The following is a 57,234-nucleotide window of genomic DNA, read 5'->3' as shown; positions in this document are numbered from 1 at the left end:
ATCCGGTGGGCGACGCCGACCTGCTCGCCAACCTGGGCATCTCCGCGCAGAAGCTGCTGACGCTCTGCGGCCACGAGGGAATGCTGCCGGCGGACGTCACCGCCGAGATCTGCGAGGTGCTCGGCTGCGCCGACGAGGTCGAGGAGCTGCGTGAGGTCTGAGCCGGCCGACGCCACCGACCCCGCGTTGGAGACGATCCGGCCGGGCCAGCCGACGCCCGGAGCGGTGCGGCGCGCGGGACCGGGCGCGAGCGAGGGCCTGGCCGAACCCGGGAGGATCGGGCGACGGCAGCGGCACGAGCTGTGGATGCGTCGGGCCCTGGAGGTCGCCGTCACCGACCCGGCTGTTCCCGGCGGCGGTGTCGACGACATCCCCGTGGGCGCGGTGCTGTACGGCCCGGACGGCGCCGAGTTGGCGATCGGGCGCAACGAGCGGGAACTGACCGGCGACCCCACCGCCCACGCCGAGGTGCTGGCCCTGCGTCGGGGGGCGGAACGGACCGGCGAGTGGCGGCTGGACGGCTGCACGCTTGTGGTCACCCTGGAACCGTGCACCATGTGCGCGGGCGCGCTGGTGCTGGCCCGGGTCTCCACCGTCGTCTTCGGCGCGTGGGAACCCAAGACCGGCGCGGCCGGCTCGCTCTGGGACGTGCTGCGCGACCGCCGGCTGAACCACCGCCCTGAGGTGTACGGCGGTGTGCTGGAAGCCGAGACCGCCGCCGTGCTGCGGGCGTTCTTCCGCTGAGGCCCCGCGCGGCGAAGACGGGTGGTCAGGCCGCCGGCAGGGTGACCGTGACGACCAGGCCACCGCCGGGACGCGGGTACGCCTCGACGGTGCCGCCGTGGGCCCGGGCCACCGCCCGGACGATCGACAACCCCAGCCCGAAACCGCGCGTACCGGCCACCCGCTCCCGGGACAGCCGCCGGAACGGCTGGAACATCGTCTCGATGTCGTAGCCGGCGATCACCGGGCCGGTGTTCGTCACCATGAGGGTGGGCCGGTCGCCGACGAGCCCGGTTCGCACCTCGACCCAACCGTCGGCGGTCAGGTTGTGCCGCAGCGCGTTCTCCACCAGGTTGAACGTCAGCCGCTCCAACAGCACCGGGTCGCCGTTGGCCGGGGCCGGCGCGAGCGACCGGTGTACGGGCAGGTCGGGTGCCTGCTTGCCGGCCTGGTCGATGACGTGCGCGCAGACCTCCGCCAGGTCGACGGCCGTACGCTCGGTCAGCTCGTTCTCCGAGTCGGCGAGGGTCAGCAACCCGTCGATGAGTCGTTCGTGCCGCTCGTTGACCGCCAGCAGCGACTCGCCCAACCGCCGGGTCTCCTCCGGCGCGTCCGGCCGGGTCACCGCCAACTCCACAAGCGCGCGGTTCAACGCCAACGGCGTACGCAGCTCGTGCGAGGCGTTCGCCACGAACCGGCGCTGCCCGTCGAAGGAGCGGTCCAACCGTTCCAGCATCTGGTCGAAGGTGTCGGCGAGTTCGCGTACCTCGTCGCGGGGACCGACGAGCGCGATCCGCTCGTGCAGACCGCGACCGGCGGTGTCCGCACCGGCGATCCGCCGCGCGGTGTCGGTGACCTGCTGCAACGGCTGCAAGGCCCGGCCGGCGAGCAGCCAGCCGAACGCGATCGCCACCGCCGACACCACGATCAACGCGATGCCGCCCTGGGTGAGCAGCGACTCCAACGCGTTGCGCTTCGCCTCGTCCTGCACCTCCTCGACCAGGGCGCGCAGCGTCTCGATGTTCTGCCCGTTGCCCGGCTTCGGTGAGGTCGCGGCGACCTTTGGCAGGTCGCTCACCTTCACCCCGAACGGCTGCGGCATCCGTTGGTCCACCAGCACGTACGTGACGGCGAGCAGGACCACGCCGGCCAGCAGGAAGAGCCCACCGTAGATGAGGGTGAGGCGGCCCCGGATCGTCAGCAGTTTCATCGGATCCGGTACCCCGCGCCCGGCACCGTCTCGATCACCGGTGGGTCGCCGAGCTTGCGGCGCAGCTTCATCATGGTGACCCGGACCACGTTGGTGAACGGGTCGATGTGTTCGTCCCAGGCACGTTCCAGCAGGTCCTCGGCGGAGACCACGGCACCGTCGGCGCGCAGCAACTCGGCCAGCACCGCGAACTCCTTGCGGGACAGCGCCACGTGCCGGTCGTCGCGGCGTACCTCGTGCCGGGCCGGGTCGAGTTGGATCCCGGCGCGGCGCAACGTCGGCGGTGCGGCCGGCCGGGCGCGACGGGTCAACGCGTGCACCCGCGCCGACAACTCCACCAGCGCGAACGGCTTGGTGAGGTAGTCGTCCGCGCCGATCGCCAGGCCCGCCACCCGCTCCCGGACCGCCGCGGCGGCGGTCAGCATCAACACCCGGGTCTCCCCGCCCGCGTCCACGATCGCCCGGCACACGTCGTCGCCGTGCACCACCGGCAGGTCCCGGTCCAGGACCACCACCGCGTACTCGTTGACGCCGAGCCGTTCCAACGCGGCGTCCCCGTCGTACGCCACGTCGACCGCGAACGACTCGCGGCGCAGCCACTCGGCGATGGCGTCCGCCAGCACGTTCTCGTCCTCGACCACCAGCACTCTCACCCGTCCATGGTCCCCGCCGTCGGGTAACGGCGGCATAACCGTGCACGGTTACGCCCCGGATACGTCCGCTGCCCTGAACTGGGCGACAACGTCCGGCGATCCGCGCCGGACCCGAAGACGGAGGCGGACACCATGCGGCGACAGATGCTCGCGATCCCCGCCCTGCTCGCCCTGGCACTGGCCGGGTGCGGCCCGGCGGACGACGGTGGCGGGGTCGCGACCGCCGGTGGCGCGAAGGGCGGCACCACGGCGAGCGCCACACCGCCGGGCGACTCGGAACGTCGGCTCGCGTTCGCCCGCTGCATGCGGGAGAACGGGGTGGACATGCCCGACCCGGAGGCGGGCGGGAAGCCGATGTTCCGGTTCGGCGAGGACGCCGACCCGGAGAAGGTCGAGGCGGCCATGGAGAAGTGCCGCGACAACCTGCCCAACGGCGGGCAGGGCCCACAGCTCAACCCGGAGCAGGCCGAGCAGATGCGCACCATGGCCAAGTGCATGCGGGAGAACGGCGTGCCGAACTTCCCGGACCCGGACGCCGACGGGCGGATCCAGATCACCAAGGGCGACAACGGGCTCGACATCGGTGACCCGGCGCTGCGTGCCGCGATGGAGAAGTGCCGGCAGTACGCGCCGCAGTTCGGCGGTGGCCGGTGACCGGCACCGCTCGACGCGCCCGCCTGCGGGCTGCCCTCGCCGGTGGGGTCGTGCTGCTGGTCGCGGCCGTGGGCGTGGTCGCCGCGGTCGGCTTCGGCGGCGGGACCGGCGGGGACGCCGCCCAGGCCGGTCCTCCGGCGGCCACCGCCGCCATCACCCGGCAGACGCTCGCCGACTCCGAGACCGCCGACGGCGAGTTGGGGTACGGCACCACGCGTACCGCCACGGCGAGGCTGAGCGGCACGGTCACCGGGCTGCCGGCGACCGGGTCGACGGTACGTCGGGGCAAGCCGCTCTACCTGGTCGACAACGCGGAGGTGGTACTCCTCTACGGCGGGCTGCCCGCGTACCGGACGCTCGCCCCGGGCGTGGAGGGCGCCGACGTCGCGCAGTTCGAGCGGAACCTCGCGGCGCTCGGGTACGACGGCTTCACGGTCGACGACGAGTACACCGGCGCGACCGCCGACGCGGTCCGCGAGTGGCAGGACGACCTCGGCCTGGCGGAGACGGGCCGGGTCGAGCCCGGGCGCGTCGTGTACGCCGACGGTGAGGTCCGGGTGGAGAGCCACCAGGTCGACGTCGGCGCGGTCACCCAGCCCGGCCAGGCGGTGCTCACCTACACCGGCACCAGCCGGGTGGTCACCGTCGAGTTGGACGTGGACGACCAGCGGCTGGCCAAGCGCGACGCGAAGGTCCGGGTGAAGCTGCCGGACGGCCGGGCGGTGAACGGCACGGTCAGCACGGTCGAGACGGTCATCCAGACCGGTTCGGCCGGTGCCAACGGCCAGTCGGCGGAGGCGGAGACGAAGATCGAGGTGACCGTCGCGGTGGCCGACCCGAAAGCCCTCGCCGGCTTCGACCAGGCCAGCGTCGACGTCACCTTCACCGCCTCGGAACGCGCGGACGTGCTCACCGTGCCGGTGGCGGCGCTGCTGGCACTCGCCGAGGGCGGCTACGGCGTCGAGGTTGTCGACGGCGGTACCAGCCGGATCGTGGCGGTGACCACCGGCCTCTTCGCCGACGGGCGGGTGGAGGTCACCGGCGAGGGGATCGCCGAGGGAACGACAGTGGTGGTTCCGGCGTGACCGGCGACGTGATCGTGCTGGACCGGGTCAGCAAGCGCTACCCCGGCGGGGTCGTCGCGTTGGACGACGTGTCGTTGCGGATCGGCTATGGCGAGCTGGTGGCCATCGTCGGCCCGTCCGGGTCGGGCAAGTCGACGATGCTGCACCTCATCGGCACCCTCGACCGGCCCTCGTCGGGCAGCGTCCGAATCGACGGGTACGACGCGGCGACGCTCACCGACCGGGAGCTGTCCGCGCTGCGGGCCACCCGCATCGGCTTCGTCTTCCAGCAGTTCCACCTGGCCCCCGGCGTCCCGGTGGTGGACAACGTGGCGGACGGGTTGCTCTACTCCGGCGTACCCCTGCGGAGGCGGCGCGACCGCGCGGAGGCCGCGCTGGTCCGGGTCGGCCTGGGCCACCGGCTCGGGCACCGGCCGCACGAGCTCTCCGGCGGGGAGCGGCAGCGGGTGGCCGTGGCCCGGGCGGTGGTGGGCGAGCCCGCCGTGCTGCTCGCCGACGAGCCGACCGGCAACCTCGACTCAACCTCCGGCGCCGGGGTGCTGGACCTGCTGCACGAACTGCACCGGGCCGGCACCACCGTCGTGGTGATCACCCACGATCGGGAGATCGCCGACAGCCTGCCCCGGCAGGTACGGATGCGCGACGGCGCGGTACGCCACGACTCGCTCCTCGCCACGGGCGGGGTCGGCTGATGGCGGTGCTCACCCCGGCCCGGATGGGCCCGGGGGACGTCCTGCGCGTCGGTGGGGTGGGCCTGCGGACCCGACCACTGCGGGCGTTCCTCTCGGCGCTGGGTATCGCGATCGGCATCGCCGCGATGATCGCGGTGGTCGGCATCTCGTCGTCGTCCCGGGCCGAGCTGGACCGGGCGCTCGACGCGCTCGGCACCAACCTGCTCACCGTGGAACCGGGCAACACCCTGTTCGGCGCGGACGCCCAGCTACCCGAGGAGTCGGTGGCCATGATCGGGCGGATCGGCCCGGTGACCGAGGTGTCCGCGACCGGCCAGGTCTCCGACGCCAAGGTGTACCGCTCGGACCGGATTCCGGCCGCCGAGACGGGCGGGATCGCCACCCGGGCCGCCCGGCTGGACCTGCTCGGCACCGTCGGGGCCCAGGTGACCAGCGGAACGTGGCTCAACGAGGCCACCGCCCGCTACCCGGCGGTGGTCCTCGGCGCGACCGCCGCCCACCGGCTCGGGGTCGACAAGGCGAACCCGCAGGTGCAGGTGTGGCTGGGCGGGCGGTGGTTCACCGTGGTCGGCGTCCTCGCTCCCGCGCCGCTCGCCCCGGAGCTGGACACGTCGGCGCTGGTCGGCTGGTCCGCGGCGAGCGACTACCTGGGCTTCGACGGCCACCCGACCACCGTCTACACCCGGGCCGAGGAGTCCCAGGTCGAGGCCGTCCGGTCGGTGCTCGGTGCCACCGCCAACCCGGAGGCGCCCAACGAGGTGGAGGTGTCCCGGCCCTCCGACGCGCTGGCCGCCGCCGAGGCCACCGACGCCGCCTTCACCGGGCTGCTCCTAGGCCTGGGCGCGGTCGCCCTGCTCGTCGGTGGCGTCGGCGTGGCCAACACCATGGTCATCTCGGTGCTGGAACGCCGGGCCGAGATCGGCCTGCGCCGGTCGCTGGGAGCCACCCGAGGTCAGGTACGCACCCAGTTCCTCGCCGAGTCGCTGCTGCTCTCCGCGCTCGGCGGGGTCGGCGGGGTGCTGCTGGGCATCCTGGTCACCGCCGGGTACGCGTTGTCCCAGGGCTGGCCGACCGTGGTACCGGCCTGGGCGATGCTCGGCGGGGTGGGCGCGACCCTGGTCATCGGCGGCTTCGCCGGCCTCTACCCGGCGGTCCGCGCCGCCCGGCTCTCCCCGACGGAGGCGCTCACCGCCGTCTGACCGGGCCGGCGGGTCGGTCCGGCCCGCCGTCGCGCGGCCTGGCGTGGCGTAGCCCCGCTTCAGCGAAAGAGCGTGATGACTGTGAGGCATCAAGATGCCTGTCAGTCATCACGCTCTTCGCGGTGCGCCGCCCCGGAACGGATCAGGCGATGATCGTGTCGAGCGCGATCTCCACCATCTGGCTGAAGGTCTGCTCCCGCTCCTCCGACGTGGTCTTCTCGCCGGTCTTGATGTGGTCGCTGACGGTCAGCACGGTCAGCGCACGGGCCTTGAACCGGGCCGCGATCGTGTAGAGCGCCGCCGACTCCATCTCCACCGCCAGCACGCCGTAGTCGGCGAGCGTGTCGTAGAGGTCCGGCCGGTCCGTGTAGAAGGCGTCCGCCGCCAGGATCGGTCCGACGTGCATCGCGATGCCGCGCCGCTCGGCCACCTCGACCGAGGTACGCAGCAGGCCGAAGTCGGCCACCGGCGCGTAGTCGATCAGACCGTCGAAGCGCATCCGATTCATGTTCGAGTCGGTGGACGAACCGATCGCCGCGACCACGTCCCGCAGTTGCAGGTCGGTGCTGAGGGCGCCGCAGGAGCCGACCCGGATCAGCGTCTTCACGCCGTACTCGTTGATCAGCTCGTGGGCGTAGATGGAGGCGGACGGCATGCCCATGCCGGAGCCCTGGACGGAGACCTCGACGCCGTTCCAGCGGCCGGTGAAGCCCAGCATGCCCCGGACCGTCGAGTAGCAGGTCGCGCCCTCGAGGTAGGTCTCCGCGATCCACTTGGCCCGCAGGGGGTCACCCGGCATCAGGACCCGCTCGGCGATCTCGCCCGGCTTCGCGCCGATGTGCGTACTCATGGCAAAGATCCTGCCAGGCCGGGTCCGGCGATACCGGTTCGGCGTCCGAACCGGCGGTCCTGTACCCTCGTCGGCGGTGGCGTGTCCGAGTGGCCTAAGGAGCACGCCTCGAAAGCGTGTGAGGGTTTACGCCCTCCGCGGGTTCAAATCCCGCCGCCACCGCTCGTGAAACGCGAGAACGCCCGGTGCGATCCCTACGGATCGACCGGGCGTTCTCGCGTCAGAGCTGCGTTTCGCCGCCGTCGACGAACAGCTCGCTACCGGTCATGAAGCTGCTCTGGTCGGAGGCGAGGAAGAGCGCCGCGTTCGCGATCTCGTCCGGGTGGGCCAGCCGGCCCATCGGCACGGTGGATGCGATGTTCTTGAGCAGGGCGGGTGACTCTGCGGCGCTGGGTGCCAGGCCCGCGAGCCCGGGAGTCTCGGTGGAGCCGGGGATGAGGGTGTTCACCCGGATCTTGCGGTCCATCAGCTCGGCGGCCCAACTGCGTCCGAACGAGCGGATGGCGGCCTTGGAGGCGGCGTAGACGCTGAACGCCGGGATGCCGCTGACGGCCGAGGTCGAGCCGGTCAGCACGACCGAGGCACCCTCGTTGAGCAGGGGCAGGGCCTTCTGCACCGTGAAGATGGTGCCGTAGATGTTGGTGTCGAAGGTGTTGGCGACGTGCTCGGCGTCGATCGCGTCGAGCGGACGGAACTCGCCGCCGCCGGCGTTGGCGAACAGGACGTCCAACCCCGCGCCGCGTTCCTCGATCGCCCGCATCACCCGGTCCAGGTCGTCGAGCTTGCCGGAATCGCTGACGATGCCGGTGGCGTTGGCGCCGATGCTGGCCACCGCCTCGTCCAGCGGGCCCTTGCGGCGACCGGTGACGAAGACGTACGCGCCTTCGGCGGCGAAGCGGCGGGCGGTGGCCAGGCCGATGCCGGTGGTGCCCCCGGTGACGAGAGCGGTCTTGCCGTCGAGCTGTCCCACGATCGTTCTCCTCCACAGGATTGTGTACCGAGCGGTACGGAACGAACGTAGCAACCATCTGGCCTGCCCGCAAATTTCTGTACCGATCGGTTTCGCGGTGGGTAGGATGGGTGGCCGGAGGTGAAGGACCATGCCGGTACGAGGGCGGCCACGCGGCTTCGACGTCGACGAGGCGTTGGAACGCGCGCTCGAGGTGTTCTGGCGGCAGGGGTACGAGGGCGCCTCCATGAGCGACCTCACCGCCGCCATGGGTATCAACAAGCCGAGCCTCTACGCCGCCTTCGGCAGCAAGGAGGAGTTGTTCCGCAAGGCCGTGGCCCGCTACGCAGACCAGGACATGGGGTACGCGCGGCACGCCATCGCCCAAACCACCGCGTACGAGGTGGTCGCCACCCTGCTGCGGGAGAACGTGCTCGCCGTCACCAGACCCGACCGTCCCGCCGGCTGCCTGTCGATCCAGGGCGGCACCGCCTGCTCCAGCGTGAACGCCCCGGTCGCCGAGTTCCTCGCCGCCAGTCGGCTGGCCGGTGAGCGGGCCCTCGCCGACCGGTTCGCCCGCGCCGTCGCCGAAGGAGACCTGCCGGCCGACGCCGACCCGGCCGCGCTCGCCCGCTTCGTCATGAGCGTCACCGAGGGGCAGGCGATCCACGCCGCCGCCGGGGTTCCGCGTGAGCAGTTGCGCCAGACGGCCGAGATCGCGCTCACCGGGTTCGCCGCCGCCTCCGGGGCGCGCTGACCTTCCTGCCGCGCTCGGCGGTGACCGGCCGTTTCGGCACAAACGACAACGCCCGGTCGATCCGTGCGGATCGACCGGGCGTCTCCGTTCGCTCAGCTCGCCGGCAGGCTCGCATCGCGGTGCGTGAGTTGGTAGGCGGCGTCGACGCCGTCCGCCTCCAGAATCACCGTGACCGGGCCGGCCGGCAGCGAGCAGGAGATGGTCCGCTCGACTGAGTAGCCGGTGGGCCCGCAGTAGCGACGCCCCTGCGAGTCGAACACCGACAGCCGGGCGTCGCCGGTTCCGCCGACCCGCTTCCAGGTGATCGATTCAGTGGCGGCGCGTGCGTCAGCCGGGATCGAGAGGCAGACGCCGAACCGCTCCGCGCCCGTCGTCACCGTCGTGCCCGTCGCACCGGCCGGCAGCGCCGGGCAGGCGGGCGGGCCGTCAGTGCGGGCGAAGGCGAGCGAGTACGGTCCGGCCGGGTCCCCGTCGTCCGAGTTGAGCACGGCGGTGAAGGGTGCCTGGCCGGTCAGCTCGCAGTGGTACTGGCGCAGCCCCCAGGACGAGTCGCACACGAAGGCTCCGGTGGCGTCGATCACCGTCACGGTGGGGGAGCCGGCGCCGGTGGCGTCGCCGGGGAGCAGTTCGGTGATGAGGGCGCCGGCGGGGCTGTTCAGTTCGAGGCAGTCGAACTGTGCGGGAGTGGCCAACTGCCCTCGTACGGGGGCGTCCTGCCAGCCGGCATCGGACACCGGTCGGCAGTCGGACGGCAGCCACGGCAGCACCGCGAGGTGGTACCGCAGGCTGTTGTCGATGACCCCGTCCGGCGCGCTACCGCTGAGCACCAGCGTGTACCGACCGGCGGCCGGGACGTCGCACCACACGTCGCGGCAGATCCGCTTGCCGGTGCTGTCGTAGACGGTCCCGTACTGCCGGTAGTTGTCCTCGTCGACGGCCTTGACCCGGTAGGCGCCCGCGGTGGGGAGGTCCAGTACGCGGCAGCGAATGCCGCCCAGCGGGCCGGCCGGAGCGGCGTTGTACGTGCCCGGAGTGACGGTCGGGCAGCCGGTGGAGTCCGAGAGGGAGCGTACCTGCAGTCGGTAGGTCAGGTCGGTGTCCTCCGCCTCCCATCGCGTGAGATAGGAGATGACCCGGAAGGTGCCGGTGGACGGGAGGACGCACCCGTCCTCCTCCGACCACTCGGTGCACAGCACGACGCCGTGCTCGTCGACGATCCAGGAGAGGACGTCGTTGTACCGGTCCGGGGCGCGGTAGACCATGACCCGCTCTCCGGCCTCACCCTGGAACGGCTGGCAGTTGGTCTGTACCGCCGAGGTCTGGTGCACCGTGAGGGTCGGCTGGTCCCAAGCGAGTCCGGCCGCGTCGGCGCAGCCGGTGGTCCGGTCGAGTCGCGCCACCGCCACCTGGTAGGTGACCGGATCCCAGTTCGAGTTCCGCATCAGCAGGGTGTACGAGCCGGCGGTCGGCGTCGCGCAGGAACGCCAGGACTCGTACTCCTGGCACACCCTCTGGCCGGCGTCGTCGTACATCTCCCAGTAGAGGTGCTGGTCTGCGTTCTGATTGATCCGGACGACGAGAGAGCCCGGCGCGTTCACCCGCAGCTTCTGGCAGCTGACCCCCTGGTACGACGCGACGGTGCCGGTCCCGACCGCCGTGCCCGGGTCGCCGAACCCGGTCAGGGACAGGGCCGGGCAGCCGGTCGACTGCGAGATCCGGGGCATCTTCAGGGTGTAGGCGGTCTTGTTGCCGTACGTCTCCTCGAGGAAGAGCCGGTACGGTCCGGGCTCGCGGAGGGTGCACTCCGTCGGGTACCGCACCGAACAGAGCGGCTGGAACTGGGCGTCCAGGATGTTGCCCTGGACGTCTCCGGCGCCACCCGGGTCGGCGAGGTGCAGGACCGCGCCGGTGGGCTGCGTGAAGGTGAAGCAGCGGGCGGCAAGGCCGGCGGGCAGCGTGCCGCTGCGCCCGGCGGAGGCGAAGGAGAAGAAGCCCGCGGGCAGGTTGACACAGGCGGACGGGGTACGCGTCGACTCCGCCGACAGCGAGTACGCGCCCTTGCCGGTTCCGTAGTAGAGCTTCACGGTGATCGTGTAGGTGCCGGCAGCGCCGAGCTTGCACTCGTTGAGGTACGAGCTGACGTAGCAGACGGTATCGCCGTCGCTGCCCTTCACCTGTGCGCTGACACCGTCACCGGAGACCTCGCGGAGTCGGACGAGCAGGGTGTCCTGGTCGACCGTCGAGGTGACCGTCCAGTTGTGCTGGGCGGCCCCGGTGATCGACGCGCAGTTCTTGACCGTACCCGTCGGGAGGTGGCCGCCGCAGGCGGCGGCGAGGCCGACGACGGACGTCGAGTCCGACGTGACTCGGGCCGGGGCCGGAGTCGTGGTCGTCGACTTCGGGGGCGCGGTCACGGTGGGCGATTGCTCGGTGGTCAGCGCCGGTCGCGGCGACTGCTCGGCCGTCGGGGCGGCGCTGGCGGGTCCGGCCAGCAAGCCCGTCCCGGTGAGGCTCAAGGCCGCCACCGCGGCCCATCTGGGTAGGTGTTTCCACAGTGGACTGAGCGCGGATGGACGCACGATGTCTTCCCCCGTTTCTGTCGCGCGACGTGCGCGGGCGACGGGATAATTTCACGACGATCCATCGCGGACAATCAGGTTGCCGTCTCAACCAGAGCGGGCCGGTCAGCAGGGGGCGGCGCCCTCGTCGAAGAGGCGGCGCGCCCAGTCGGCGTACCCGGCGATGGTCTTTCGGACCGTGCGCCCGTCGTGCAGGAACAGGTACGCGCGGTCGCCGCTGCGGGCGAGCAGCCCGTCGAGCCGGTGCGTCCCCTGTGGAGCGGGCAGCCGGGTGACCGACGGGTAGCGGTCCCAGACCTCCTCGACGGGTGATCCGGCCGTTATCCCCTCCGGTGTTCGCATCGGATCGCCGACCCAGAGCAGCACCAGTTTGTCCTCGACGAAGACGGGGCTGACCGTGTCGTGGCCGGTGAGCACCGGCCCGCAGGCGTCCTGGTCGGTACGCAGGATGCCCCGACGGGTCAGCTCGGCCTCGGTGTCGCCGAACTCGATGTTGCGCAGGCCGTGCAGGTCGATGACCTCGACGTTGCCGGCGGGCCGGTTCGCCGGCATCGGTCCGGCGGGTGGCGGACCGCTGCCCGCGATCGAGGCAGCAGCCAGCAGCATGGCAATAAAAGCAAATTGTCGCAATTTCATGGAATCCCCCAGTCCCCAACGGACCGGGGCCGTTCAGGTTGCTGCCCGCCGGCGGATTACTGGTTTTCCCACTGTTCGATCAGTTCGTCCCAGTAGTCGGCGCTGAGTCGACGCCGCCCGTGCGCCAACCAGCCGGCGGTGTTGCGTTCCAGATGCAACCCCAACTCGGCGAACGGATCGATCCACGCACCCCGCTCCACGCCGAGTCGGCTGAGCGCCGCGTTGATCGGCCACTCCTCGCGCGGGGTTTCCAGGACGTCGTCGAAGCATGGCCCCCAGGACAGCTCCCCGCCGAGCCACACCGCCGCAGACTGGTGACCGACGCCGCCGCCGAACTCCGCCTCCAGGTACGCCACCGGCCCGGTACGCGACCACCCGGCCAGCAGCTCGACCAGCGGCGGCGACAGGACGAGGTCGAACGGCTGCTCGGCGCTGCGGTCGTCCGCCGCGTAGTCCGGTAGCGACCCGGTCAGCTCGGTCACCAACTGCGGGGTGACCGGTAGCAGCGCGAAGTCCTGGCGCAGCTCACCGAGGACGGCGTGGTCCAGCTCGGCGGTGTGCTCGCGGAGCAGGTCCGCGTCCGCGACCACCGCGCTGAGCTGGTACGCCATCACATCCTCCGCCGTCCACAGCCTGTGGATAGAACATGTGTACGACGGTTTCGCCGCCGCTCGTGCCTGGCACGGTACGCGGCGGCGCCGGCCCCGGCGGCCCGGCGGACTGGCGCTCCGGCGGCCCGGCGCTCCGGCGCTCCGGCGGTCTGGCCGCAGATCTTGGACAGTTCCCGTCAGCTCGGAACGGAAACTGTCCAAGATCTCGTCGTCAGCGGCGCGTGTGGTGGGGGACTCAGGCTCGTTCGGCGAGTTGGGCGACGAACGCGCGCCAGGCCGTCGGCGTGAAGGCGAGCGCTGGACCGGTCGGGTTCTTGGAATCCCGTACGCCGACCACGCCGGGCAGGTTGTCGGCGACCTCGACACATGCGCCGCCATTGCCGCTGCTGCGGGTGCTCTTGCGCCACCGCGCACCGTTCAGCTCCATGATTCCGCCACTTCCGTCATCAGCTCGACCGACTGCGAGTGCGACAGCGCCTCGCCGCGCACGTTCTCCCATGCCGCCATCATGGCCGCGATGTCGTCGGGGTCGCTAGCCACTTGTCCCTGAAGCTGGTTGTCCAGGTAGCCGGCGACCCGGTGGTCGTGGCTGTGCGCGATCACGAACGGCCCGTTCAGTCCGGCGTACGCGCCGACGGTGGCCGGCACCACGTGGACCCGGATGTGCGGCTCGGCGCAGGCCGCGACCAGGGCCAACATCTGCTCGCGCATGGTTGCCCGGCCGCCGACCGGCCGGCGCAGGATCGCCTCGTCGACGACCGCGGTGAACTGCGGCGGGTCGTCGCGCTTGAGCACGCCCTGCCGGTTGAGCCGGACGCTGAGGTGCCGCTCGACCTCGCTTCGGGGGATCAGGCCCGCGCCGCCGAGGACCGCGCGGGCGTACGCCTCGGTCTGTAGCAGCCCTGGCAGAACCGTCGACTCGTACCAGCGCAGCGACACCGCCTCGCGCTCGATTTCCTGCCAGGGACGAAACCAAATGGGGTCACGACGTCTCGCAGTGTCCGGCCAGATGTCCGACACGTCCTTGTGGAGGGCTTCCGCTGCCGCCAGGCGGTGCCGAGGATGCGGGATGCGGCCCTCGGTCAACCAGCGCGCGACGGTCTTCGGGTCGACGCCGACGGTCTCGGCGAGGGATTCGGTGGTGTGCCCGGTGTCGTTGAGCGCCACCCGCAACGCGTCGTTCACGGTCCCCTCCATCGGATGTCTCGAATATCTGAGAACCATATAGCTACGCCCTGTAGGTGCCCGGTGACGCGCCGCACTGTGGTCCCCAGAAGACGGCGTGGCCGGTGGAGGCGCAGCAGCCCGGCGGTCGGCGTCAGTCGCGGGGTCGCCCCGACGCGGAGGCGGGGTGACCCCCTTCCACCTGCGAAGGAGGCTCGCCCGTGCCGCGTCGTCGCCACCGGAACCACCTACCGACCCGACCCACCTGGCGATGTCAGGCCTGCGGCATCGCCTGGCCCTGCTCGGCGGCGAAGCTCCGGCTGCTCGGCGAATACCGGGGCGACCGAGTGGCGCTGACCGTCTACCTGGCGACGCTGATGACCGAGGCCAGCGAACAACTTCGGGACGTGGACCCGGCCCGGCTCACCGACCGCTTCCTTTCCTGGACCCGCGCCCGAGGGTGAGAGCCTGGCGCGGTCCGGCCGCATGCGGACCCCTACGGCCCGCCGTCCGCTTCGGCCCTCCGGCCCGCCGGTCTGGCTCTAGATCTTGGACAGTTTTCGTTCGGAGTTGACGGAAACTGTCCAAGATCTCGTCGCTCCGGCGCGCGGGGGCCACCCGCGCCGAGCCTCAAGACGCGACTCGCGGGAAGCAGGCCCCGCGGAAGCACCTTCCGCGGGAAGCAAACTCCGCACAGCACGCTCCGCAGTCAGGGTCGCCAGATGACGAGGCCAACGTCGCGTGGCCGTTCGGCGAACAGGCCGTCCCGGGCCGCCGACGTCAGCAGCTCGCGCAGGTCCGCCTCGAACGCCGGGAGTCGATCGCCGAACAGGTGCGGTGCCGAACTGGACAGCGAGAACACCGCCGACGTCACCTCGTCCACCGACCGCTGCAGGACCGTCCCCTGCTCGACGGTCAGCCGGGTGGGCCCGGCGAAGCCAGCAGCGAGCATGATCTCCGCTTCGCCCCCGGGCGTGCCGGTGGGCAGCGAGCCCTGACCGGCCCGGCGGACCGGCCCCAGGTAGCGCGCGACCAACTCGTCGATCCGCAGCCAGGGCGGGCGGGGGTAGGGCAGCGGGTCGTCCCCGGCCACGCCCTGGTGGGTGTTCGCGCTGACGTGGACCCAGGCCCCGTCGGGCGCGAGCATGTCGCGGACCCGGCGGGCCACCAGCGGTCGATCCATCCAGTGGTACGACTGCGCGAACGTGGCCACCCGGAACGTACCCAGGTCGGCCGGCAGTTCCTCGGCCCGCAGGTGCCGCCACTCGACGGTGGTGACCCCGGCCTCGTCGGCTCGACGCTGCGCCTCGGTGAGCATGTCCCGGTCGGCGTCCACCCCGACCGCCGTCTCGAACAGGGGCGCGAGCAGCAGCGTCAACGAACCGGGACCGCACCCCACGTCCAACAGCCGGCCGGTGCCGTCCAGGCCGAGCGCCGTGCGGATGGCCTCGGCGATCGCGGGTGCGTACGGCCATCGGCCGACGCTGTAGTGCCGGGCGCTGCCGGCGTACAAGGTCTCGTCCCACTGCCACGTCGAGTCGGCCACGGCATCGATGAGACCACAACGACAACGCCCGGCCGACCTGTTATCGGTCTGCCGGGCGTTGATCATGCTCCGCGAGCGAAGGATACGAGATTCGAACTCGTGAGGATGTTAACCCAACACGCTTTCCAAGTCTGTCGTCTCGCGTTCGCCAAGCCTCAGCGCCGTACCAGGCGGCAACGTTGACGCAGAGTGGCACGTCACCCCCGGACAACCTTGTACGTGCCCGAACGAGACGACAACTGAGACGGTCTCGGCTGGCCCGATACGACGTGATCCGCGACGTTGGCCCTGACGAGCTTCCGGGGCTCCCTCTTCCGTGCTACTTCGGCTAGGGTCTACTCCACGTGGCCGAGCAGCTACACCAGGGGAGTGCGGCGTGCCCGAAGATGCTCCGTCGAATCCGAGACTCTCGGATCTACCGCCGCCGACTGGGAGCAGCATAGCGACCGTGGGCCGGCTTTCTCTGCCAAAACCGCCAAAGCCCCATCAGCTGATCTACTTCTATGATGCCGCTGAGTGGGAAGAGTTCGTACTGGAGTACGCCACTGGGCTGGCGGAGCAGTATTACCAGATCAAACGAATTGGCGGCTCAGGCGACCGAGGCGCTGACATTGCAGCCTTCCTGAGCCCTAACGGATTTGAAGGTGAATGGGATTGCTTCCAGTGTAAGCATTACGAGGCAGCACTTTTGCCCAGCGACGCCTACCCGGAAATGTTCAAGATGCTCCGCGCAGTCGTTGAGGGATACTATGCCTTGCCACGCCGATACCACTTCATGGCGCCCAAGAAGTGCGGCCCAACACTCTCGCGCCTCCTGAGCTCGCCGTCCCAGCTCCGTATCAAGTTTCTCGAAAGGTTTGATGGCGACAAGCCCTTAGGCGCCGGTCTAGATCCGACCCTTGTCGCCCGAATAAAAGCGCGGGCGGAAATCCTCGACTACAGCATCTTCCGGTCCGTCGAGCTGCATGAAATGTTCGACATCCATAAGCGGACCAGATACCACGTTCAGCGGTTCGACGCCCCCCTACCTGACCGTCCCGAGGTAAAGCCCCCGCCTAGCAACTTGAAGGCTGAGGAGCGCAGGTATGTAGATCAGCTATTGACCGTCTACGCAGAACGTTATGGCCTGCAAATTGCCACGCTAGCGGATGTAGAGGTCAACCCCAAAATCTCGAAGCACTTTAGCCGACAACGAGAAGCCTTTTACAGCGCCGAAGCGCTCCGCCTATTCGCTCGCGACAGCGTTCTTCCAGGAACGTTCGAGAGCCTCCAGGATGATGTTTACGAAGGAGTGGTGGAGACCCACTTCCGCGACTTCGACTGCGGATTGGATCGGCTTCAAGCAGTTCTCGAAGCCGTCGTAGCACTCAACCTCTCACCCAAGAATCCTCTTGTGAACGTATCTCAGGTCCGAGATAAACGCGGAATCTGCCACCAGCTAGCCAACGATGACCGCCTGGTCTGGTGTGACCAATGACCGCGCCGACATTAAATGGGCCCCTCGAAGTCGGCCTCCGTGCGCTGACACTGTTATCCGCTGCCTTCCCGAAGTCGTTCGATATTGCAAGCCTCTCATTCCTTGACTATACGTTAGTGCACTCGCGGGAGTTCGGTGGACCCGATAGTTTGCACCCCGACGTGCCAAATCATCGGAGTGAGATAACTGTTAAGCGAGACTTGCTTGAGCATGGGCTCCAAGTAATGGTTCGGGCCAGACTGGTAACTCTCCGGATGGAGCCTGAGGGCATCGTCTACGCGGCAACGGACAACGCTCCCGGATTCGTAGATCTTCTCGAATCGGAATATCTGCAGGAGCTTAGAACCCGCGCGGAGTGGGTGATGGAAGCCTTTGGCCACATCGACGCCGCAACACTTCGGAGCCTTATCGCTGGCCTCGGGGGAGTGGAGAACTCCACCACGGGCTACTACTCAGGGCCTGACAATCGGGGGATTTCATGAGTCGCCTAAGGCTTGTTCGCTTGACTGTCGCAGGCGGAAGTCTACCCGACGCCTCAGTGGAGTTCGGTCCTGGCCTGACAGTAATCTACGGAACGTCGAATACGGGGAAAAGCTACATCTTCGAGGCGCTAGACTTCATGCTTGGCGCGAAGTCTCTTAAGTCGATACCTGAAGCCGACGAGTATACGCATGTCATGTTGGGCATGACTCTTCCGGACGACACTCCCCTTACGCTCGTTCGCCGCATTACGGGCGGAAACTTTTCGGCCTACCAGGAGGTTTTGCGAGAACTTCCCACCAGGCCGGCGGACTTCACTCTAAACGCAGCTCATGGCAATACATCAGGTGGTCGTCTAAGCTTATCGCGCTACCTCTTGCAGTCTTTAGGGCTTGACGGCAAGGAGCTGCGGAAAAACCAACAAAATGTTACCGCACCCCTGAGCTTCCGCAATCTCTGCCTGCTCTGCGTCATAGACGAAACTAAGGTGCTAAGCAAGGTTCCTCCGCCAGTCTCGGGCCAGTACGTTAGCCGCACGGCGGAGCTATCGCTGCTAAAGCTCCTATTGCAGGGCGAGGATGACTCCAAGTTTGCCCGGTCAGCGGGTGCCGCCGAGAAGCGCAAGGTCAGCAAAGGCAAGACGGAAATTCTTGAAAGAGCCATCGGGGAACTTCAAGCATCTATTGAGGGTACTGGCTCGGTAGAAGAGCTGAAGGAGCGCCAAGGTCGCATTTTGAACTCGATCCAGCAACAGACGTCGTCCATAGATGGGTTCCTGGACGCGCGTACTGCACTGCTTACTCAACAAACAGCGTTACTGGAAGACCTAAATAAATACCAGTCTCGCCTTGACGATGTGATCGAGCTTCTCGCTCGTTTCGGCCTACTCAGGTCCAAATACGATTCAGATCTTGGTCGGTTGGAGATGGTGCAGGAAGCGGGGACTCTATTAGGGTACTTCCAGCCTGGTGTCTGCGTATTCTGCGGGGCGGAAGTGGAGCACCAGGCCGCCGAGCTGCACACAGTTGGAGAAATGACCTCCTTCGGCGAATCGGTGATGTCCGAGATACAAAAAACCATCGGCCTGCGCGATGATTTAGATGTGACAATTGGTGACTTGCGGTCTCAGGAGGACCGCCTGCGGGATGCGGTCGGAGGTTTTGCGCACGAGGCTGACGAACTAAGAGCCCAGATAGGAACACTCGACGCCTCGCTCCAGCCCGAGAGGGAAGCATTGCAGGAACTGCTGACGGTTAGGTCAGCTATCGAGGCGGCGCTGAACACTCACGATCAGATCGCCAGACTCGTCGCGCTCAGGGCAACTGTCGAGCCGGAGGATGAGGGTGAGCCTGTGCCACCGGCAGAGGTAAATGAACTCGTCGTTGATGAGTTCTCGGCGACAATCAAACGCGTAGTAAATTCTTGGTTACGGCCGAATGCTGGCGAAGTCAGGTATTCGAAGAGTGTGAGCGACGTAATGGTTGATGGTCAGCAACGGAGCTCGCATGGTAAGGGCATGCGCGCTGTGCTTCATGCCGCCTTCACGACTGGGTTGGCTCAGTACTGCTTTGATAGAGAGTTGGAGCACCCGGGATTCATTGTCATTGACTCTCCCATCAGGCCATACCGGGAGCCTGAGCCGGGTGTAGCTGATGCCCCCTCGGAGGCTGATGTGACGAGTCTGACCGAAAGGTTTTACTCATACTTCGACACGCAGTTCGACGGCCAAGCCATTGTTTTCGAGAACGATGGCCCGCCCGACACGCTTTCGGATGAGTCTACAGTAATCCACTTTACGGGTCACCGGACCTCAGGCAGGTACGGGTTCTTTCCGCTGCGGTAAGTGTCGGCCTCCGCCAAATAGGCGGTCTTCACCGGATTAACAGGCCAGCAATGTCGGCCATGCTGGTAATTACTGCATCCGCCTTCGCTGAACGGAAGGCATCGACCTTTGAGGGACGGTTAGCGGCGGACACCAAATCCCGCGCCGGCCGCCGCTCCATCGGCCTGCCGGATGCGTTGGTGGAACTGCTCCGGCAGCACCGGAAGGAGCAGGAGGTCGAGCGCGAAACCGCCGCCCAGCTCTGGCGCGACGAAGGATCGGTGTTCGCCTCACCAACCGGCCAGGCGATCCATCAGGCGACGGACTACGACGAGTCGAAACGGCTGCTCAAGCTCGCCGGAGTGCGGGACGGGCGGCTACACGACGCGCGGCACACCGCCGCCACCGTGCTCTTGGTCCTCGGCGTGTCTGGCCGAGCTGTGATGGGCATCATGGGTTGGTCTAACTCGGCCATGGCGGTGCGCTACCAGCACATGACGGATCAGGTGCGCCGGGACATCGCGCAGCAGCTCGGGGGCTTGATCTGGGGGCTGAACAGATGCAAATAGCGAGATGTGACCGGCTGTTGCTCGTCGCAGACAGACGTCGAGTGGCAGCCGGTTACTCTTCCTCGGACTTTCTTTGGCTGGCAAGCTCCCGACGCCGGATTCTGCTGTAAGACATTGAGAGCCCGTGCGCAGTCTCGGATGCTTGCCGTGCATACTCCGGGATGCCGGCCTCTGTCACAACGTGGACAATTGTGTGAGGTGGAGCGGATGGCACGACGTTATTATGCCAGATTAAAGTGCCCATATCGACTCGCCAGAGCCGAAGCGCTCCCGTCTCATCGATATCGCACTTGAATAGCGGCGCGTCGATCGCAATTACTGGGAATGCGATGACGGATATCTTGTTAAGCCCAGGGTAGATGTCCTCCCGGGTTGTCTCCCAGTGAGCGGCCTTCACGGCCGAATTGATCGCTTTGTAGGCCACATCGCTGCCGCCCTGATTTGAGCTGAAGTTCGCTTTTATTAGGCTGTGTCCGGGATGTTCCTCGATCGTTAGTAGTGGCAGGGCGCGCACTGCGTGGCTGTGTGCGGCGAAAGAAACCCACCTGCGGGCGGCGGGTGAGGCAAACCTCTGCACAACCTGCGCTACCGGATGGAGCGAGGGAGTTCTCTCTCCGCAGAAGAGGACCCATGGTTTGTCGGCGCCGCTCTTTGCTTCGATGCGCAAGAGGATGTCCAGCCACTCGGTACGTGATTTGGTATCCGACCTCATGCTCACCACTACGTCGATCTCGCGGTGAGATGCGGACTCGCTGTCATAATAGTAATCCGACTGACGTACGTGGCCGATCTCTCTGAAGGCTTGGGCTGTGCGCAATTCTAACGGATACCCCTGGCTCGTTAGCCATTTGTGCAACTGCGTCTTCAGGGGGTCGGCGGGTGGGTCAGTCTTACCGACTGCTGCTTCGACTTCGGTCACCTTGACATTCAAGCCCCGGGGCGTCCCAGGGACAACATGGTTGTGACGCCGCTCGTCTCGTCGGGCCGGGTCGCCGCTTGACCCTGGTGGCTCGATGCCCGGTCCGCTTGTGCATGACCATGCGTGGCCTCAACGCCGCGGGGCCGGCAACTGAGACGAGAAGTGAGACGGGAGTCAGGTGTGGAGACGGCGCGAGGGCCGGTCCTGGTGGACCGGCCCTCGCGTTCGTGCTGCTCAAGCGAGCGGAGGATACGAGATTCGAACTCGTGAGGGTGTAAACCCAACACGCTTTCCAAGCGTGCGCCCTAGGCCTCTAGGCGAATCCTCCGCGAGCCAGGATACAGGCCGCCGTGAACGGGGACACCCCACCACCCCCTGAAGATCGACGAGCCGTCGGGTAGGGTTGGCGTCACCTCCCGTGCGGCGGTATCTCGTGAACCTCCCCAGGGCCGGAAGGCAGCAAGGATAAGCGAGCTCTGCCGGGTGCACGGGAGGCCTTTTCGTCTCCGAGCCTTGATCCACTCGACATCGGTGATGTCGGGGCATCCCGGGCATGCGGACACCCCGATTTCCAGGAAGCCGAGTCGATCAAGGCGCGAGGCCGAGCCGGCGCGGCGGGGTGGGTGGTCACCCGCGCCCGACCGGCGCAGAATGGCTCGGTCGAGAGGAGGCGGGACGAGTGACGCTGGCGCTGTACCGCAAGTACCGGCCACGTACCTTCGCCGAGGTCATCGGGCAGGAGCACGTCACCGAGCCGTTGTCGCAGGCGCTGCGCAGCGGCCGGCTCAACCACGCCTACCTCTTCTCCGGCCCGCGCGGCTGCGGCAAGACCTCCAGCGCCCGGATCCTGGCCCGCTCGCTCAACTGTGAGCAGGGCCCCACCCCGGAGCCGTGCGGCAAGTGTGAGTCGTGCCGCTCGCTCGCCACCGACGGCGCGGGCTCGATCGACGTGATCGAGATCGACGCGGCCAGCCACGGTGGTGTCGACGACGCCCGTGAGCTGCGCGAGCGCGCCTTCTTCGCGCCGGCCAACAGCCGCTTCAAGATCTACGTGATCGACGAGGCGCACATGGTCTCGACCCAGGGCTTCAACGCCCTGCTCAAGCTGGTCGAGGAGCCCCCGGAGTACGTCAAGTTCATCTTCGCCACCACCGAGCCGGAGAAGGTCCTCGGCACGATCCGCTCGCGGACCCACCACTATCCGTTCCGGCTGATCCCGCCGAAGGTCCTCCGCCCGTACCTCGAACAGCTCACCCAGGCCGAGGGCGTCTCCGTCGAGCCGGCGGTCTTCCCGCTGGTGGTCCGCGCCGGCGGGGGCAGCGCCCGGGACAGCCTCTCCGTACTCGACCAGCTCATCGCCGGCGCCGGCCCGGAGGGGGTCAGCTACGCGCGGGCCGCCGCGCTGCTCGGCGTCACCGACTCGGCGCTGATCGACGAGATGTGCGACGCGCTGGCCGCCGGGGACGGCGCGGCCGCGTACGCGACCGTCGACCGGGTGGCCGAGGCCGGGCACGACCCGCGCCGGTTCGCCTCCGACCTGCTGGAACGGCTGCGCGACCTGATCGTGATCCAGCAGGTGCCGGACGCCGCCGCGAAGGGTCTCATCGACGGCCCCGCCGACCAGATCGAGCGGATGGCCGCCCAGGCCGCGCAGCTCGGCCCGGGCACGCTCTCCCGCTGCGCCGACATCGTCCACGACGGCCTGGTGGAGATGCGTGGCACCACCGCGCCCCGGCTGCTGCTGGAGCTGATCTGCGCCCGGATGCTGCTGCCCGGCGTCGACGACTCCACCGGCGGCCTGCTCCAGCGCCTCGAACGGATGGAACGCCGGCTCACCCTCGCCGGCACCGACGCGCCGCCGGCCGCCGCCGGCTTCGCGCCCGCCACCACCCCGGGGGTACGCCCACAGTCGGCGCCCCCGGTACCGGCTGCCGCAAGCCCCGCGCCCGCCGCCGCCCCGACCTCCGCCCCGCCGTGGGACGTCGACCCGACGGCGTCCCCGCACACCGCGAGCGCTGGGGCTACCGCCGCGCCCGCTGCCGGCTCGGGTGCCGCCCGCGCTGCCGCACTGGGTGCCGCCCGCGCCGCCGCCTCGGGCGCTGCCGGTGCCGCCGTCTCGGGTGCCGGAGTTGCGGGCTCGGCCGCTACCGATTCGGGCAGCCGAGGGGCGCACGCACCTTCGGGGGTGGACTCCCCGATTCCGGTGTCGCCCGGCGCGTCGGCGGCCGCCCCGACGTCCGAAGCCGTGCCCGTCTCGCCCGCCGGACCGGGTACCGGCTCGCCGGCCCCGCGTCGGGCGGTGCCGCCGTCGGCCGTACTGCCCGACCCGGCGACGCCCGCGCCGCCCCGCCCGGGCACGCCGGCCCCCGCGCTGGACGCGGTCGCGGTACGCCGGGTCTGGCCCGACGTGGTGGGCAAGGTCAACCGGACCAACAAGCGGATCGCCGCCCTGATGCGTGACGCGGTGGTCCGCGAACTCGACGGCGACATGCTGGTGTTGACCGTGAAGTCGACCGTGCTGGCCAAGATGATGGCCGACCACGCGGCGGTGCTCACCGACGCGCTCTACGAGGAGTTGGGCGGGCGCTGGCAGATCCGCTGCGAGGTGGCCGGCGAGCGGGGCGGCACATCCCTGTCCGGCCCGCCACGCTCCCAGCCGGCCGCCCCGGCCCGGCCCGCCCCGACCAACGCGACCGCCGCCAGTCCGACGAGCGCACCACCCGTCGAACCCGGCCCGAGCGTCGCGCCCACTGCGGCAGCCGCTCCCGGCCCGACGAGCGCGCCGCCCGCAGCACCCCGTCCGAGCGCTCCGCCGACTGCGGCAGCTGCTCCCGTCTCGCCGAGCAGCCCATCGGCCGCGCCCACCTCGACCACCGTCGCCAACCCGGAGGACGACTGGCCGGAGGCAGCGCGCCCGGGCGGCGGTGCCCCGGGCGGCGGTGCCCCGGCCGCCGAGGCGACGGATGACCAGGAGTGGCCGGAGGCCGCCCGCCCCGGCGGTGTCCCGGCCGGGCCGGACCCGACTACCGCATCCGCCCGCAACGGCGGCGCGACGGGCAGCGGAGGCGGTCCAGGCGCGAACGGCACCCCCACGAACGGTGCCACTCCGAACGGTGCCACTCCGAACGGGGGTGACCCGGGCGGGCGGGGCAACCCGACGCCGGGTGCCCGGCAGCCGGCGTCAGCCGGTGGCGCACCGGTCAGCAGCGCCATCGCCGCGGCTCGCGCGGCGGCGGCGGGGCGCGGTGCTCGTACCCCATCGGCGAGCCGGCCCACCGCGGACGCGGAATGGGCGGGCGAACCTCCCTACGACCCGGACTACGACGGACCCGTGCGGGGCGGGCGGCCGGGCGGGGCGACGCCGGCGGCGAAGCCCACCTATGAGGGGTTCGACCCGGGCGACGAGCCGTTGGACGAGGTCATCGACGAGAAGACGGCCCGGGAGTCGAGCGAGGAGCAGGCGGTACGGCTGCTGCGGGAGACCTTCGGCGCCGAGAAGATCGACGAGGTGGACGCGCGGTAACTGGCGCTTCGCCCAGCAGGACGCCGAGGCAGCAGGCCCACAGGGGGAAGGGCAGTACGGCGACGCGTTCCATGCCGCCCACCCCGATGCCGGTGCCCTGCTGGGCGACGAACAGTACGGTCCCGGTCAGCGCGGTGAGCCCGGCGGCGAGGGAGAGTCGTCGCCAGCGGCCGAGCACCGTGGAGTGGGGCGCGAACCCGGCGAGCAGCAGACCGACGTTGCCCACGACCATGATCAGGAATGCGCCCAGGACGTGCCGGTTCTCGTCGACGTCGGCGGGATAAAGGGCGACCAGGGCGTACCCGCCGGCGGCCAGCAGCAGCAGGATCTGCGCCGAGCGGACCACGCCGCCCCGGCCGAGGAGCCGCCAGGTCAGCAGCAGTCCGGCGGCGAGCAGGACGGCGGTGGCCAGCATCGCGGCGTTCATCAGCGGATGCCAGGGCGAGCAGACGAGACGGGGTCGGGTGGTGTCCCAGACCCCGCAGTGCACGTTGCCGAGGTCGCTGATGTTGTGGGTGGCCCAACTGTAGGTCGGCTCGCGCCAACGCAGGCCGGTGACCAGACTGGCCACGAGGAAGACCGGTGCGGCCACCGCCCAGCACAGCGCGGCGACGCGGCCACTGCGGTTGAGACTCATACCGTGAGCAGACCAGTGCGGCGGGTACCGGCGCACTACCGCCAGACGCCCGGTTCGGGGTGGTGGTAGCCGTACCTCCGTCGCTCGGCGTGGGCGGACGCACCGGACACGGCGGCGTCGGTCCCAGCGGCTAGGCTGGTCGGCGGCCGAGCAGACGAGTGCGAGAAGGAGCCATCCGTGCGCCCAGGTGGACAGCCGAACATGCAGCAGATGCTGAAGCAGGCGCAGAAGATGCAGCAGCAGATCGCCGCCGCTCAGGCCGAGCTGGCCGAGGCCGAGCTGACCGGCACGGCCGGCGGTGGACTGGTCACCGCGACCGTGTCCGGCGCGGGCGAGCTGAAGGCCATCAAGATCGACCCGAAGGCCGTCGACCCGGACGACGTGGAGACGCTGGAAGACCTGGTGGTGGCGGCCGTGCACAACGCCGCCGAGGCGGCGCGTGAGTTGACCGAGCGCAAGATGGGCCCGGTCGCCGGCGGCATGGGCGGCCTCGGCCTGCCCGGTTTCTGAGCCGGCAGATGTACGAAGGCGCCATCCAGGACCTGATCGACGAGCTGGGGCGACTCCCGGGCGTGGGCCCGAAGAGCGCCCAGCGGATCGCGTTTCACGTCCTCTCGGCCGATCCGGCCGACGTCAACCGGCTGGCCGGCGCGCTGCGCAAGGTCAAGGAGCTGGTGCGCTTCTGCACGACCTGTTACAACGTGGCCGAGTCCGAGCAGTGCCGGATCTGCCGCGACCCGCGCCGCACGGACGAGGTGCTGTGCGTGGTGGAGGAGCCCAAGGACGTGGTGGCCATCGAGCGGACCGGCGAGTTCCGGGGCCGCTACCACGTGCTCGGCGGCGCGATCAATCCCCTCGAAGGGATCGGGCCGGACAATCTGCGCATCCGTGAGCTGTTGACCCGGTTGAGCGGCGGCGCGGTGCGGGAGTTGATCCTCGCCACCGACCCGAACACCGAGGGCGAGGCGACCGCCACCTACCTGGCGCTGATGGTGAAGCCGATGGGGATCGCGGTGACCCGGCTGGCCAGCGGCCTGCCGGTCGGCGGCGACCTCGAGTACGCCGACGAGATCACCCTCGGTCGCGCCTTCGAGGGGCGCCGGGCCGTCTGACCCCTTCGACGACGATGAATTAACGGTGAGTCGGTGATGACAGTCAGGTGATCGCCGTCGTGACGATGGTGGCTCTTCTCTCCGCATCTCGCGACGGAGGTCACCGTGCGCCGGTTCCTGGCACCCCTACTCGGGCTCGCGGTGTTGACACCGCTGGTCCCGCCCGCACCGGCGGCCTCGGCCGCACCCCCCGATCCCGGCCGGAAGACCGCCGTCGGCCGGCCGGCGACACCGACCCGGCCGGCCGACCCGGATCGGATCCTCGACCCCGACCGGCGGCTCGGCGCCACCTGGCAGCGGTCCGCCGACCGGGTGGTCACCACGTCGTCCGACGAGACCGGCCTGCACGTACTGGTGGCGGACGCCAGGGAGGCGTACCGCTGGCGGACGGCCGCCACGCTCGGTGAGCCGGGCCTGCCGACGGATCAGTGGATCGGGCAGGTCTGCCTGACCGGCTCGGGTCGACGCGCGGTGGCGGTCTACGCGCCGCGCGAGTTCACCAACCGCGAGAACCTGCTCAACGCGGGCGCCTTCGCGGCGGTCGTCGACCTGGACACCGGCGCGGTCTCCAAGCTGCCCGAGCGCTACTCGCTGGCCTATCACAACCCCGGCTGCGGGGCGGGCGAGAGCGCGGTGCTGTCCCGCCTGGAGCTGCCTGCGTCGTCGCGGGTCGGTACGGCGGCACGGTCCACGCTGACCACCGTGGACACCCGGAAGCCGTCCACCGCCCGGACGATGGTGGCCCCCGGGCAGCTCACCTCGGCGATCCCCGTCGGTGACGGGATCGTCGCGGCCAAGGGTCACGCCCTGCTCACCCTCGATCGAAAAGGAGCGGTCCGGTCGACGGTGCGGACGGCGGGTTCGCCGTTCCGGCTGATGGCCGACGGTCCCCGGGACGTCGCCCTCCAGGTGGCCAGGGGGAACGAGGTCGACCTCACGCGTCTGGCCGGTGGTCGACTACAGCCGGTGGCGACCGTGCCGACGGGCACCGTGAAGCTGCGCGCCGGTGGTGACGGCCGCGTCTTCGCCGTGGGCGGCCGGGCCGCCGGCCGGCTCGCCGGTAGATCCCTGCCGAACGGTTGGGGCACGATCGACGCGCCACCCGACAGTGACGTCTCCCGCACCGGCGACCTCGTGGTGACCAGGGCCGTCACGGGCCGGGAGGCGGCCGGTGCGCTGGGCGGCGCGCCGGGCGACGGGCGTACGGACCGGGTCGACATCAAGGCCCGCCTGCGGACCGGGGGCGACGTCGCCTTCACGGTGGTGCCGAACAGCGGCACCGGTCCGGCGGCCCCGGCGGCGGGAGGCGGGTCGGCGAACGGCAACGCGACCACCTTCGCCGACCCGAGCCCGGAGACCGTGGCGTACGACCTCGACGGCTCCTGCGCGGTACGCCGCAACGATCCGGCGATCCAGGTCTACCAACCGACCCGTGAGCAGGTGGAGTGGGCTGCCGACCTGGCGGTACGCGGACAGTTGACCTTCCAGCGCGCGGCCAACTGGGCGAACAACGGCCTGCCCGCCTACTCGCCGCAGACGCTGTTCCCGTCGATGGGGCTCACCGGTGGCGGCGACGTGCCGGCGCAGGTGTTCCTCGGCATCCTCGCGCAGGAGTCGAACCTGTGGCAGGCGAGCTACCACGTCGTCGACGGGCTGGCCGGCAATCCACTGACCAGCCTCGGCTACTACGGCCTGGATCTGGCCAGCCCGGACTACACCAAGATCGACTGGACGAAGACCGACTGCGGCTACGGCGTCGGACAGGTCACGTCCGGGATGAAGAAGAGCGACACCGACCAGTGGATCGCGGGCGTGCAGTGGGACACGACGAAGCAGAAGGCGGTGGCGCTGGACTATGCGGTCAACGTGGCGGCCGGCCTGCGCATCCTGCAGGACAAGTGGAACCAGACCCGGAACGCCGGGCTGATCGCCAACAACGGAGACGCGAGGTACATCGAGAACTGGTGGTTCGCCATCTGGGCGTACAACACCGGCTTCTACTCCCAGATCCCGCAGAGTCCCACCCAGCCCTGGGGGGTGGGCTGGGCCAACAACCCGTCCAACCCCAACTACCCGGCGGACCGCAAGATGTTCCTGACCGAGCCGTTGGACGTACCCACCGCCAACCCGCCGGTCGACGACCAGGTGGGCTACGACAACGCCAAGCACCCGAACCACTGGTCGTATCCGGAGCGGGTGATCGGCTTCGCCTACACCTCGCTGCGCCGCTACAACTACGAGACGGGCAACTACAGCGCGACGTACGCCACCGCGCAGGAACGCAACAAGCTCGTCGCCCAGCCGGAACGGTTCACCTTCTGCGTACCGGCCCAGAACGCCTGTGACCCGAACGTGTCGGAGGTGCCGGGCGACTACCCCACGGATCCTCCGGGGCCGTGCACCCGGGACGATCTCAAGTGCTGGTGGCACTCGCCGGTCACCTGGACGGACTGCTCGGTCAACTGCGGTCTGGAGAACCGGCGGTACACCAGCATCGAGCCCCGCCCGTACGGGTCCAGCATCTACGACTCGCAGTGCAGCCGGAACGGGCTGCCGAGCAACGCGCTGATCATCGACGACATCGACAGCGCCACCCCACTCGGCCCGCAGGGCTGCCAGCGCGACTACACGCCGGCGGGGAAGTTCTCATTCAACTACCCGTCCCGGGTCGGGCCGAACAACGTGACCATCTATCCCGGAAAGGTGGACACCCACCAGATCGGCGGCGGGTTCGGCGGTCACTTCTGGTGGGCGCACACCCAGCGGTCCGATACGGCGCCGGAGAAGGTCACCGGCCGCTGGACACCCACCAACCGCCTGAACGGCTGGGCCAAGGTGATGGTGCACATCCCCGACCACGGCGCGCACACCCAGCAGGCGAAGTACGTGATCAACACCGGGGCGGGGCAGAAGACCCGGTACATCCCCACCCGGACCGAGGCACACCGCTGGGTGACCCTGGGGACGTACCAGTTCTCCAACTCGGGCGCCCAGTCGGTGGAACTGAACAACATCTCCGAGGACGGGAACGGCACCGAGGACGTCGCCTGGGACGCTCTCGCGTTCGTGCCGTTGAGCGCCAAGCCGCGGCACTTCGTGGTGGCGATGGGTGACTCGTACGGCTCCGGCGAGGGCGTCGGCAGCTACTACTACGAGACGGACAACAACTACGGCAACCGGGCATGGAACGCCTGCCGCCGCAGCACGAAGTCGTGGCCGCTGTTGACCCGTCTCCCCGGCTCGTCGAGTTCGATATCCAGCCGGTTGTCGAGCCACGACCAGAGTCTGGACTTCCAGAACGTCACCTGCTCCGGAGCGACGGCACAGGAGATGATGGAGACGAGCACACCCTTCTACTGGCAGAGCCCACCCAGCGCCATCGGCGACTACGGGCGTGCCGCCGAGGGGCAGTTCCGGGAGATGTCCCAGATCGAGTCCGGCGTACTGGATGGCAACACGACATTGGTGCTGCTGTCCGCAGGCGGCAATGACGCCGAATTCCCCCGAACGATGGTCACGTGCGCGATGCAGGGCTGTGACACCGCGAGCTATGAGGCGACCGTCCAGCAGCGGATCGACAGCGCACAGAGCCAGGTACGCCAGCTCGTCAACGCGGTGGCCGCGAAGGCGCCGAACGCCACGGTGATGGTGGTCGGCTATCCCCGCATCTTCGCCAGTTACCACCAGGACTCGTGTGTCTTCGGCAGGTACTCGGCGGGCGAGATGGCGATGATGAACAGGCTGGCGCTCTACATGCGGGACGCGGAGCGGACCATGGCCGACAATGCGCGTGCGGCGGGGCTGAAGGTGCAGTTCACCGACATGGTCGACGGCATGCTCGACCACGGGACGTGCCGTAAGTACGACGCCGGCCACGACATTCTCGTACCGGACGACATGAACGGGGTGGTCGCCGGCCCGGAGGGTGAGGGCGACTTCCGGTTGGTGGACAACGACGACTATCCGACCTGCGTCGGCTGGATCACGGGCGGTCTCAACGTCTGCATCAGCCGGGCCTCGTTCCACCCGAAGGACACCGGCGCGGTGACGTACTCCAATGCCGTGACGTCACGACTGTCGGCGGTGGGATACAACTGAGTGGATCCGGTGGGTCCGCGCGTCGAACTCGCGGACCCACCTGCCGGCGTACCTCTGGAGGTGGCGTGTGGCGAGGCGGCAGCCGGAACGGCGGTCCTGGGCGCCGGCGGTGCTGGTGGCCGTGCTGGCGCTGGCCTTCGCCGGCGTCCTCGTGGCGATCGAGGTGGGGAGCCGGCGAATCGGCGCGGACACCCGTGCCGAGGAGGCCGAGGCCGAAGCCGCGGTGACCCGGAACGCCCAGGCGTACGGCGCGGCGGTGGTCGCCACCGGTGATGCGACGCCGTCCGACGAACGGCTGGCGGCGGTCGCGGAGGGCACCCAGGTCGAGGTGCGGGAGGTCCGCCGGGTGCCTGACCTGGTGGTGACCGTGTACGGTTCTGCCCCTTTCGGCGTGGTGTTCGGAGTGAGTCACGTGAACGCCTGCCACCGGGTGACCTTCCACGACCTGGGTACGGCTCGGGCAGGTTCGGATGTCGAGCGGCTGGAGTCCTGCCCGACACCCGCACCCTGATCGACGCCTCCGGATGCCCTCTCGTCGGGTCCCGGTCAACGTGTTCGATGTGTCGCTCGATGTGTTCGCCGTGGCGTCGACTGTCAGACGTCTGCGCAAGGTGTCGGCTTGGTAGCGATTGCCTGACGGCCGTTCCGCTCCCGGTGTTACATGTCATAGCCTCCCGCACACGGACCGAGCCACAGCTCGGCGTGGTCATGCGCATGACAGAGGTGAGAGATGCAGGCGAGAAGGCTCAAATCGGCTGTGGCCATCGCGGCCGTTGCCGCTCTGGCGGTCGGCGCGGCCGGCTGCGCGGAGAGCGAGCGTGGCGGCGACAGTGGCGAGGCCAAGACCGGCGGCACCTTCATCTTCGCGGGTGCCGGTGACCCGAAGAACTTCGATCCGATCTTCAATGACGACGGTGAGTCGTTCCGGCCGGTCCGGCAGATGTTCGACACCCTGGTGAGCCACAAGCCGGGCACGGCGGAGCTGACCGGCGGCCTGGCCGAGAGCTGGGAGCACGACCCGACCGGTAAGGTCTGGACCTTCAAGCTGCGGCAGGGCGTGAAGTTCCACGACGGCACCCCCTTCAACGCGGCGGCGGTCTGCTACAACTTCGACCGCTGGTACAACATGCAGGGCGCCGCGGCCCAGGCGAACATGATCTATTACATGGACGTCTTCGGCGGCTTCGCCAAGAACGAGGCCGAGGGCGCGGGCGAGTCGATCTACGACAAGTGCGAGGCCAAGGACGACGGCACCGCCGTTCTCTCGCTCAAGAAGTACAAGGGTGCCTTCCCCGGCGCCTTCGCGCTGACCTCGCTGTCGATCGCGAGCCCCGAGGCGCTGAAGAAGTACGACGCCAACACGGTGAAGCAGAACGGCGACTCGTTCGAGTACAGCCCGTTCGCCAACGAGCACCCGGTCGGCACCGGCCCGTTCACCTTCGGTGGCTGGGACAAGACCAAGGGCGAGATCACCCTCAACCGGAACCCGGACTACTTCGGTGACAAGGCCAAGGTCGACAAGATGATCATCAAGATCATCAAGGACGAGAACACCCGCAAGCAGGAACTGCGTGCCGGTACCGTCCACGGCATCGACTTTCCGGCCCCCGCCGACACCAAGGCGCTCGCCGACGAGGGCTTCCAGGTCGTGGCCCGCCCGGCGTTCAACATCCTCTACCTGGGCCTCAACCAGAAGAACCCGAAGCTCAAGGACCTGCGGGTGCGGCAGGCGATCGCCTACGCGCTCAACCGCCAGCAGCTCGCCCAGACCAAGGGCCCGACCGGCGCCAAGGTCGCTGACGAGTTCATGCCGGACACCGTGCTCGGCTACGCCCCGGACGTGCAGAAGTACGAGTACAACCCGGACAAGGCCAAGCAGCTCCTCAAGGAGGCCGGCGCCGAGGGTCTGACGCTGAACTTCTACTACCCGCCGGACGTCTCCCGGCCGTACATGCCGAACCCGCAGGAGATCTTCACGATCCTGGCCAACGACCTCCAGGCCGTCGGTATCAAGGTCAACGGCGTTCCCCGCCCGTGGAACGGCGGCTTCAAGGACGACGTGCAGACGTTCGGCAAGCACGACCTGCACATCCTCGGCTGGACCGGCGACTACAACGACCCGGGCAACTTCGTCGGCACGTTCTTCGGCCGGGGCAAGGCCGAGTTCGGCGACCAGGGCATGACCGAGATGTTCGACGCGATCGCCAAGGCCGACGGCACCGTCGACGACGCCGGCAAGAAGGCCGCCTGGGAGCAGGTCAACCGGGACATCGCCGCCAAGTGGCTGCCGGCCGTGCCGGTCTGGCACGCGCCGCCGGCGATCGTCGTCACCAAGGACGTCGAGGGCCTGAAGGCCAGCCCGCTGACTGACGAGCGGTTCAACACCGTCAGCCTCAAGAAGTGACGTCAATCGGCTGACGCCGTAGGCGGAATCGGCCCGGGTTGGGGGTTTTCCCTCCGCCCGGGCCGATTCCGCGACCATCGAGACTCTGGTGTGTGAGAGATGTTGCGAGTGATAGTCCGCCGCCTGCTACAGCTGGTGGTGACGCTGATAGCCCTGTCAGCGCTGATCTTCGTCTGGTTGCGGAACCTGCCCGGTGGCCCGGTCGACGCGCTGCTCGGTGAACGGGCGACCCCCGAGACCCGCGCCCTGCTGACCAAGGCGCTCGGTTACGACCAGCCGATCCTCGTGCAGTACGGCAAGTTCATGCAGCGGATCCTCACCGGTGACTTCGGCAACTCGATCCGTACCGGTGACCCGGTCACCGAGGTCATCGGCCGGGCCTTCCCGGCCACCGTGGAGCTTGCCCTCGCGGCGATGCTCATCGCGGTCGGGCTGGGCGTCCCCCTGGGTTATCTCGCGGCCCGCTGGCGCGGGCGGCTCCTCGACCACCTGACGGTGGTGGGCACGCTGCTCGGCATCTCGATCCCGATCTTCTTCCTGGGCTACCTGCTCAAGGACGTCTTCACCCAGAACATCCACTGGTTCCCGCCGTCCGGCCGGGTCAGCATCGGGTTGGACAACACCAACATCACCGGTTTCTTCGTCCTCGACAGCCTGCTCACCCGGGAGTTCGACGCCACCGCCGACGCGCTCTGGCACCTGGTCCTGCCGGCGTTCACGCTCGCCACGATCCCGCTGGCGGTCATCGTCCGGATGACCCGGGCCAGCGTGCTGGACGTGCTCAACGAGGACTACGTCCGCACCGCCGAGGCCAAGGGCCTGCGGCAGCGGACCGTCCGGGGCCGGCACATCCTGCGCAACGCGCTCCTGCCGGTGGTCACCACCATCGGTCTCCAGACCGGCGCGCTGCTGTCCGGCGCGGTCCTCACCGAGAAGGTCTACAACTGGGGTGGCCTCGGCACGCTGATCACCGACTCGATCACGGGCAGCCGCGACTACCCGATCCTCCAGGCGCTGATCCTGCTGTCCGCACTGGTCTTCGTGATGGTCAACCTGCTGGTGGACCTCTCCTACGCCTTCATCGACCCGAGGGTGCGTGTGCGATGACCGAACCAACCACGCAGTCCGGCACCCCGGCTCCGCGCACAGGGGACGAGCAGACGACCGGCGCGGGCCGCAGCCGCCTCGGTGACCGTAAGAAGGCTCGCCTGGACGAACTGGCCCAGGCCACCGCCGCCCCCGGCGGCGTGAGCCTGTTCCGCGACGCGTTCCGTCGGCTGCGCCGCAACCCGGCGGCGATCGTGGGTGCCGCCATCATCGTGCTCTTCGTGCTGGTGGCGATCTTCGCTCCGCTGATCGCCCCGCACGACCCGGTGCGGCGCTTCGACGAGCTGACCGACCTCCTCACGCCCAACAACATCGCCGGACCCATGGACGGCTTCCCGCTCGGCTCCGACGAGTTGGGCCGGGACCTGCTGTCCCGCCTGGTCTACGGCAGCCGGCAGACCCTCTTCGTCGGCGTCCTCGCCACCCTCATCGGGCTCGCCATCGGCGTGCTGCTCGGCGCGATCGCCGGCGCCGTCGGTGGGTGGGTGGACAACATCCTCATGCGGATCACCGACGTGATGCTGGCCCTGCCCGCCCTGCTGCTGGCGATCACCCTGGTCGCCCTGGCCAGCAAGTCGAGCCAGTGGACGGTCATCATGGCGGTGGCCATCGTCAACGTGCCCATCTTCGCCCGACTGCTGCGCGGCTCGATGCTCGCCCAGCGGGAGAGCGACCACGTGCTCGCCGCACGGGCGCTGGGCGTCAAGCAGCGCAGCATCGTGCTGCGGCACATGCTGCCCAATGCCATGACCGCGGTGATCGTGCAGGCGACGCTGACGCTCTCCGTGGCGATCATCGAGGCCGCGTCGCTCTCCTTCCTCGGCCTCGGTGACCCCGATCGGGACCGGGCCGAGTGGGGCGCGATGCTCGGCGACGCCGGCGTGCGCTACTTCGAGGTACGCCCGGAACTGGCCTACTACCCGGCGTTGGCGATCATCGTGGTCGCGCTCGGGTTCACCCTGTTCGGTGAGGCGATGCGCGAGGCCATCGACCCGAAGAACCGGCGGTGATCACGGTGGGCCCGATCAGCAAGGACCACAGCAGTGAGGAAGTGACCCGATGAGCCTGCTCGACGTGCGTGACCTGAGCGTCGTGTTCCAGCGGCGGGGCGAGCGGCCGTTCACCGCCGTCGACAACGTCAGCTTCACGGTGGAGCCGGGGCAGACCGTCGGCCTGGTCGGCGAGTCCGGCTGCGGCAAGAGCGTGACCAGCCTGGCCATCATGGGTCTGCTGCCCAAGCGCGGTAACAAGGTCAGCGGCGAGGTGCTGTTCGACGGCGCCGACCTGCTGAAGCTGCGCCCGAGCGACATGCGGGACCGGCGCGGCCGGGAGATCGGCATGATCTTCCAGGACCCGCTGTCGTCGTTGAACCCGGTCATCCCGATCGGTGTGCAGGTGGCCGAGGTGCTGGAACGCCACCAGGGCCGGGACCGCAAGCAGGCGCTGCGGGAGGCACGGGAGTTGCTCGACGCGGTCGGCATCCCCGACCCGCAGCGGCGACTCAGCGAGTACCCGCACCAGATCTCCGGCGGTATGCGCCAGCGCGCCCTGATCGCCATCGCGCTGGCCTGCAAGCCCCGGTTGCTGATCGCCGACGAGCCGACCACCGCGCTCGACGTGACCATCCAGGCGCAGATCCTCACCCTGCTCAAGCAGTTGGTCGACGAGACCGGCACCGCACTGATCATGATCACGCACGACCTGGGCGTGGTGGCCGGGCTCTGCGACACGGTGAACGTGCTCTACGGCGGCAAGGTGATCGAGCGGGCGCGGCGGCACGAGCTGTTCGCGCAGGCCCGGCACCCGTACACCCACGGGCTGCTCAACTCGGTGCCTCGGCTGGACTCCCCGCGCGGCGAGCGGCTGCACGCGATCCGCGGGTCGGTCGCCGACAACATCCCGTGGGCCGAGGGGTGCGCGTTCGCGCCGCGCTGCGACAACGTCGTGGACGCGTGCCTGGAGGGGCCCCCGCCGCTCGAACCCACCGCCACCGGCGGCGACCTGCGCTGCAACAACCCCGTCTCCGAGGAGGTGGCGGTCCGATGACCGACGAGACCACTGCGCTGGACGAGACCGCGGCGCTGATCGAGCTGCGCGACGTCAAGGTCCACTTCCCGATCAAGAGCGGCCTCCTCTTCGACCGGACCGTCGGGTACGTGTACGCGGTGGACGGCGTGTCGCTGAGCATCCGCAAGGGCGAGACGTACGGGCTGGTCGGCGAGTCCGGCTGCGGCAAGTCGACGCTGGGCCGAGGGCTGCTCCGGCTCGTCGAACCCACCGACGGCGAGATCGTGTTCGACGGCACCGACGTGCGCGCGCTCAAGGGCGAGGCGATGCGGCAGGCCCGCCGCCGGATGCAGATGATCTTCCAGGACCCGCTGTCCAGCCTCGACCCGCGCCAGTCGGTGGAGTCGCTGCTGGTGGAGGGTCTGAAGGCGCACGGGTTGGCCGGCGACAAGGCCGAGACCTCCCGGCGACTGCGCGAGACGCTGGAGGCGGTGGGCCTGCCCGCGTCCGCCCTCAGCAAGTACCCGCACGAGTTCTCCGGCGGTCAGCGCCAGCGGATCGGCATCGCCCGGGCGCTGGTGCTCAACCCGGACCTGATCGTCGCCGACGAGCCGGTCTCCGCGCTCGACGTGTCGATCCAGGCCCAGGTGCTCAACCTGCTCGAGGACCTCCAGAACGAGCGCGGCCTGACGTACCTGATCATCGCGCACGACCTGGCGGTGGTCCGGCACATCGCCGACACGGTGGGCGTGATGTACCTCGGCGGTCTGGTCGAGGAGGCGTCCAGCGACGACCTGTACCGCGAGCCGATGCACCCGTACACCAAGGCGCTGATGTCCGCGGTGCCGGTGCCCGACCCGGTCGTCGAGGACCGCCGCGAGCGCATCCTGCTCGCGGGCGACCTGCCCTCGCCCAGCAACCCGCCGTCGGGCTGCCGGTTCCACACCCGGTGCCCCTGGGCGCAGCCGACCCGCTGCGCGAGCGAGCGACCGGAGCTGCGGGACGTGGTCGGCGGGCACCGGGTGGCCTGTCACTTCGCCGAGGACATCGCCGAAGGCCGGATCCGGCCGCACGAGGTCGAGGTGGAACTGGTCCGCCCGACCGACGGCACCGGCCCGGTCGACCCGCCGGGCGAGTTGATCCCCACCCCGTGACGTCGTCGGGGGCCGTCCGTCACGGACGGCCCCCGACGGGCGTACTCGACGGTCAGCCCTCCGGGCGGTTCAGCAGTCCGACGGCGACGCTGTGCACCGCGTCCAGTCCCGCCGGATCGGCCAGCGCAGCCGATCCGCCGGTCACCGCGTACCACTCGTCCGCGTCCTTGTACTGCACCCGCAGGGTGACCTTGCCGTCCGCGTACTCGGTGCGCAGGGTCAGGTCACCGGTGACCACGCCGACCTCGTCGGTCATCACCCCACCCGGGCCGGGCACGATGTCGGCGGTCCGGCTCTGCGGGGCGCTCGCGCCGGTCGAGTCCGCGACCATGCCGGCGCCCGGCACCGCGGCCGGCGTGTCGCCGGTGCCGTCGGCGGTCATCCCGGCGGCGGACGGGGCAGTTTCCGCGTCCGCCTTGGCGTCTGTCGCCGGTTCCTCGCTCATCAACAGCCCTCCAGCATGTCGGTCAGGGCCGCCTTCTCGGCAGCGGTCACCGTCAGCTTCCAGTAGTGCTTCACCGTCACCCAGTCCTTGGCGTACTGGCACCAGTACGACCGGTTCGCCGGCTTCCACTGGGACGGATCCTGGTCACCCTTTGCCCGATTGGAGGACGCGGAAACCGCGATGAGCTGCGGACGTGTGGTGTCGTTGGCGAAGTCACCACGCTTGGCGTTGTCCCACTCGTCGGCACCCGAGCGCCACGCGTTGGCCAACGGCACCGTGTGGTCGATGTCCACGTCGGAGGGGTCGGTGGCGCTGCGGCCGTCGTACACGCTCTCCCACCGACCACCGACCACGTTGCAGCCGGAGAGCTTCACGTCCTTACCGTCGCGTTGCAGGATCGTGTCCCGCACGTCGCAGTTCTTGCCGGTGTCCCGCCAGTGCGGGAAGCGTTCCCGGCTGTAGCCCTTCATCGAGCCAGCGGTGGCGACGGTCAGCTGGCCCAACTGTTCGACGGCGTTCCCGCCCCCGCCACCCGGCGCCGGCGTGGTCTCCGCCTCCTCGGGTGGGACGCAGCCGGCCATGACGAGCGCCAGCGCCGCGACGAGCGCGGCGATCGACGCACGCGATCCTGATCTGGTACGCACAGACGACACCTCTCCAGCTTGCGGGCTCCCGGCGCTTGCGCACAGTACCCGGGCACGGTTTCGGCGTTTCGTGGCGTCTCCCACTATGTGCAAGCAAGATTGGTGGGATGACCGTCTCCGTACCGCCACCCGCACTGCGGATGGGCACCGCCGCCGGCCGGGGAACCCTGCTCGCCGCGGTGCTCGCCTCCGGCATGGTCTTCCTGGACACCACGGTCGTCAACGTGGCGCTGCCGAAACTCGGTCAGGATCTCGGGGCCAACGTCGCCGATCTGCAGTGGACCATCAACGGGTACCTGTTGACGCTCGCGGCGTTCGTCCTGCTCGGCGGCTCACTCGGGGACCGCTTCGGCCGGCGGCGGGTGTTCCTCATCGGAGTGGTCTGGTTCACCGTCGCGTCGGTGCTGTGCGGGCTGGCCCAGGGCACCGGCACCCTCATCGTGGCCCGGGTCGTGCAGGGCGCGGGCGGAGCGCTGCTCACGCCCGGTTCGCTCTCGGTGCTCCAGGCCAGTTTTCACCCCGACGACCGGGGCCGGGCGATCGGCGCGTGGGCCGGACTGTCCGGAGTGTCCACGGCGTTGGGCCCGTTCATCGGCGGCTGGTTGATCGACACGCTCTCCTGGCGGTGGATCTTCTTCCTCAACCTGCCGATCGCCGTACTGGTGGTGCTGGCCGCCATGCGCTGGGTGCCGGAGAGCCGCGACGAGAACGCCTCCCGCACCCACGGGCCGGACCGTGCCCGCCGCCACTTCGACGTGGGTGGGGCGGTGCTCGGCGCGCTGGCGCTCGCCGGCATCACGTACGCCCTGATCGACGCGCCCGCGCGGGGTTTCGCCTCGACGCCGGTGCTGATCGCCGTGCTTGTCGGTGTGGTGGCGACGGTGGCCTTCGTGCTGCTCGAACGGCGGCGTGGGGACACCGCGATGCTGCCCACCGGACTGTTCAGCAGCCGGCTCTTCTCCGTTCTGAACGTCTTCACCGTGGTGGTCTACGCGGCGCTGGGCGGGTTCACCTTCTTCTTCGCCGTCTACCTGCAGAACGTCGTCGAGTGGTCGGCGTTCCGGACCGGGATCGCGCTGCTGCCGATGACGGTGCTGCTGCTCGTCGGCTCGGCCCGGGCCGGTGCGATGTCGGCCCGGATCGGTCCCCGGCTGCCGTTGGCCGTCGGGCCGGTGATCGCCGCCGTCGGCCTGCTGCTGCTGCGCGGCGTCGGCCCCGGCGCGTCCTACTGGACCGACGTGTTGCCCGGAGTGCTGCTCTTCGGTCTCGGACTGACCCTGGTGGTGGCGCCGCTGACCGCGTCGGTGCTCGCGGCGGTGCAGGACCGGTTCTCCGGGGTCGCCAGCGGCTTCAACAACGCCGCGTCCCGGGCCGGCAGTCTGCTCGCGGTGGCCGCGCTGCCGCTGCTGGTGGGGCTGTCCGGCGGCGGCTACGAGCAGAAGGCCGAGCTGACCGACGCGTTCCGGGGGGCGCTGGCCTGGTGCGCGGGGCTGCTGCTGGCCGGCGCGGTGCTGGCCCTCGTGCTGGTGCACCGGCCACCCCGCGAGGCACCGCCGTCGCAGCCCTGCCACTCGATGCCCACTGCCACGCCCCCGAAGGAGAACCGCCCTTCGGGGGCGTGACGCGTGGGTCAGCGGCGGGCGCGGTTGACCGCGCTGGTGACCGCCTTGATCGAGGCGGTCACGATGTTGGCGTCGGTGCCGACACCCCAGACCGTCCGACCGTCCACCTCGCACTCCACGTACGCGGCGGCCTGCGCGTCACCACCGGAGGACAGCGCGTGCTCGTGGTAGTCGAGCACCCGTACGCCCACGCCGATCGACTGGAGCGCGTTGACGTACGCGTCGATGGGGCCGTTGCCGACCGCGGTGAGCGACCGCTGCTCGCCGCCCACGCCCACCTGGGCGTCGATCTCGACCTTGCCGTCGGCGGTGCCGATCGTGTAGCCGGCGAACCGGACCGCCGGGTCGGGCTGGTGGTCCAACAGGTAGTGCGTCGCGAAGATCTCCCACATGGCGGCCGGGTCGACCTCGCCGCCGTCGTGGTCGGTGACCTGCTGCACCACGCCGGAGAACTCGATCTGGAGCCGGCGCGGCAGGTCGAGCTGGTGCTCGCTCTTCATGATGTACGCGACGCCGCCCTTGCCGGACTGCGAGTTGACCCGGATGACCGCCTCGTAGGTGCGGCCCAGGTCCTTCGGGTCGATCGGCAGGTACGGCACCGCCCAGGTGTGCTCGTCCACCGGTACGCCGGCGGCCTTCGCGTCGGCGGCCAGGGCGTCGAAGCCCTTCTTGATGGCGTCCTGGTGGGAGCCGGAGAAGGCGGTGTAGACCAGGTCGCCCGCGTACGGGTGGCGCTCGTGCACCGGCAGTTGGTTGCAGTACTCGACGGCCCGGCGGATCTCGTCGATGTTCGAGAAGTCGATCATCGGGTCGATGCCCTGCGAGAAGATGTTCAGCCCCAGCGTCACCAGGTCGACGTTGCCGGTGCGCTCGCCGTTGCCGAACAGACAGCCCTCGATGCGGTCCGCACCGGCCAGCAGACCCAGCTCGGCGGCGGCCACCCCGGTGCCCCGGTCGTTGTGCGGGTGCAGGCTCAGCACCACGCTGTCGCGGCGCGGCAGGCGCCGGTGCATCCACTCGATCGAGTCGGCGTACACGTTCGGGGTGGCCATCTCGACGGTGGCCGGCAGGTTGATGATCAGCGGACGGTCGGGCGTCGGGTCGATCACGTCGATGACCTTGCTGCACACCTCCAGCGCGTACTCCAGCTCGGTGCCCGTGTACGACTCCGGCGAGTACTCGTAGAAGATCTCGGTGTCCGGGGTGTGGATCTCCGCGTACTTCTGGCAGAGCCGCGCGCCCGTGGTGGCGATGTCGGCGATGCCGTCGCGGTCCAGGCCGAAGACCACCCGCCGCTGGAGGGTCGAGGTCGAGTTGTAGAAGTGCACGATCGCGCGCTTGGCGCCGCGCAGCGACTCGAACGTCCGGTCGATCAGGTGCTCCCGGCACTGCGTGAGCACCTGGATGGTGACGTCGTCCGGGATCATGTCCTGCTCGATGAGCTGCCGGACGAAGTCGAAGTCGGTCTGGCTGGCCGACGGGAAGCCGACCTCGATCTCCTTGTAGCCCATCTGCACCAGCAGCTGGAACATCCGCCGCTTGCGCTCGGGCGACATCGGGTCGATCAGCGCCTGGTTGCCGTCGCGCAGGTCCACCGCGCACCAGCGCGGGGCGGCGTCGACGGTGCGGGTGGGCCAGGTGCGGTCCGGCAGGTCGACCCGGAACTGCTCCTGGTAGGGCTGGTAGCGGTGGTACGGCATCCGGCTCGGGCGTTGCCGGGCGATCGGATCGGTCTCGGCGTCGGTGACAGGTTGAGCCATCTCAGAGTGCTCCCTGGAACATGTGGCGTCAGCAGATCGGAAGGTGTCGGCGGATTGCCGGGCGACGATGCGCGGCGGTGCCGAGAGGAAACTCAGATGTGCTGGACGGCGCGAAGCGACTCCGCGACGAGGTGCCGGCCGGTCAGGCCTCGTCGCGGCGGCTAAGGAGGAGAAGCGCCCGCCACATGACCAGGTCACCCTACGTGATGGAACGAGGGCTGCAAAGGCTGGTCCGGACTATGGGATCAATGTCATCGTCGGCTCCGGGGCCTGGGAACCCAGCCTCGGTGTCCTTCCGGCCCAGGCCACGGCGGGCCCGATCGCCGCTGCGACCAGCACGAAGATCGCTGCCGTCGGTAACCAACCCCAGCCGCCGGTGCTCACCCCGAGCGCGGTCAACCCGGCCGGGGCGATCAGGTACTGCACCTGTCTGCCGAGGTCGAACGCCCCCACGTACGCGCCGCGCTGCTCGTCGGGCGGAAGGGTGGCGGTGAACCCCCAGGCACCCGCCGACTGGATCAGCTCGGCGAGGATCAGCAGGATCGCGGCGGCCACCAGCACCACGACGGTGAGCGCGCCCCGGGTGACCGAGGAGATCGGCAGGACCAGGCAGGACAGGGCGATCAGCAGGCCACCACGGCGGGAGGCCCGCGCCGCGCCCGAGGCGGTGTCGGCGCCCCGGCTGACGCGTACCTGGAGCAGCACGATCAGCACCGTGTTGAGCAGCACCAGGGCGGCGATCACCGTCTTCGGAGCGTCGGTGTGGGTGAGGATCCAGAGCGGCAGAACCGTCAGGTACAGCACCCCGTGCGCGGTGAGCAGCCCGGAGAGCAGGGACACCGCCATGAACGGCCGGTCCCGGAGCACGGCGAGCCGGCTCATCGGCTCCTCCGTCCGGGCGACCTGCGGCAGCGCAGGCAGTCGCCGGACGAACAGGGCCGTCACCAGGATCACCGCCGCGATGAACCAGACCATCGCCCGGTACGCCTCGATCGTGTCGATCGCCAGCACCACTCCGCTGATCACCGCGCCCAGCCCGAAGCCGACGTTCAACGACGACCGCTGGTACGCCATCGCGGTGACCCGTTCGGCGGGCGGGAGCGCGTTGATCGAGTAGACCTGCCGGGCCACGCCCGTCGACGCGTCCACCGCCGCCAACGCCACCACCACGGCGAGGAAACTCGCGAAGCCGCCCACGAACGGGTACGACGCGAAGAGCGCTGCGTCCAGCACCAGCCCCACCACCCACACCCGCTGCGGCCCGTACCGGTCGGTGAGCCCACCCAGCGGCACCGTGCCCAGCAGTGACACCCCCGCCGCGATGGACAGGCCCAGCCCGACCTGGGCGGCGCTGAGCCCCAACGCCCGGGTGAAGAAGACGGCGCTGCCGGCGTGGAACAGGCCGCTGCCGACGGCGTAGACCATGGCCTGCACGGCCAGCGCGCGGGTCAACCCGGCCGGCGGTACGACGTTTGCGACAGCGGTGCGAATGGTTTCTCTGGCCCCCATGGCAGGGGAGTGAACCGTCCCCCCACGAGATAGGTCGAGCCTTTTAGGCTGGACCGAATCCTGCTCCCGGGGGTGCGTGTGTCCGAGTTGCGGTTCAGCCTCGCTGACGTGGCGGGCGTACGGCTCGCCGTGTCGCCGGTCAACGAGACGGTGATGAGCATGTGGGCGCTGGCCAGCCCCGTCTACCACGCGGTGCACCTGCCCTGGACCGACCGCGCCCGGGTCACGATGCGTCGGCCCGAGGTGGCCACCCGGGTTCGACCGCTGGTGGAGCTGGCCCGGCCGCGTTGCTGGCTGCCCGACTTCCTCACCCCGGCGGCCCGACCGAACGTGGAGATGGCCGAACAGCTCGACCAGATCGCCGCGACACCGCCGGCCGTGGTGGTCCAGGACCTGCTGGCAACCACCCCGCGCCGGCCGCTGAGCCCGTTCGGGCAGGCGCTGCTCGCCGACCCCCGCGGGCTGCTGCCGCAGCTCGTCGACGCGGTGCGGGTCTGGTACGACGAGGCGATCGCCCCGGACTGGCCGCGGATGCGGGCGCTGCTCGACGCCGACGTGGCCTACCGCGCCGCCCAGCTCGCCGAGAACGGCGCCGGTCGGTTCTTCGAGCAGCTCCACCCGAGCCTGCGCTGGCACGGGGACCGGGTGATCAGCGACGACCCGTTCGGGCGGGACTTCGACCTGCGGGACCGGGGGTTGGCGCTCAACCCGACGGTGTTCAGCGAACACCGGGTGCTGTGGAACCTGCTGGAGGATTCGCTGCCGGTCGGCGCGTACCCGGTCCGGGCGGTCGGGACGCTCTGGGAGACGGCCGCGCCGCCACCGGGCGACCCGCTGGCCCGGGTGGTCGGCTCCGGCCGGGCGGCGCTGCTGTACCTGCTCGACACGGCGACCACCACCACCGATCTGGCCCGGCGTACCGGGATGTCGGCCGGGAACGTCTCGGCGCACCTGACCGCGCTGCACGCCGCCGGCCTGGTCGACCGCGCTCGACAGGGCCGGCACGTCCTCTACCGCAACACCGACGCGGCGGCGGTGCTGCTGCGCGCCAGCCGGGGCGGCTGAGGTCAGGGTCGGACGCCTTCCGAAAACAGCGCTAGGCGAGCAACAGCTCGGCGACCGGACGGCGGTGCCGCAGCCCGGTCTCGCTGGCGCGCAGCTCGGCCGGCAGGGCGAACGGGTCGCCGAGTCGCCCGACCGCGGCGACCACCAGCGGTCGGATGCCGCCGGGCAGGTCGAGTTCGGTGGCGAGGCCGGCCCGGTCGAACCGGGTGAGCTGACGGACGTGCAGGCCGAGGGCGGTGGCCTGGAGGGTCAGGTGGGCGATGGCCTGACCGAGGTCGTACGCGGCCCGCTCGGCGTCGCCGCCGGTGTGCGCGCCGACGACCAGGGTCGCGGCGTGTCGGGCCCAGCACTGGTCGTCGTCCGGGAGGTTGATCAGGATGCGCTTGAAGTTCTCGTCGTCCCGGTGCCCGAGGGCGAACCGCCAGGGCTGCCCGTTGTCCGTCGACGGCGCCCACCGCGCGGCCTCCAGCAGCGAGGCCGCCTCCGCCGACGTCAGGGTGGCGCTCGGGTCGAAGGCCCTGGGACTCCAGCGGAAGGCGAGGAGCGGGGTCAGGTCAGCCATGACGGCGATCGTCCCCTATGGGGGTTTTTCGGGGGGGAAGTGGGCTGTCCGAATGTGGGCAAGAGCACCCGTAACGGTACGAAGATCAGGACGTTCCCGCGCTCGGGCTGACCGACGGGTCGGGAGTCGGCGGCGCCGCCGTGCCGAGCGGTTCTCCGTCCACCACCGGGCCGGCCAACTGCACGGTGGCGGGCGCCGCGCCCGGCGGGGCGGCCAGTCGGAGCGTCCCCGCCCCGGTCCGGACCCCGGTCGGCGTGCCGTCCGGGTCGAAGCAGTAGATGCCGACGTCCAGCGGCGCGTTGAGCGAGGCGGACGTGGAGTCGACCGAGTAACAGGCGCCGGTGAGGCCCTTGGGCGTGGCCGCCACGGCCACCGCGAGCGGCGCGCGCCGGTCGGTCAGCACGTCCAACCAGTCGGTGAGCGGGTGCTGGATCCGGGGATCCAGCTTGCGTGGAATGGCGTCGTCGCGCTCGCCGAGGCGTACGCACCGCGCCGGCTCCGGGTGGCCCGTCGAGGGCAGCGCGCACTGGAACAGGCCGTCGGCCGTGGCGGCCAGCGAGACGTCGGCGGTGCCGCCGAGTGCCCCACCCGGTACGTCGACCCGCCAACTGCCGTCGTTCGCGCTGGTGAACACCATGGTGCGGTCGGGTTGGCCGCTCCCGCTGAACACGTACTGCGCCACCAGGTGGCGATCCTGTGCGGCGGCGGCCAGGGCGGCCAGCTCGTCCCGGGCGCCGTCCACCTGGACCGGCCCGGGGTCGGCCGGCGGCGGGGACGGGGGCGGGGCGCTGTCGCAGGCGACCAGGGCTGCCGGCAGGGCGAGCACGAGCAGTCCGAGCAGGCGGCCGGCCGAACGGTAGAGGACGGGCACCGGCCCATTCTGGTGGGTGCCGAGCGCCGGTGGGCAACGGCGCACAGCGGTCGCCTCCCGGCGTGTCGGGGCGGCTTGTCCGCGTACCTCCGGCCCTTCGCGGACCTGGCCGACCGCGTCGGCCGGACGGCCGCGCGGGCCGGATGGTGGGATCACCCGTCCCACCGCCGTGACCCGCCGGATACCCTCAAGGGGTTTGACACGCGCCGCCGGCCCCGGTTCCGGCGGCGTCGGCACGCTCAGGGTCGCTGGGAGGGAGTGCACGTCGTGGCACTCGTGGTGCAGAAGTACGGCGGGTCCTCCGTCGCCAACGCCGAGCGGATCAAGCGGGTGGCGGAGCGCATCGTCGCCGCCCGCAAGGCCGGCGACGACGTGGTGGTGGTGGTCTCCGCGATGGGGGACACCACCGACGAGCTGCTCGACCTGGCCAACCAGGTCAGCCCGCTGCCGCCGGGCCGCGAGCTGGACATGCTGCTCACCGCCGGGGAGCGGATCTCCATGGCCCTGCTGGCCATGGCCATCCACAACCTGGGGTACGAGGCCCGCTCGTTCACCGGCTCGCAGGCCGGCGTGATCACCACGTCGGTGCACGGCCGCGCCCGGATCATCGACGTCACCCCGGGGCGGCTCAAGGGCGCGCTCGACGAGGGTTCGGTGGTCATCGTGGCCGGCTTCCAGGGCGTCTCGCAGGACACCAAGGACGTCACCACGCTGGGTCGGGGCGGTTCGGACACCACCGCCGTGGCGCTCGCCGCCGCCCTGCACGCCGACGTCTGCGAGATCTACACCGACGTGGACGGCATCTTCACCGCCGACCCGCGGATCGTGCCCAACGCCCGGCACATCAAGGACATCACGTACGAGGAGATGCTCGAGCTGGCCGCGTGCGGCGCGAAGGTGCTGCACCTGCGTAGCGTGGAGTACGCCCGCCGGGCGGGGTTGCCGATCCACGTCCGTTCGTCATACTCGACCAACACCGGCACGATGGTCACCGGATCGATGGAGGACCTTTCCGTGGAGCAGGCACTGATCACCGGGGTCGCGCACGACCGCAGCGAGGCCAAGATCACGATCGTCGGGGTGCCCGACGAACCGGGTGCCGCCGCACGGATCTTCGACACCGTCGCCGGTGCCGAGATCAACATCGACATGATCGTGCAGAACGTCTCCACCGAGGGCACCGGCCGCACGGACATCTCGTTCACCCTGCCCAAGGCCGACGGCCCGACCGCGATGGCCGCGCTCAGCAAGATCCAGGAGCCGGTCAAGTTCAAGGGCCTGCTCTACGACGACCACGTCGGCAAGGTGTCGCTGATCGGCGCCGGCATGCGCTCGCACCCCGGCGTGGCCGCCGGCTTCTTCGCCGCGCTCGGCGCCGCCGGGGTCAACATCGAGATGATCTCCACCTCCGAGATCCGGGTCTCCGTGGTCTGCCGGGACACCGACCTCGACGCCGCGGTACGCGCCATCCACGATCAGTTCGAGCTGGGCGGCGACACCGAAGCCGTGGTCTACGCCGGGACGGGTAGGTAGCGCCGATGACGGCGCTGCCCACCCTCGCCGTGGTCGGAGCGACAGGTGCCGTCGGCACCGTGATGTGCGAGCTGCTCACCGGGCGTCGCAACGTCTGGGGCGAGATCCGGCTCATCGCCTCCGAGCGGTCGGTCGGCAAGCGGGTGCGCTGCCGAGGCGAGGAGATCGTCGTCCAGGCGTTGACCCCGGAGGCGTTCGACGGGGTCGACGTGGCCATGTTCGACGTGCCGGACGAGGTCTCCGCCGAGTGGGCGCCGATCGCCGTCGAGCGGGGCGCGATCGCGGTGGACAACTCCGGTGCCTTCCGGATGGACCGTGACGTCCCGCTCGTCGTCCCGGAGATCAACCCCGAGCAGGTCCGCAACCGGCCCCGGGGCATCATCGCCAACGCCAACTGCACCACCCTCGCGATGATCATCGCAGTTGCGCCGCTGCACCGCGAGTACGGCCTGCGGGAACTGGTGCTCGCCTCCTACCAGGCGGTTTCCGGTGCCGGTCAGGCCGGCGTGGACATCCTGCACGACCAGCTCGCCAAGGTCGCCGGGGATCGGGCGCTCGGCTCGCGTACCGGTGACGTCCGCCAGGCGGTCGGCGATGACCTCGGCCCGTTCCCGGCGCCGCTGGCGCTCAACGTGGTGCCCTGGGCGGGCTCGTCGGCCGACGCAGGCTGGTCGTCGGAGGAGATGAAAATCCGCAACGAGTCGCGGAAGATCCTCGGCCTGCCCGACCTCAAGGTGTCCGCCACCTGCGTCCGGGTGCCGGTGGTGACCGCCCACTCGGTCGCCGTACACGCGGTCTTCGCCACCGAGGTCGACGCCGAGGGCGCCCGCGAGGCGCTGCGCAACGCGCCCGGCGTGATCCTGGTCGACGACCCGGCCGCGGGCGAGTTCCCGATGCCGATCGACGCCGTCGGCACCGACCCGTCCTGGGTCGGCCGCATCCGCCGCGCCCTGGACGACCCGCGCGCCCTGGACTTCTTCGTCACCGGCGACAACCTCCGCAAGGGCGCAGCCCTCAACACAGCCCAGATAGCCGAACTCCTAGCCAAAGAACTCCGCACCCCGTAACCCGCCGCGCCCTGCCCCGCGCCGCGCCCTGCCCCGCGCCGCGCCCCGCGCCGCGCCCTGCCCCGCGCCGCGCCCTGCCCCGCGCCCTGCCGCGGCGATCTTGCACTTTCTGTCGCCGCATAAGGTGTGAAGGCGGGCAAAACGACAACCGAAAGTGCAAGATCGGCGCGGGGGCGGGCGCGGGCGCGGGGGCGGGCGCGGGGGCGGGCGCGGGCGCGGGGTTAGGCGGCGGCTAGGTGGACTCCGTCTCGGCCTTGGCGTTTTACCGCGTACAGGGCCTGGTCGGCTCTCTTGAGGGTGCGGTCGGGGGTTTCGCCTGGTCTCGGCAGCGCGACGCCGACGCTGATCGTGCGGCCGGTACGGCGGGCCGCCTCGGCCAACCGTTCGGCGATCCGGACCGCCTCCTCGGGGCGGCTCACCTCGATCACCGCAACGAACTCGTCACCGCCGATCCGGTACAGCTCGTCGCCGTGCCGCAGCGCGCCCTCCAGTGCCCGGGCCAACCCGACCAGCACCTGGTCGCCGGCCTGGTGCCCGTACGTGTCGTTGACCGTCTTGAAGCCGTCCACGTCGATCGCCAGCAGGGCGGTACGCCCCGGGGTGGCCGCCGCGATCCGCTGCCCGAACGGGCCGGTGTGCCGCAGTCCGGTGAGCGGGTCCGAGCTGGCCTGCTCCCGCAGCCGGGCGAGGGTACGCAGCCGGTCCAGGCTGGTCCACGCCTGCCCGGCGAGCAACTCCATGAGGCTGACCGTGGTGGGGTCCGGGTGCAGTGCGCGCTCGTCGGCGACCAGCAGCACTCCGCCTGCGTCCGCCGGCCCGACCGGTACGGCGACCAGCGTGCGCACCCCCGCCCGGGTCAACGGTCGGTAGTCCTCGGTCGGCGGGTGCCCGGCCTCGCCCAGCGTGTATCCGGCGCCGTACCGGTGGGCCCGCTCGACCATCCGGTCCAGGGCGGCCGGGCCCGCGCCGGCCAGTTCGGTCCGGATCCGGGTCTCCAGGTCATCCGGCGTCGCCGGGGGCGGGTCGAGTTGACCACCGATCAGCAGCACGGCGGTGGAGAGGGTGGACACCTCCCGGGCGGCCTCGGTCGCCGCGCCGACCACGGCCGCCTCGGTCGGGGCGGCGGACAGCGCCGCGGCGTGCCGGAGCAGCTTCTCGCTGCGGCTCTCGGACGGCGGGCCACCCAGGGCGGCGATCCGCGCGCCGAGCCGGGTCGCCAGCCGTTGCGCGGTCTCCCGCCACGGCCGCAGGTCGACCGGGTCAGTCCACTGCAGGTCCAGGACGCCGATCACCCGACCGCCCGAGTCGCGTACCGGCACGCACAGTTCGGTCGTCACGTCGGGGCGTACCGGTAGGTAGTCCGGGTCGACGGCGACGTCCGGGATCACGGCGGCGGTGCCGCTGGCGTACACCCGGCCGACGATCCCGGTACGCGCCGGTACGGTCGCGAAGACCTGCCACGCGCCGGTCGCCGCCACGCAGCGCAGCCGGTCGTGGGCCTCGAGCAGCACCGAGATGGTGGCCGGGGTGTGGTGGGACAGTGCGTTGACCGTCCACCGACAGGCCTCCGGCGCGCTGGACGCCATCGACAGGCGGACGGTGACGTCACGGATGACTCGCTGATGATCCACTCGCACGTCGTTCCAGGTAGGGAAGGGGCTGGAGCAAGCGTACTCACGTTCGCGGAGTGGGCCTTCAGCTTCGTACACATGTGCTATCCACAGGCTGTGGACGGGCCTGTGGGAAGTGGCGGCGGACGATAGCGTGGAGGTTCCGGTGCCGAGGAGGCAGCCACGTGATCATCGCGCAGATCAGCGACCCGCACCTGACCACCGGGCTGCTCGCCGCCGAGCCCGCCGCCGGGCTGCACCGGGCGCTCGGCCGGGTGCTCGCCCTGCGCCCGCGACCGGACTGCGTCGTCATCACCGGCGACCTGGCCGACCACGGCCGACCGGACGAGTACGCGGCGCTGCGCGATCTGATCGGGCGGTTCCCACTGCCGATCTACCTGGCCACTGGCAACCACGACGACCGCGAGTCGCTGCTCGACGCGTTCGGCGGCACGCCCTGGCTCGGCGGCGGTTTCTCCGCCTACTACCACGTCGACCACGAGGCGGCGACCATCGTGGTGCTTGACTCCCTCGTCCCGGGCAGCGACGCGGGCCAACTCGGCGAGGAACAGCTCGGCTGGCTCGACGGGGTCCTCGCGGGCCGGCCGGAGGTGCCCGCCATCCTCTGCCTGCACCACCCGCCGGTCGCGGTCGGCATCCCCGCGGCGGACGCCATCCGCCTCGCCGACGGGCCCGCGCTGGCCGAGGTGATCGGCCGGCACCGGCACGTCGTGCGGGTCGCCGCCGGGCACCTGCACCGCACGGTGACCACGGGGTACGCGGGCACGGTCCTCACCGTGGCGCCCAGCACCTGGAAGCAGAGCACCCTCACCATGGCCACGGACGAGGTGATCGGCTGGGTCGCCGAGCCGACCGCCTTCCTGCTGCACCGGATCGGGCCGGACGGCTGCGTGACGCACACCGTGCAGGTCAGCCACTCGGCCGGGCAGACCTGCGGCTTCTGAAGGCCGTCGCCGTGCTCGTCTGGTACGTCGCGTACGGGTCGAACATGCACGCCGCCCGGCTCGCCTGGTACATCGGCGGTGGCTGCCCACCCGGCGGTCGGCGGACGTACCCGGGTTGCCGCGACAACCGCCCACCGAGCCGGTCGGCGCCGGTGTGGATGCCCGGCGGGATCTACTTCGCCGGCGAGTCCGGCGCGTGGACCGGCGGTATGGCGTTCTACGACCCGGAGCTGCCGGGCGCGGCCGCCGCGCGGGCCTACCTGGTGACCGTCGAGCAGTTCACCGACATCGCCGCCCAAGAGATGTACCGCCCGACGGGCGACACCGACGACCTGCTCCCCGCGACAAGCGCGGCCATCGACGCGGCCGTCGCCCACGGGCGGGCGACGCTCGGCCCGGGCCGCTACGAGACCCTGGTCTGCCCCGGTCGCCGTGCCGGCGTACCGATGCTCACCTTCACCGCCCCTGAACCGGCGTCCGCGGTGCCGCATCGGCCACCGGCACCGGCCTACCTGGGCATGATCGCCCGAGGGCTGCACGAGTCGCACGGCTGGCCGGCCGAACGGATCGCCGAGTACCTGGCGCGGCGTCCCGGAGTGGCCGACGGCTGGAAGCGCGACAGGGTCACGACCCTGGTTGCCGAGGCGCTCGTCGGGATCGGGTGATCCCGTCCTCTCTGGACGATCGGATCGACGATGTTCCGCGACCGGTCATCGACCGTTCGTCCGGTCGCCGTGCGGCGAGTACGGGCGTATGCGCAGCTCTGGCGGGCTTCCCGACGCGTCGGTTGCGATCCGTTTGCTCGACTCGACCGACCGGCGTCCGGATGAGAGGCTGTCGGAGCGGGCGGCGATCCCCGACCGCCGCCTATCCGCGACCGACCCTTCCGACGGTGTCGGTCGGCGGCCCGGCCGACCCACAGGCCGGGCACCGTACGCCGATTCTCACGAGGAGTTTCATGTCCATTCCCGGGATGCGCCGGGCCGCTGTCGGCCTGACCGCGCTCGCGGTGGCAGCGCTCGGCGCGGTCGCCACCACCCCCGAGCAGGCAGACGCGCGACCCAAGCCGGTCGACGTCACCCTGCTGGCACTCAACGACTTCCACGGCAACCTCGAACCCCCGAGCGGCTCCAGCGGCACCATCGCCGGGCAGACCGCGGGCGGTGTCGAATACCTTGCGACCCACCTGGCCGAGCTGCGCACCGCCGCCAAGAAGAAGAACACCATCACCGTCGCCGCCGGCGACCTGATCGGCGCGTCCCCGCTGCTCTCCGCCGCGTTCCACGACGAGCCGACCATCGAGGCCCTGAGCATGGCCGGTCTCGACTACGCCAGCGTCGGCAACCACGAGTTCGACGAGGGCGCCGCCGAGCTGCTGCGTATCCAGAACGGCGGCTGCCACCCGGTGGACGGCTGCGCCGACGGCACCCCCTACCGGGGCGCGGGCTTCAAGTACCTCTCCGCCAACGCCTTCAAGACGGCGACCGGCAAGCCGCTGATGGCGCCGTACGCGATCCACAAGGTGCAGGGCGTCAAGGTCGGCTTCATCGGGATGACCCTGGAGGGCACCCCGCAGATCGTCAGCCAGCAGGGCGTCGCCGGCCTCACCTTCACCGACGAGGCGGAGACCGCCAACCGGTACGCCCGCGAGCTGCGTCACAAGGGCGTACAGGCCATCGTCGTGCTGCTGCACGAGGGTGGCGCCCAGGCGTCGACCGGCGGCATCAACGACTGCGTCGGCATGACCGGGCCCATCGTGGACATCGCCAACCGGATGGACCCGTCGATCGACGTGGTGGTCAGCGGCCACACCCACCAGGCGTACAACTGCAACATCAACGGCAAGCTGGTCACCAGCGCCAGCTCGTTCGGCCGCCTGGTCACCGACATCGACCTGAAGATCGACCGCCACAGCGGTGACGTGGTGTCCGCCGCCGCGAACAACGTCGTCGTCACCCGGGACGTCGCCAAGGACCCGAAGCAGACGGCCCTGATCGACCGCTACAAGACCGTGCTCGGCCCGGTCGCCGACCGCCAGGTCGGCGAGACCACCGAGGCCATCACCAAGACCCAGGAAACCCTTTTCGGTACGACCCTTGGTGAGTCCCCGCTGGGCAATCTGATCGCCGACGCGCAGCTCGCCGCCACCGACGACGAACAGAACGCGGTGGCCGCCTTCATGAACCCGGGCGGTGTCCGGGCCGACCTCAACGCCGGGCCGGTCACCTACGAGGAGGCGTTCACGGTGCAGCCGTTCGCCAACAACCTGGTGACCCTCGACCTGACCGGTGCGCAGCTCTACTGCGTACTGGAGCAGCAGTTCGTCACCGGCCGGACGCTGTACCCGTCGTCGACCGTCGGCTACGTGGTCGACCCGGCCGGCACCACCGGCACCGCGGCCGACCCGTGCTCCGGCACCCGCGTGGTCCGGGGCAGCCTCACCATCGGTGGCACCGCCGTCGACACCGCCGCCACCTACCGGGTGACGGTGAACAACTTCCTGGCCGGCGGCGGCGACGGCTTCAGCGCCCTCACCGGCGGCACCAACCAGGTCACCGGCCAGATCGACCTGGACGCGTTCGTGGCGTACCTGACCGCGCAGTCGCCGGTCTCCGCCCCGACGCTGGACCGCATCCGCACCACCGCCGAGGTTCCCGCCGCCTGACGGCCGACCCCGCGACGATCGGGCCCCGGAGCACCCGCTCCGGGGCCCGATCCGTTCCCATCCCTGTTGCTGGCGGTCACATGATCACGCTCGAACCTGGAAGTAGTGGCCTCCGGGCGCGCGGACGCCACTCGATCCAGGATCGAGCGCGATCTTGCGGGATCGGCTCCGCGAGCAAGATCCGCGCGACATCGGGGATGTTGCTGCCTCCCGCGCCCCGGAGACAGCAACATCAGGGAGCTTGCGCGGATCTTGCGCCCCGGACGCCGGGCGCCGGACGCCGGGACGCCGGACGCGGGACGTCGGGCGCGGGGCGCCGGGCTCCGGGCGCCGGACGCGGGACGTCGGGCGCGGGACGCGGGGCGCCGGACGCCGGGTGCCGGGTGCTGGACGTCGGACGCCGCGGGCGTCGGGCTTGTCGGGCGCGGGGCGTGTCGGGTGTCAGGCGGGGGTGGGGGTCGGGTCGAGAGAGGTGGGGGTCGGCGTCAGCCGGCCGTCCTGGTCGGCGCTGAGCAGTCGGCGCAGCGAGACCGCGACCAGGGAGGCGACCAGGCAGCCGCCGACCACCGTCGCCACCCAGACCTTCCCGTCGGCGGCACCGATCAGCGGTCCGGCGGTCACCGGGCCGATGACACCGCTGATACCGAAGATCATTGAACTCATCGCGTTGTACCGGCCGCGCAGCTCGTCGGTGGCCAGCGCGTTGGTCAACGCGGGCATGACCGGTGACAGCATCGTCTCGCCGAAGCCGAAGATCGCCGAGCAGGCCACCACGCACGCGGCGGCCAACAGGGCATTCTCACCGCTGGTCAGGCCAGCCGCGCCGAGCACCAGCCAGGCGGTGGCGAAGACGGCACCCACCAGGGCCAACGCGCGGGTACGGCTGCGTCCCTCGATCCGGCGGATCACCACCAGTTGAGCGAGCACGATCATCACGGTGTTGGCGGCGAGCGCCCACGCCACCACCCGGGTGTGCACCTCGGCGACCCGCACCGCGTACGCGGCGAAGCCCACCTCGATCTGCGCGTATCCGCAGGTGGTGAGGATCAGGCCGAAGATCACCAGCCGTCGGAACGGACGGTCGCGGAGCACGGTCAGGTAACCGCCGTTCGACGGTTCGTCGCCGCCCGGACGGCTGCCGAGCCGGTGGCCCACCCCGGGCAGGGTGAGCAGGATGATCGCGGGCAGCAGGTAGGTCACCGCGTCCAGCAGGTAGATCGTCTGGAAGGTGCCGAGGCGGGTGGTGTCGACGATCGCGCCGGACGTCATGCCACCGATGCCGATGCCCAGGTTGAGCAGGGCGAAGTTGAGCCCGAACACGCGTTGCCGCTCATCGTCGTCGGTCAGCGAGGCGAGGATGGTGTTCTGCCCGGACCAGATCGCCGAGCTGCCGACGGCGATCACGGTCATCACCAGCAGGGCCGAGCCGGCCGAGTCGACAAGCGCCAGCGAACCCGTGCCGACCGCCTCGATCACCAGGCACGGCAGCACCACCCGACGTGCGCCGAACCGGTCGATCAGCGTCCCGCCCAGCGGCGACAGGGCCAGGGTGACCGCGCCGTACCAGCCGATCACGAGCCCGGCCCGGGCGTCGGTGAGTCCGCGTACATCGGTCAGGTAGATGAACAGGAACGGCAGGGTGAGGCCGCGCCCGATCGCCGACAGCACGGTGCCGACGAGGATCCGGCGGGCTTCTGGACGGCGAGGTAGAGCACGGCGCAGCATGTCCGGCATTCTGTGCGGTGGGTGTGACGTCAGGCGAACCGTTTTGGGCGGAGCTCGGGCTCGCGGTGACCAACGCCACGGCGACGGCCGGTGTCGGCCCGGTCTGCGATGCTGGCCCGATGACCAGCACCTGGCGACATCTGCCCGCGCCCGCCCGCGCCATCGCGGTGACCGCCACCGCAGCCGTCGCCGCCGCCCGGGAACGCGACGCGCAGGCGTACGACGAGGCGGTGGACGACCTGGCGGCCGACGAGCGGTCCGGTCTGGTGCTCGGGACAGTGGTCCGACTTCTGCTGGAGGAGAGCCACCCGGACGGGTTGGACGGCGACGACGTCCGCCAGGTGTTGACCCGCTGCGTGCAGGGCGCGACACGCTGGCGTCCGGAGGTCGACCCGCACGTGGTGCTCGTCCTGCTGGCCGGCGCACTGGGGGTGTACGACCCCGAGGGTGACGACGCGCCGCCGGACGCCTCCGCCCTGGCGGCGCACGCCCCGCTGCTGGTGGCCGACCTGCTGGCGGTGACGGGTGCGCCGCTGGACGGTTACCTGGCCGCCGCATTCGCCGAGATCGAACGCACCGAACGGCACGACTGACGGGCGGGCCGGCCTGGGCAGGTAACGCGAAGAGGGCACATCCGATCGATCGGATGTGCCCTCTTACCTCTGGTCGGGGTGGCCGGATTCGAACCGACGACCTCTTCGTCCCGAACGAAGCGCGCTACCAAGCTGCGCCACACCCCGAGGCGTGCCGACAAATAGTAGCCCACCCGCCCCGATGGTCAAACTCGGTACCCCCGGTGCCCGACCCGTCCCGAGGATGATCGACTCGCCTTCCCTGAAGACGCGGTGTCCGGCCCGGGCGGATGGGCCGGTTTGCAGGAAGTCGAGTCGATCAAGCCTCAGCGCGGGATGAGGGTCAGGATGCTCGCCTCGGGTGGGCAGGCGAAGCGGATCGGGGCGGTCGGGTGGGTGCCGAGGCCGGCGGAGACGTGCAGCCAGGAGTCCGAGCCCGGCCACCGGTGCAGACCGCTCGCCATCGAGCGGGGCAGGCCGCAGTTGGTCACCAGCGCCCCGTACCCGGGGACGCAGACCTGCCCGCCGTGGGTGTGCCCGGCCAGCAGGAGGCCGAAGCCGTCGGCGGCCATCTGGTCGAGCACCCGCGGTTCGGGGGAGTGCGTCACGGCGATGGAAAGGTCGGCGGTGGACGCCACCCGGCCCGACACGGACGGGTAGTCGTCCCGGTCGATGTGGGGGTCGTCGACACCGACGAGGTTCAACTCCCGCCCGCCGGCCTTGAGGCTCGTCCGGGCGTTGTTCAGGTCTGCCCAGCCGGCGCCGGTGAAGACCTGGCGCAGCTCCTCGTAGGGCAGCTCGACGCCCTCGGTGTACTCCCGGTCGGGCAGGAAGTAGCTGAACGGGTTCTTCAGCACCGGACCGGTGTAGTCGTTGGAGCCGAACACGAACGCGCCCGGATAGTCCAGCAGCGGTTGCAGCGCCCGCAGCACGCCCGGCACCGCCTCGGGGTGCGCCATGTTGTCGCCGGTCACCACCACCAGGTCGGGGTCCAGCGCGGCGAGCGACGCCACCCAGCGCTGTTTGCGGGCCTGGTTGGGCATCATGTGCAGATCCGACAGGTGCAGCACGCGCAGCGGCTCCGCGTCGGCCGGCAGCACCGGCACGTCGTACCGCCGCAGGGTGAACAGGTTGCGCTCGACGAGCGACGCGTAGGCGAGGGTGGTCGCTCCGACCGCTGCGGTTCCGGCGGCGAGGCGGAATAGTGTGCGCTTTCGCATGTCGTTCAGGGTAGTTTGACCGTCCATGAGCACGCTGAAGGACCGCCTCACCGCCGACATGCGTTCCGCGCTCAAGGCGCGCGACGAGCTGACGACCTCCACGCTGCGGATGGCCCTGGCCGCCGTCGGCAACGCCGAGGTGGCCGGCAAGGCCAAGCGCGAGCTCACCGACGACGAGGTGCTCGCGGTGTTGACCATGGAGGCCAAGAAGCGCCGGGAGGCGGCCACCGCCTTCGCCGACGCGGGCCGCGCCGAGCAGGCCGCGAAGGAGACCGCCGAGGGCGAGGTGCTGGACCGCTACCTGCCCAAGCAGCTCTCGGATGCCGAGCTGACCGAGATGGTCTCGGGGGCGCTCGCCGCGGGCGGCTTCACCGGCAAGGCCCAGATGGGCCCGGCCATGAGGGCGGCCCAGGCCGCGGTGGCCGGCCAGGCCGAGGGCGGTCGGGTGGCTGCCGAGGTACGGCGACAGCTCGGCCTCTGATCCACCCACGCGGCTCCGGTTCGACTCAACGAGTACGGGCGGGCACCCCCGGAGAGGGTGCCCGCCCGTTCGCGTGTGTCGCCGGGGCTCAGCCGCCGGGACGGTTACCGGGTCGGCCGGGCGGGTTGCCGGGCTGCCCCGGCTTGTTGCTGTCCGGCGGAGTGCCGCCGGCGCCGGTGCTGACCTGGATGGTGACCACGCCGCCCTTGATGGTGCGCCCGTCCGGGCTGGTGCCGGCGGCGGTGCCCGCCGGGCAGCTCGACGCCACCTTCGCGTCGGAGACGACGGGCTCGAAGCCGGC

Annotated in this window: 52 protein-coding genes, 3 tRNA genes, 1 other RNA gene and 1 pseudogene (2 of these 57 cut by a window edge); 33 read left to right on the top strand and 24 right to left on the bottom strand. The window is 70.2% G+C overall.

From position 1 onward, the window contains the following. Both AC3EN4_RS09295 and AC3EN4_RS09290 read left to right on the top strand, forming a co-directional pair. Positions 1–161 carry the 3' portion of a tRNA adenosine deaminase-associated protein gene (locus AC3EN4_RS09295; RefSeq protein ID WP_422737360.1) on the top strand. Its footprint begins 367 nt before the window's first position, so the window shows 161 of its 528 coding nt (coding positions 368–528); its start codon lies off the left edge, out of view; its stop codon occupies positions 159–161. A 64-nt stretch (positions 162–225) separates the two neighbouring features. Beyond that, positions 226–744, top strand: a complete 519-nt coding sequence (locus AC3EN4_RS09290) for a nucleoside deaminase (RefSeq protein WP_435205522.1) — start codon at positions 226–228, stop codon at positions 742–744. 25 nt (positions 745–769) lie between these two features. Here the strand turns inward: AC3EN4_RS09290 and AC3EN4_RS09285 are convergent, their stop codons facing one another. Both AC3EN4_RS09285 and AC3EN4_RS09280 read right to left on the bottom strand, forming a co-directional pair. After that, positions 770–1,933: a sensor histidine kinase gene (locus AC3EN4_RS09285; RefSeq protein WP_435205492.1), complete on the bottom strand. Its 1,164-nt coding sequence runs from the start codon at positions 1,931–1,933 to the stop codon at positions 770–772. Next, entirely contained in the window at positions 1,930–2,586 is a 657-nt protein-coding gene (locus AC3EN4_RS09280) for a response regulator transcription factor (RefSeq protein ID WP_435205491.1), read from the bottom strand. The genes AC3EN4_RS09285 and AC3EN4_RS09280 overlap by 4 nt, the downstream gene beginning before the upstream one ends. A 132-nt stretch (positions 2,587–2,718) precedes the next feature. Between AC3EN4_RS09280 and AC3EN4_RS09275 the strand changes: the two genes are divergently transcribed. From AC3EN4_RS09275 to AC3EN4_RS09260, 4 genes are read left to right on the top strand one after another with little or no spacing between them, the layout of a single operon-like run. Beyond that, the gene (locus AC3EN4_RS09275) at positions 2,719–3,240 is read left to right on the top strand and encodes a hypothetical protein (RefSeq protein WP_435205490.1); all 522 of its coding nucleotides are present in this window, start codon (positions 2,719–2,721) and stop codon (positions 3,238–3,240) included. After that, positions 3,237–4,325, top strand: coding sequence for an efflux RND transporter periplasmic adaptor subunit (locus AC3EN4_RS09270; RefSeq protein WP_435205489.1), 1,089 nt, complete (start codon positions 3,237–3,239; stop codon positions 4,323–4,325). Before AC3EN4_RS09275 ends, AC3EN4_RS09270 begins: the two co-directional genes overlap by 4 nt. Positions 4,326–4,333: 8 nt before the next feature. After that, positions 4,334–5,017 (top strand): ABC transporter ATP-binding protein, encoded by a 684-nt coding sequence (locus AC3EN4_RS09265; RefSeq protein ID WP_435205521.1) that lies wholly within the window; start codon positions 4,334–4,336, stop codon positions 5,015–5,017. Beyond that, complete coding sequence (locus tag AC3EN4_RS09260) at positions 5,017–6,216, top strand: ABC transporter permease (protein ID WP_435205488.1); 1,200 nt, start codon at positions 5,017–5,019, stop codon at positions 6,214–6,216. Before AC3EN4_RS09265 ends, AC3EN4_RS09260 begins: the two co-directional genes overlap by 1 nt. Positions 6,217–6,358: 142 nt before the next feature. On the opposite strand, the gene deoD is transcribed toward AC3EN4_RS09260, so the two are convergent. Beyond that, positions 6,359–7,066: a purine-nucleoside phosphorylase gene (deoD, locus tag AC3EN4_RS09255; protein ID WP_151491018.1), complete on the bottom strand. Its 708-nt coding sequence runs from the start codon at positions 7,064–7,066 to the stop codon at positions 6,359–6,361. Between the two features lie 75 nt (positions 7,067–7,141). Here deoD and AC3EN4_RS09250 point away from each other — a divergent pair. Beyond that, positions 7,142–7,228, top strand: a tRNA-Ser gene (locus AC3EN4_RS09250). A gap of 58 nt (positions 7,229–7,286) precedes the next feature. Here AC3EN4_RS09250 and AC3EN4_RS09245 read toward each other — a convergent pair. Continuing rightward, positions 7,287–8,036 (bottom strand): SDR family oxidoreductase, encoded by a 750-nt coding sequence (locus AC3EN4_RS09245; protein ID WP_435205487.1) that lies wholly within the window; start codon positions 8,034–8,036, stop codon positions 7,287–7,289. 130 nt (positions 8,037–8,166) lie between these two features. Between AC3EN4_RS09245 and AC3EN4_RS09240 the strand changes: the two genes are divergently transcribed. Next, the gene (locus AC3EN4_RS09240; protein WP_435205486.1) at positions 8,167–8,772 is read left to right on the top strand and encodes a TetR/AcrR family transcriptional regulator; all 606 of its coding nucleotides are present in this window, start codon (positions 8,167–8,169) and stop codon (positions 8,770–8,772) included. Between the two features lie 92 nt (positions 8,773–8,864). Here AC3EN4_RS09240 and AC3EN4_RS09235 read toward each other — a convergent pair whose 3' ends face one another. The 5 genes from AC3EN4_RS09235 to AC3EN4_RS09215 form a co-directional block, all read right to left on the bottom strand. Further along, positions 8,865–11,297, bottom strand: a complete 2,433-nt coding sequence (locus tag AC3EN4_RS09235) for a hypothetical protein (RefSeq protein ID WP_435205485.1) — start codon at positions 11,295–11,297, stop codon at positions 8,865–8,867. A 159-nt stretch (positions 11,298–11,456) separates the two neighbouring features. Then, positions 11,457–11,951: a thioredoxin domain-containing protein gene (locus AC3EN4_RS09230; RefSeq protein ID WP_435205520.1), complete on the bottom strand. Its 495-nt coding sequence runs from the start codon at positions 11,949–11,951 to the stop codon at positions 11,457–11,459. A gap of 92 nt (positions 11,952–12,043) precedes the next feature. Next, positions 12,044–12,598 (bottom strand): hypothetical protein, encoded by a 555-nt coding sequence (locus tag AC3EN4_RS09225; RefSeq protein ID WP_435205484.1) that lies wholly within the window; start codon positions 12,596–12,598, stop codon positions 12,044–12,046. Positions 12,599–12,833: 235 nt separating this feature from the next. Further along, positions 12,834–13,025 (bottom strand): DUF397 domain-containing protein, encoded by a 192-nt coding sequence (locus AC3EN4_RS09220; protein ID WP_435205483.1) that lies wholly within the window; start codon positions 13,023–13,025, stop codon positions 12,834–12,836. Further along, positions 13,016–13,783 (bottom strand): helix-turn-helix domain-containing protein, encoded by a 768-nt coding sequence (locus tag AC3EN4_RS09215; RefSeq protein ID WP_435205482.1) that lies wholly within the window; start codon positions 13,781–13,783, stop codon positions 13,016–13,018. The genes AC3EN4_RS09220 and AC3EN4_RS09215 overlap by 10 nt, the downstream gene beginning before the upstream one ends. Before the next feature lie 200 nt (positions 13,784–13,983). On the opposite strand from AC3EN4_RS09215, the gene AC3EN4_RS09210 reads away from it, so the two are divergent. After that, on the top strand, positions 13,984–14,226 hold the full coding sequence (locus tag AC3EN4_RS09210; protein WP_435205481.1) for a flavin reductase: 243 nt from the start codon (positions 13,984–13,986) through the stop codon (positions 14,224–14,226). Positions 14,227–14,471: 245 nt separating this feature from the next. On the opposite strand, the gene AC3EN4_RS09205 is transcribed toward AC3EN4_RS09210, so the two are convergent. Next, positions 14,472–15,308, bottom strand: coding sequence for a class I SAM-dependent methyltransferase (locus AC3EN4_RS09205; RefSeq protein ID WP_435205480.1), 837 nt, complete (start codon positions 15,306–15,308; stop codon positions 14,472–14,474). Positions 15,309–15,684: 376 nt separating this feature from the next. Here AC3EN4_RS09205 and AC3EN4_RS09200 point away from each other — a divergent pair, with 376 nt between their 5' ends. From AC3EN4_RS09200 to AC3EN4_RS09185, 4 genes and pseudogenes are all read left to right on the top strand, one after another. Further along, entirely contained in the window at positions 15,685–16,785 is a 1,101-nt protein-coding gene (locus tag AC3EN4_RS09200) for an ABC-three component system protein (protein ID WP_435205479.1), read from the top strand. Then, positions 16,782–17,267: an ABC-three component system middle component 2 gene (locus AC3EN4_RS09195; protein ID WP_435205478.1), complete on the top strand. Its 486-nt coding sequence runs from the start codon at positions 16,782–16,784 to the stop codon at positions 17,265–17,267. The genes AC3EN4_RS09200 and AC3EN4_RS09195 overlap by 4 nt, the downstream gene beginning before the upstream one ends. Positions 17,268–17,323: 56 nt before the next feature. Then, complete coding sequence (locus AC3EN4_RS09190) at positions 17,324–19,108, top strand: hypothetical protein (protein WP_435205477.1); 1,785 nt, start codon at positions 17,324–17,326, stop codon at positions 19,106–19,108. A gap of 125 nt (positions 19,109–19,233) precedes the next feature. Next, positions 19,234–19,656 (top strand): annotated as a pseudogene (locus tag AC3EN4_RS09185) (tyrosine-type recombinase/integrase); the annotation flags it as partial. Between the two features lie 52 nt (positions 19,657–19,708). Here AC3EN4_RS09185 and AC3EN4_RS09180 read toward each other — a convergent pair. Further along, entirely contained in the window at positions 19,709–20,575 is an 867-nt protein-coding gene (locus AC3EN4_RS09180) for a hypothetical protein (protein ID WP_435205476.1), read from the bottom strand. A gap of 243 nt (positions 20,576–20,818) precedes the next feature. Continuing rightward, positions 20,819–20,903 (bottom strand) — tRNA-Ser (locus AC3EN4_RS09175). An 82-nt stretch (positions 20,904–20,985) separates the two neighbouring features. Between AC3EN4_RS09175 and ffs the strand changes: the two genes are divergently transcribed. Together ffs and AC3EN4_RS09165 are read left to right on the top strand one after the other, a co-directional pair. After that, positions 20,986–21,075: signal recognition particle sRNA small type (ffs, locus tag AC3EN4_RS09170), an RNA gene on the top strand. Positions 21,076–21,254: 179 nt separating this feature from the next. Further along, positions 21,255–24,098 (top strand): DNA polymerase III subunit gamma and tau, encoded by a 2,844-nt coding sequence (locus AC3EN4_RS09165; protein ID WP_435205475.1) that lies wholly within the window; start codon positions 21,255–21,257, stop codon positions 24,096–24,098. Here the strand turns inward: AC3EN4_RS09165 and AC3EN4_RS09160 are convergent. After that, positions 23,995–24,735, bottom strand: a complete 741-nt coding sequence (locus AC3EN4_RS09160) for a DUF998 domain-containing protein (protein ID WP_435205474.1) — start codon at positions 24,733–24,735, stop codon at positions 23,995–23,997. The two genes, AC3EN4_RS09165 and AC3EN4_RS09160, sit on opposite strands and share 104 nt — an antisense overlap. A 201-nt stretch (positions 24,736–24,936) precedes the next feature. Between AC3EN4_RS09160 and AC3EN4_RS09155 the strand changes: the two genes are divergently transcribed. From AC3EN4_RS09155 to AC3EN4_RS09115, 9 genes are all read left to right on the top strand, one after another. After that, complete coding sequence (locus tag AC3EN4_RS09155) at positions 24,937–25,245, top strand: YbaB/EbfC family nucleoid-associated protein (RefSeq protein WP_238433593.1); 309 nt, start codon at positions 24,937–24,939, stop codon at positions 25,243–25,245. Positions 25,246–25,253: 8 nt separating this feature from the next. Beyond that, positions 25,254–25,847 carry a recombination mediator RecR gene (recR, locus tag AC3EN4_RS09150; RefSeq protein ID WP_355052561.1) on the top strand — a complete coding sequence of 198 codons (594 nt, stop codon included), beginning with the start codon at positions 25,254–25,256 and terminating at the stop codon, positions 25,845–25,847. Positions 25,848–25,952: 105 nt separating this feature from the next. Further along, positions 25,953–29,945, top strand: coding sequence for a golvesin C-terminal-like domain-containing protein (locus AC3EN4_RS09145; protein WP_435205473.1), 3,993 nt, complete (start codon positions 25,953–25,955; stop codon positions 29,943–29,945). A gap of 67 nt (positions 29,946–30,012) precedes the next feature. Then, positions 30,013–30,456: a hypothetical protein gene (locus AC3EN4_RS09140; protein WP_435205472.1), complete on the top strand. Its 444-nt coding sequence runs from the start codon at positions 30,013–30,015 to the stop codon at positions 30,454–30,456. Positions 30,457–30,675: 219 nt separating this feature from the next. Continuing rightward, positions 30,676–32,349, top strand: coding sequence for an ABC transporter substrate-binding protein (locus tag AC3EN4_RS09135; protein ID WP_435205471.1), 1,674 nt, complete (start codon positions 30,676–30,678; stop codon positions 32,347–32,349). 99 nt (positions 32,350–32,448) lie between these two features. Further along, entirely contained in the window at positions 32,449–33,456 is a 1,008-nt protein-coding gene (locus AC3EN4_RS09130) for an ABC transporter permease (protein ID WP_435205470.1), read from the top strand. Beyond that, positions 33,453–34,466: an ABC transporter permease gene (locus tag AC3EN4_RS09125; RefSeq protein ID WP_435205469.1), complete on the top strand. Its 1,014-nt coding sequence runs from the start codon at positions 33,453–33,455 to the stop codon at positions 34,464–34,466. Before AC3EN4_RS09130 ends, AC3EN4_RS09125 begins: the two co-directional genes overlap by 4 nt. A gap of 49 nt (positions 34,467–34,515) precedes the next feature. Then, positions 34,516–35,502: an ABC transporter ATP-binding protein gene (locus tag AC3EN4_RS09120; RefSeq protein ID WP_435205468.1), complete on the top strand. Its 987-nt coding sequence runs from the start codon at positions 34,516–34,518 to the stop codon at positions 35,500–35,502. Between the two features lie 17 nt (positions 35,503–35,519). Then, on the top strand, positions 35,520–36,617 hold the full coding sequence (locus AC3EN4_RS09115) for an ABC transporter ATP-binding protein (RefSeq protein ID WP_435205519.1): 1,098 nt from the start codon (positions 35,520–35,522) through the stop codon (positions 36,615–36,617). Positions 36,618–36,669: 52 nt separating this feature from the next. Here AC3EN4_RS09115 and AC3EN4_RS09110 read toward each other — a convergent pair whose 3' ends face one another. Further along, positions 36,670–37,062 carry a hypothetical protein gene (locus AC3EN4_RS09110; protein WP_421473622.1) on the bottom strand — a complete coding sequence of 131 codons (393 nt, stop codon included), beginning with the start codon at positions 37,060–37,062 and terminating at the stop codon, positions 36,670–36,672. Beyond that, positions 37,062–37,643: an HNH endonuclease family protein gene (locus tag AC3EN4_RS09105; protein WP_435205517.1), complete on the bottom strand. Its 582-nt coding sequence runs from the start codon at positions 37,641–37,643 to the stop codon at positions 37,062–37,064. Before AC3EN4_RS09105 ends, AC3EN4_RS09110 begins: the two co-directional genes overlap by 1 nt. Before the next feature lie 170 nt (positions 37,644–37,813). Between AC3EN4_RS09105 and AC3EN4_RS09100 the strand changes: the two genes are divergently transcribed. Further along, positions 37,814–39,328, top strand: coding sequence for an MFS transporter (locus tag AC3EN4_RS09100; protein WP_435205467.1), 1,515 nt, complete (start codon positions 37,814–37,816; stop codon positions 39,326–39,328). Between the two features lie 8 nt (positions 39,329–39,336). Here the strand turns inward: AC3EN4_RS09100 and leuA are convergent, their stop codons facing one another. Next, positions 39,337–41,088, bottom strand: a complete 1,752-nt coding sequence (gene leuA, locus AC3EN4_RS09095; protein ID WP_435205466.1) for a 2-isopropylmalate synthase — start codon at positions 41,086–41,088, stop codon at positions 39,337–39,339. Positions 41,089–41,325: 237 nt separating this feature from the next. Then, positions 41,326–42,597: an MFS transporter gene (locus tag AC3EN4_RS09090; protein WP_435205465.1), complete on the bottom strand. Its 1,272-nt coding sequence runs from the start codon at positions 42,595–42,597 to the stop codon at positions 41,326–41,328. Between the two features lie 78 nt (positions 42,598–42,675). On the opposite strand from AC3EN4_RS09090, the gene AC3EN4_RS09085 reads away from it, so the two are divergent. Then, positions 42,676–43,662, top strand: a complete 987-nt coding sequence (locus AC3EN4_RS09085) for an ArsR/SmtB family transcription factor (protein ID WP_488179817.1) — start codon at positions 42,676–42,678, stop codon at positions 43,660–43,662. A gap of 31 nt (positions 43,663–43,693) precedes the next feature. Here the strand turns inward: AC3EN4_RS09085 and AC3EN4_RS09080 are convergent, their stop codons facing one another. Next, positions 43,694–44,224, bottom strand: coding sequence for a nitroreductase family protein (locus tag AC3EN4_RS09080; RefSeq protein WP_422737336.1), 531 nt, complete (start codon positions 44,222–44,224; stop codon positions 43,694–43,696). An 85-nt stretch (positions 44,225–44,309) separates the two neighbouring features. Then, a complete protein-coding gene (locus AC3EN4_RS09075; RefSeq protein ID WP_435205463.1) occupies positions 44,310–45,095 on the bottom strand; it encodes a hypothetical protein in 786 nt (261 codons plus the stop codon). Between the two features lie 267 nt (positions 45,096–45,362). Between AC3EN4_RS09075 and AC3EN4_RS09070 the strand changes: the two genes are divergently transcribed. Together AC3EN4_RS09070 and AC3EN4_RS09065 are read left to right on the top strand one after the other, a co-directional pair. Beyond that, positions 45,363–46,628: an aspartate kinase gene (locus tag AC3EN4_RS09070; protein WP_354856481.1), complete on the top strand. Its 1,266-nt coding sequence runs from the start codon at positions 45,363–45,365 to the stop codon at positions 46,626–46,628. Between the two features lie 5 nt (positions 46,629–46,633). Beyond that, a complete protein-coding gene (locus AC3EN4_RS09065) occupies positions 46,634–47,695 on the top strand; it encodes an aspartate-semialdehyde dehydrogenase (protein WP_435205462.1) in 1,062 nt (353 codons plus the stop codon). A gap of 221 nt (positions 47,696–47,916) precedes the next feature. Here AC3EN4_RS09065 and AC3EN4_RS09060 read toward each other — a convergent pair whose 3' ends face one another. Next, complete coding sequence (locus tag AC3EN4_RS09060) at positions 47,917–49,326, bottom strand: GGDEF domain-containing protein (protein ID WP_435205461.1); 1,410 nt, start codon at positions 49,324–49,326, stop codon at positions 47,917–47,919. Positions 49,327–49,490: 164 nt separating this feature from the next. Between AC3EN4_RS09060 and AC3EN4_RS09055 the strand changes: the two genes are divergently transcribed. The 3 genes from AC3EN4_RS09055 to AC3EN4_RS09045 all read left to right on the top strand — a co-directional run bounded on the left by AC3EN4_RS09055 (position 49,491) and on the right by AC3EN4_RS09045 (position 52,935). After that, entirely contained in the window at positions 49,491–50,270 is a 780-nt protein-coding gene (locus AC3EN4_RS09055; protein WP_435205460.1) for a phosphodiesterase, read from the top strand. Between the two features lie 11 nt (positions 50,271–50,281). After that, positions 50,282–50,935, top strand: a complete 654-nt coding sequence (locus tag AC3EN4_RS09050; RefSeq protein WP_435205459.1) for a histone deacetylase — start codon at positions 50,282–50,284, stop codon at positions 50,933–50,935. A gap of 293 nt (positions 50,936–51,228) precedes the next feature. Next, on the top strand, positions 51,229–52,935 hold the full coding sequence (locus AC3EN4_RS09045; RefSeq protein ID WP_435205458.1) for a bifunctional metallophosphatase/5'-nucleotidase: 1,707 nt from the start codon (positions 51,229–51,231) through the stop codon (positions 52,933–52,935). 441 nt (positions 52,936–53,376) lie between these two features. Here the strand turns inward: AC3EN4_RS09045 and AC3EN4_RS09040 are convergent, their stop codons facing one another. Beyond that, positions 53,377–54,660 (bottom strand): MFS transporter, encoded by a 1,284-nt coding sequence (locus AC3EN4_RS09040; RefSeq protein ID WP_435205457.1) that lies wholly within the window; start codon positions 54,658–54,660, stop codon positions 53,377–53,379. Positions 54,661–54,779: 119 nt separating this feature from the next. Between AC3EN4_RS09040 and AC3EN4_RS09035 the strand changes: the two genes are divergently transcribed. Further along, positions 54,780–55,253 (top strand): hypothetical protein, encoded by a 474-nt coding sequence (locus tag AC3EN4_RS09035; protein WP_435205456.1) that lies wholly within the window; start codon positions 54,780–54,782, stop codon positions 55,251–55,253. 70 nt (positions 55,254–55,323) lie between these two features. Here AC3EN4_RS09035 and AC3EN4_RS09030 read toward each other — a convergent pair. Next, positions 55,324–55,400 (bottom strand) — tRNA-Pro (locus AC3EN4_RS09030). A 158-nt stretch (positions 55,401–55,558) separates the two neighbouring features. Beyond that, positions 55,559–56,452: a metallophosphoesterase gene (locus AC3EN4_RS09025; RefSeq protein ID WP_435205455.1), complete on the bottom strand. Its 894-nt coding sequence runs from the start codon at positions 56,450–56,452 to the stop codon at positions 55,559–55,561. Between the two features lie 25 nt (positions 56,453–56,477). Between AC3EN4_RS09025 and AC3EN4_RS09020 the strand changes: the two genes are divergently transcribed. Then, the gene (locus AC3EN4_RS09020) at positions 56,478–56,933 is read left to right on the top strand and encodes a GatB/YqeY domain-containing protein (protein WP_435205454.1); all 456 of its coding nucleotides are present in this window, start codon (positions 56,478–56,480) and stop codon (positions 56,931–56,933) included. Between the two features lie 88 nt (positions 56,934–57,021). On the opposite strand, the gene AC3EN4_RS09015 is transcribed toward AC3EN4_RS09020, so the two are convergent. Then, on the bottom strand, positions 57,022–57,234 hold the end of the coding sequence (locus AC3EN4_RS09015; RefSeq protein WP_435205453.1) for a penicillin-binding protein. Its footprint extends 2,226 nt past the window's final position; 213 of the gene's 2,439 nt are visible here — the last part of the coding sequence; the start codon falls outside the window, past its right edge; the stop codon is at positions 57,022–57,024.

The sequence above is a fragment of the Micromonospora sp. bgisy143 genome (assembly GCF_057708145.1).
This window is presented reverse-complemented; position numbering and strand designations above follow the sequence as displayed.

Bases quoted from the DNA above. Each gene is read 5' to 3' on its own strand.
- AC3EN4_RS09285 (WP_435205492.1), bottom strand. From the start codon at position 1,933: ATGAAACTGCTGACGATCCGGGGCCGCCTCACCCTCATCTACGGTGGG.
- AC3EN4_RS09275 (WP_435205490.1), top strand. From the start codon at position 2,719: ATGCGGCGACAGATGCTCGCGATCCCCGCCCTGCTCGCCCTGGCACTG.
- AC3EN4_RS09260 (WP_435205488.1), top strand. From the start codon at position 5,017: ATGGCGGTGCTCACCCCGGCCCGGATGGGCCCGGGGGACGTCCTGCGC.
- deoD (WP_151491018.1), bottom strand. From the start codon at position 7,066: ATGAGTACGCACATCGGCGCGAAGCCGGGCGAGATCGCCGAGCGGGTC.
- AC3EN4_RS09240 (WP_435205486.1), top strand. From the start codon at position 8,167: ATGCCGGTACGAGGGCGGCCACGCGGCTTCGACGTCGACGAGGCGTTG.
- AC3EN4_RS09225 (WP_435205484.1), bottom strand. From the start codon at position 12,598: ATGGCGTACCAGCTCAGCGCGGTGGTCGCGGACGCGGACCTGCTCCGC.
- AC3EN4_RS09220 (WP_435205483.1), bottom strand. From the start codon at position 13,025: ATGGAGCTGAACGGTGCGCGGTGGCGCAAGAGCACCCGCAGCAGCGGC.
- AC3EN4_RS09195 (WP_435205478.1), top strand. From the start codon at position 16,782: ATGACCGCGCCGACATTAAATGGGCCCCTCGAAGTCGGCCTCCGTGCG.
- AC3EN4_RS09160 (WP_435205474.1), bottom strand. From the start codon at position 24,735: ATGAGTCTCAACCGCAGTGGCCGCGTCGCCGCGCTGTGCTGGGCGGTG.
- AC3EN4_RS09155 (WP_238433593.1), top strand. From the start codon at position 24,937: ATGCAGCAGATGCTGAAGCAGGCGCAGAAGATGCAGCAGCAGATCGCC.
- recR (WP_355052561.1), top strand. From the start codon at position 25,254: ATGTACGAAGGCGCCATCCAGGACCTGATCGACGAGCTGGGGCGACTC.
- AC3EN4_RS09135 (WP_435205471.1), top strand. From the start codon at position 30,676: ATGCAGGCGAGAAGGCTCAAATCGGCTGTGGCCATCGCGGCCGTTGCC.
- AC3EN4_RS09130 (WP_435205470.1), top strand. From the start codon at position 32,449: ATGTTGCGAGTGATAGTCCGCCGCCTGCTACAGCTGGTGGTGACGCTG.
- AC3EN4_RS09125 (WP_435205469.1), top strand. From the start codon at position 33,453: ATGACCGAACCAACCACGCAGTCCGGCACCCCGGCTCCGCGCACAGGG.
- AC3EN4_RS09120 (WP_435205468.1), top strand. From the start codon at position 34,516: ATGAGCCTGCTCGACGTGCGTGACCTGAGCGTCGTGTTCCAGCGGCGG.
- AC3EN4_RS09110 (WP_421473622.1), bottom strand. From the start codon at position 37,062: ATGAGCGAGGAACCGGCGACAGACGCCAAGGCGGACGCGGAAACTGCC.
- AC3EN4_RS09105 (WP_435205517.1), bottom strand. From the start codon at position 37,643: ATGGCCGGCTGCGTCCCACCCGAGGAGGCGGAGACCACGCCGGCGCCG.
- AC3EN4_RS09100 (WP_435205467.1), top strand. From the start codon at position 37,814: ATGACCGTCTCCGTACCGCCACCCGCACTGCGGATGGGCACCGCCGCC.
- leuA (WP_435205466.1), bottom strand. From the start codon at position 41,088: ATGGCTCAACCTGTCACCGACGCCGAGACCGATCCGATCGCCCGGCAA.
- AC3EN4_RS09090 (WP_435205465.1), bottom strand. From the start codon at position 42,597: ATGGGGGCCAGAGAAACCATTCGCACCGCTGTCGCAAACGTCGTACCG.
- AC3EN4_RS09080 (WP_422737336.1), bottom strand. From the start codon at position 44,224: ATGGCTGACCTGACCCCGCTCCTCGCCTTCCGCTGGAGTCCCAGGGCC.
- AC3EN4_RS09065 (WP_435205462.1), top strand. From the start codon at position 46,634: ATGACGGCGCTGCCCACCCTCGCCGTGGTCGGAGCGACAGGTGCCGTC.
- AC3EN4_RS09045 (WP_435205458.1), top strand. From the start codon at position 51,229: ATGTCCATTCCCGGGATGCGCCGGGCCGCTGTCGGCCTGACCGCGCTC.
- AC3EN4_RS09040 (WP_435205457.1), bottom strand. From the start codon at position 54,660: ATGCTGCGCCGTGCTCTACCTCGCCGTCCAGAAGCCCGCCGGATCCTC.
- AC3EN4_RS09035 (WP_435205456.1), top strand. From the start codon at position 54,780: ATGACCAGCACCTGGCGACATCTGCCCGCGCCCGCCCGCGCCATCGCG.
- AC3EN4_RS09025 (WP_435205455.1), bottom strand. From the start codon at position 56,452: ATGCGAAAGCGCACACTATTCCGCCTCGCCGCCGGAACCGCAGCGGTC.
- AC3EN4_RS09020 (WP_435205454.1), top strand. From the start codon at position 56,478: ATGAGCACGCTGAAGGACCGCCTCACCGCCGACATGCGTTCCGCGCTC.